The organism is Telluria sp. RB2R28 (assembly GCF_059685835.1).
This window is the reverse complement of sequence record NZ_JCASIK010000002.1, coordinates 861,588-919,258: the sequence shown is the minus strand read 5'-3', so window position 1 is coordinate 919,258 and position 57,671 is coordinate 861,588. Positions and strand designations below refer to the sequence as shown.

The window sequence follows — 57,671 nt, the reverse complement described above, 5'->3', positions numbered from 1 at the left end:
GGCCGGGAAGGCGCTTGCCACCGGGGCAGCAGGGCGCTCATAGTCCGGCGCCAGCGACATGCAGCCGGCGAGTGCCATCGACAGCGCCAGTGGCGTGACGATCAGTTTGATGTGTTTGATCATACTTGTTTCCCTTCTTCTGCTGCCTGGCGTTCCTGTTTTTCCAGGGCATGCTGTTTTTCCTGCGCGTGGGCGTACATCTTGTTCTGGCGCTCGCTGCCCTTGAAGAGCGTACGGATCACGACGAAGAACACTGGCACGAAGATCACGCCGAGCACGGTCGCCGTAATCATACCGCCCATCACGCCGGTACCGATGGCGCGCTGCGATGCCGAACCGGCGCCGCCTGCGAGTACCAGTGGCAGCACGCCCAGGATGAAGGCGAGCGACGTCATGATGATCGGGCGGAAGCGCAGGTGGGCCGCTTCGAGCGCCGCGTCGAACGGCGACTTGCCTTCGGCTTGCAGGTCCTTGGCGAATTCGACGATCAGAATCGCGTTCTTCGCCGCCAGGCCAATGATGGTGATCAGGCCGACCTTGAAGTAGACGTCGTTCGACAAGCCCCGCATATTGGCCGCCAGCAGCGAACCAAGAATACCCAGCGGTACCACCAGCAGCACGGCCACCGGGATGGTCCAGCTTTCGTACAGCGCGGCCAGGGCCAGGAACACGGCCAGCAGCGCGAAGCCGATCAGGATGAACACGGTCGAACCGGACAGCAGTTCCTCGCGCGACTGGCCGGTCCACTCGTAAGCGAAACCAGGCGGCAGGCGCTCGGCCAGACGCTGCATTTCGTCCAGCGCTTCGCCGCTCGAGTAACCCGGCGCTGCTTCACCCGTCAGCTTCATTGCCGGATAGCCGTTGTAGCGGTTGGTCTGCATCGGGCCGGTGGTCCATTCGGTCGTCGCGAACGACGACAGTGGTACTGGCTGACCCTGGGTATTCATCGCGTTGATGCGCAGCAAATCGTCCGGCTGCATGCGCTGTGGCGCATCGGCCTGCACGATCACGCGCTGCAGGCGGCCGGCGTTCGGGAAGTCGTTCACGTACGACGAACCCATCGACGTCGACAGCGCCGTATTGATCGCGGCGAAGGTCACGCCCAGGGCTTGCGCCTTGTCGCGGTTGATGTTCAGCTTGAGCTGCGGTGCATCTTCCAGGCCTTCCGGACGCATGCCCGTCAGGATCTTGCTTTGCGACGCCATACCCAGCATCTGGTTACGCGCAGCCAGCAGGGCAGCGTGGCCGTTGCCGGCACGATCCTGCAGGCGGAACGAGAAGCCGGTACCGGTACCCAGTTCGGGGATCGGCGGCGGGCTCACCACGAAAATGAACGAGTCGCGCAGCGCGCCCATGTGACCGGTGATGCGGCCCGCGAACGATTGCGCGTCCTGGCCGTCACCCTTGCGCTCGTCCCATGCCTTCATCGGGATGAACGCCAGGCCCATGTTCTGACCCTGGCCCGAGAACGAGAAGCCGGTAATGGCCACGATGTTGGCCGTTTCCGGCTGCTTCATCACGAACTCTTCCATTGCACGCATCACGGTGCCGGTACGTTCGGCAGTCGCGCCTGGCGGCAGCTGGACGTTGGCGATCACATAGCCCTGGTCTTCGTTCGGCAGGAACGAATTCGGCAGACGCGTGAACATCACACCGACCACGACGACCAGCACGGCAAACACGACCATCCAGCGGCCGGCACGCTTCATCAGGGCGCCGACAAAGCCTTCATATTTCTTGGCGCCGGTGGTGAACTTGCGGTTGAACCAGCCAAAGAAGCCCTTCTTGGTGTGATTGTGGCCCGCTTCGATAGGTTTGAGCAGGTGTGCGCACAGCGCCGGGGTCAGCGACAGTGCCAGGAACGCCGAGAAGGCGATCGAGGTGACCATGACGACCGAGAACTGGCGGTAGATGTTACCAACCGCACCAGCGAAGAATGCCAGCGGCACGAACACGGCGATCAGGACGACGGTCACGCCAATGATGGCGCCCGAGATCTGGCCCATGGCCTTGCGCGTCGCTTCCAGCGGCGGCAAGCCTTCTTCGCTCATGATGCGCTCGACGTTCTCGACCACCACGATCGCATCATCGACGACGATACCAATCACCAGCACCATGCCGAACATGGTCAGCACGTTGATCGAGAAGCCCATCGCCAGCAGGCAGGCGAACGAGCCCAGCAGTGCGATTGGCACCACGATGGTCGGGATCAGCGTATAGCGGAAGTTCTGCAGGAACAGATACATCACCAGGAACACCAGCACGATCGCTTCGATCAGCGTGTGCACCACTTGCTCGATCGAAATCGAAATGAAGGTGGTGGAGTCATAAGGGATCGAGTACTTGATGCCATTCGGGAAGAGCTTCTGCAGCTCGGCCATGCGGGCCTTGATCAGATCCGCGGTTTCAAGGGCGTTGCCGGATGGCGCCAGCTGCACGCCGATACCTGCCGATGGCTTGCCGTTCAAGCGCGCCGTGGTGCTGTACGACTGACCGCCGACTTCGATGCGGGCGACGTCCTTCAGGCGCACGGTCGAGCCGTCCTGGTTGGCGCGCAGCACGATGTTGCCAAACTGCTCGACGTTCGACAGCTGGCCCGTCACGATGACGGTGGCGCTGATCTGCTGGCCTTGCGCGATCGGCAAGTCGCCGATCGTACCCGATGCGACTTGGGCATTCTGCTGCGAGATCGCGCTCGTGACATCGGCGGGCGACAGGTTGTAGCCGACCAGCTTGGTCGGATCGATCCAGATCCGCATGGCCTTCTCGGTACCAAACAGCTGGGCCTGGCCAACGCCGGTAATGCGCTGGATTTCAGGCAGCACATTGCGCGAGGCGTAATCGCCCAGCGCAATATTGTCCATCTTCGGGTCATCCGACGACAGGATTGTAAACAGCAGGAAGTTCGAGCGCGACTTGTCGACGCGCACACCTTGCTGCGTCACCGCCGGCGGCAGACGCGGGGTCGCGCGCGACAGGCGGTTCTGAACGTCAACCTGGGCCAGTTCCGGATCAGTGCCGGTCTCGAAAGAAATGGTAATCGAGCCAGTGCCGTTGGCCTGGCTGGTCGATTCCATATAGATCATGCCCTGGGCACCGTTCATCTCGCGTTCGATAATCGAGATGACGGAATCCTCCAGAGTCTGCGCCGACGCACCCGGGTAGGTGACGTTGACGACGATCGCGGGTGGCGCCACGGATGGGTATTGGGCGATCGGCAACTGCTTGATCGCAACAGTACCCAGCACCATGATGAACAGCGCGATCACCCATGCAAAAATTGGGCGGTCAATAAAAAAACGTGCCATTGAAAAGTCCTGTTCGTTTTATTCTTAGCGGCTGCTGTTGGCTGGGGTCGTTGCACCCGCTGCCGGCGAACCGGAATTCGGGGTGCGTGCACCGGAAGCATTCGCACCAGCGGCGGCTTGAGCACCTGCAGCGTTCGGCTGGGCAGCCGGGGCGCCTGCCTGCGCCGGAGCCTGGGCGGCGACCGGGGTCCATGGCACCGGCTTGACCGGGGTACCTGGCGGCAGCATCTGCAGCTTCTGGAAGCCGTCGACCATGACGTTTTCGCCTTCTTTCAGGCCGTCGGTGACGATCCAGCTCTCGCCTTGCTGCGACGCGATCTTGACCGTGCGAGGCACCGGCTTGTTGTCGGCGCCGATGACCATCACGGTATCGCCGTTCTGGCCGCCACGGGTGACCGCTTGCTGCGGCACCAGGATGCCGCGCGTTTCCGACTGCGACAGGCGCACGCGTGCGTACTGGCCTGGCAGCAGGGCGTTGTCCGGATTGTCGATGGCAGCGCGCAGCGTGACCTGGCCGCTCGTTTCATCGACAGTCACGTCCGAGAACAGCAGCTTGCCTTTGCGTGGCAGCACGGTACCGTCGTCGAGCACGACCGTGACCGGCAGCTCGGCATCGATCCTGCCGCCAGCCTGCTTGCGCAGGCGCTGCAGGTCGTTCGCCGACTGGGTGATGTTCAGGTACATGCGGTCGGTCTGCTGGATCAGGGCCAGCTCGGTCGACTGGGTTGCCGAGACCAGCGCACCTTCGGTGACCAGCGAACGGCCGATGCGGCCGGAAATCGGTGCGTTGACGTTGGTGTAGCCGAGATTGATCTGTGCCACGCGGACCTGCGCACGGGCGGCGGCCACTTCGGCCTCACCCTGGCGTTGCGCCGCAACGGCGTTGTCGAATTCCTGCTTGCTGACAGCAGCGGCTTCGACCAGCGGCTTGTAGCGATCGGCAATCGACTTGGCTGCGACCAGGTTGGCCTGGGCGCGTGCCAGGTCAGCCTGGGCGGAAGCGACCTGGGCCTGGTACGGCGCAGCGTCGATCTGATACAGCGCCTGGCCCTGCTTGACCATGCTGCCCTCGGTGAACAGGCGTTTCTGGACATTGCCATCGACGCGGGCACGAACCTGGGCGGTGCGGATTGCCTCGACGCGGGCTGGCAGCTCGGTCTGCAATGCGACGGTTTCGATCTTGGTGGTGATGACACCGGCCTGGACGGCTGGAGCTTGCTGGCCGCCAGGGGCGGCGCCAGCTGGGGCTGCATCTTTCTTGCCGCAGGCGGACAACAGAACCAGGGCTGCCAGAGTGGCGGCAGCGACCCGGGTCAGGGACGGGGACGAGGATTGGGCAGGGCGCATTACGTGTGCTTCCTTCTAGTTAGTAACGCGTCGATGTCACGCGCCCGTCATGCAAAGATGGCGGAGGGTGATATCAACACTGGCTTTTGCAAATAGTTTTATATACTATCACGACTGTATGTAAAATGTTTTGCCCCCTTGGAATTTTGGAGTATCCCCCGAATATGGTCCGCAGGACGAAAGAAGAAGCCGCCGCAACACGCGACAGCATCCTTGACGCAGCAGAAATTTTGTTCGCAAAACATGGCGTTTCAAGAACGACTTTACAGCATATCGCTACCGCGGCGGGCGTGACGCGCGGTGCGATTTATTGGCATTTTGTCGACAAGGGCGCCGTGTTCAGCGCCATGATGCAACGCGCCACGATGCCGATGGATGCCGCCGTGAAGCTGGCAGGCGAACGCGCGGACACCGATCCGCTGCAAAGCCTGCGCAACGAAATGCTGGCCGTGCTGCAGATCGTGGAAGGCGACGAAAAGGCACGCCGCGTGTTCGAGATCGCCACGCTCAAGACCGAATTTACCGACGAGGTCGATTCGGCGCGCGCGCACAAGCGCGAATCGGTGGCGCGCTGGCGCGGCCGGCTGCAGGAGCAGTTCACGCAGGCCATGGCCGACGGCACATTGCCGGCCACAGTCGATCCGCGCAAGGCATCAATGTCGGTCTGGGTGATGCTCGACGGCCTGATCCGTAACTGGATTTTCGAGCCGGGCGCATTCGAGCTGGTCGACCTGGGCGCCGATCTGATCGATACGTACATGGCAGGCTTGCGCGCACGCTGAACCCCGGCTTTAAACATGTAAAGCCGAGAAAAAGCCGGGGTCAGGTCTGACATTCGGACACGATCTCGACAGTCGATCAAAAAAAGAGGGGGTCAGGTCTGACATTTGGACACGATCTCGACAGTCGGGGAGCCGGGATTAGCTAACACCGAGACATGTTAGTACTGGGCACGACACCGTTAATAGTAGCCAAGGCTGAGGTCGTGTCCGAATGTCAGACCTGACCCCGGCTGTGTGCTCCTGGCTGTGAGACGTTTGTTTGTACAGATGTAAAACAACAAAAAACCCGGCCGCAGCCGGGTTTGTGGTTTGCGCAACGGGTGTGCTTAACGCATGCCTTCGATCATCACCTTCAGCTTGATCGAATCGGCCACGAACGAGCGGATGCCTTCGGCCAGCTTTTCGGTCGCCATGGCATCTTCATTGAGCATGAAGCGGAACGTCTTTTCGTCGATCGCGATCTTCTCGATATCGGCGCTGTCGTCCTTGACCAGCTTGCGCTCGAACGGCGCGTCGCTGTCTGCCAGCTTTTGCAGCAGGTCCGGCGAGATCGTGAGCAGGTCGCAACCGGCCAGCTCCAGGATCTGCGACGTGTTGCGGAAGCTCGCGCCCATCACTTCGGTGGCGTAGCCGAATTTGCGGTAGTACTGGTAGATGCCCTTGACCGACTGCACGCCCGGATCGTCGGCGCCCTGGTAATCGGTGCCGGTCGACTTCTTGTACCAGTCGTAGATGCGGCCGACGAATGGCGAAATCAGCTTGACGCCCGCTTCGGCGCAGGCCACCGCCTGGCACAACGAGAACAGCAGCGTCAGGTTGCAGTGGATGCCGTCTTTTTCCAGGATCTCGGCGGCGCGGATGCCTTCCCAGGTCGAGGCGATCTTGATCAGCACGCGCTCGCGCGACACGCCGGCCGCTTCGTACAGGGCGATCAGTTCGCGGCCCTTGGCGACCGTGGCCTCGGTGTCGAACGACAGCGCAGCATCGATTTCGGTCGACACGCGGCCCGGCACGAACTTGAGGATTTCCACGCCGAAGGCGATCAACAGGCTGTCGATGATGCCGTCGATCGACGCGTCGGGCGCGTTGGCGATGGCTTTTTCGAGCAGCGGACGGTATTCCGGCTTTTGCACGGCCTTCAGGATCAGCGACGGGTTGGTGGTCGCGTCCTGCGGCGTGTACGCCTTGATCGACTGGAAGTCGCCAGTATCGGCAACGACGGTGGTGAATTGCTTGAGCTGTTCGAGTTGGTTCATGGTGGTCTCTTGAATGTTCTTAGAAATCGGTACCGGCGACAAACGCGGCCAGCATGGCTTCCAGGCCGGCGCGGTCTTCGTCGCTGAAGCGCTCGAGCTTCGGGCTGTCGATATCGAACACGCCGATCAGCCGGTCGTCCTTGAGCACCGGGATCACGATCTCGGAGGCCGACGCCGAATCGCAGGCGATATGGCCCGGGAACGCATGCACGTCGGCGACCACGATGGTTTCGCGTTTGACGGCTGTGGCGCCGCACACACCGCGCCCGAACGGGATGCGCGCACAGGCGGGCTTGCCCTGGAACGGGCCGACCAGCAGATCGTTACCTTCGCCTTTTTTGGACGGCACGGTGAAGTAGAAGCCAGCCCAGTTCAGGTCGGCGATGGTGTCGTAGACGAGGGCCGAGAACTGCGACGCATTGGCCGTCAGGTCGCGTTCACCTTCGAGGATGCTTGTGACCTGGCGTACCAGCAGGTCGTAATCGGGGCGGTCGCTGCGTTCTGGATTGATGTGCATGGCGTTGCCATTTGGCGGTCAATAAAAAAACTATTTTAGCCGATGAACGAATCGAACTGCATGTCGAACTCCTGCAGCGCCTTCTGGGCGTTCTGCATTTTCTTGCGAAACTCCGGCCCGCGCCGCAGCGCCAGGCCCACCGCCAGCACGTCGATCACGACCAGATAGGCCAGGCGCGCCGAGATCGGCGTGTACGGGTCGGTCGCAAACACCAGGTCGATCGGGATCAGGAGCGTGGCCATCTCGGCCAGCGGCGTGCCCGATGGCGCCAGCACGATGACCTGCGCGCCGCCCGCCTTGGCCAGTTTGGCCGAACGGGTCAGCGCAGGGTTGTTGCCGCGTTGCGAAATGGCGACCACCGCATCGCCTTCGCGCAGCAGGGCCGCGGCGATCGAGTGGATCGCCGGGTCGGTGTAGGCCACCGTCGGCACGCCCGAGCGGAAGAACTTGTGCTGCGCGTCGGCCGCCACGAAGCCGGACGTGCCCTGGCCGTAGAACTCGATCTTGTTGGCGCGCGCGAGGATCTCAAGGGCCTGCTGGACCAGCTCCGGCTTGAGATTGTTGCGCAGGTCGAGCAGCGTGTTGATCGAGCGGCTGCAGATCTTGTTGATCAGGTCCGACGCCAGATCGTCCTGGTGCGGCGCCTCGTTGGCGCCGGGCAGGGCCAGCGCCAGACCTTGCGCCAGTTTCAGCTTGAACTCGTGCCAGCCGTCGTAGCCCAGCGTGCGGCAAAAGCGCACGACGGTCGGTTCCGACACGCCCGCGTTGCGCGCCAGCGCCGTGATGTTCTGGCTCACGGTGCCCGATGGCGCCGCCAGCACCGCGAGCGCCACCTTGCGCTCCGATTTGGAGAGCGTGTCGAGCTGGGTGCGGATCGAGTCGAGCAGCATTGGTCAGCCTCAGTCTTCGGGCAGCGATTCTTCGCGCCACTGCAAGCCGTCGCGCCCGATCAGGGCACTGGCCGCAGCCGGCCCCCAGGTGCCGGACGTGTACGGGGCGGGCGAGCTGTCGTCCTGTTCCCAGTGTTCCAGGATCGGCTCGACCCATTCCCACGCCGCTTCCAGCTCGTCGCCGCGCATGAACAGTGTCAGCTGGCCGCGCAGCACGTCGAGCAGCAGACGCTCGTACGCTTCCATGCGCGGCGACGTGAACTGCTCGCGGAAATCGAGTTCGAGTTCGGCCTGTTTCAGGCGCATCGAATCGCCCGGCGTCTTGGCCATCAGGTTCATCGACAGCCCTTCGTCGGGCTGCAGGCGGATCACCAGGCTGTTGGGCTGGAAGCTCGATGTCGGCTGGTTGAAGATCGAATGCGGGATCGGCTTGAAGCGCACAACGATTTCGGCCAGGCGGTCGGACATGCGCTTGCCGGTGCGCAGATAGAACGGCACGCCGGCCCAGCGCCAGGTGTCGATTTCGGCCTTCATCGCCACGAAGGTCTCGGTGCGCGAACTCTTCGGCGCATCCGGTTCGTCGCGGTAGCCGGGCACCGGTTGGCCATCGATATAGCCCGAGCGGTACTGGCCGCGCACGATATTGTGCGTCAGCGTCGTCGGCGTGAAACGCTTCAATGAGCGCAGCACCTGCAGCTTGGCGTCGCGCACGGCGTCCGGCGCGATCGATGCCGGCGGCTCCATCGCCACGATGCACAGCAGTTGCAGCAAGTGGTTCTGCAGCATGTCGCGCAGCGCGCCCGAGTTGTCGTAGTAGCCCATGCGGTTGCCCACGCCGATCTTCTCGGCGATGGTGATCTGCACGTCCGAAATCCATTCGCGGCGCCACAGCGGCTCGAACAGGATGTTCCCAAAGCGCAGGGCCAGCAGGTTCTGCACGGTCTCCTTGCCCAGGTAGTGGTCGATGCGGTAGATCTGCGACTCGGCGAAGACCTTGCCCACGTCCAGATTGATCTGCTTGGCCGAGGCCAGGTCGCGGCCCAGCGGTTTTTCGAGCACCACGCGCGAATTGGGCGTGGCCAGGCCCGTGGCGGCCAGGTTGTCGCAGATCTTGGCGAAGATCTGTGGCGGCGTAGCGAGGTAGTACACGCGTGTGAGCGATTCATCGGCGCGCAGGGCGGCGACCAGGTCGCCGTAGGTACTGGCATCGGTGGCGTTCAGGGCGACATAGGTAATGCGGCCGATGAACTTGTCCCAATTGGCGCCCGACGGCGCTTCCTTGATGTGCGGCTTCGAGTTGGTCTCGACCATGTGCAGGAATTCTTCCTGCGTGGCGTCGTCGCGCCCGACGCAGATGATGCGGGCGCTGGCCGGCAGGTCGCCGGCCACATCGCGCGCGAACATGGCAGGCAACAGCTTGCGCATCGCAAGGTCGCCACTGCCGCCAAAGAATACGAGGTCGAAATCGGGAATCGCCATGATGAGCTGGGTACGTGAAGAGAATGAAAACAGGAAGGGACTGCATGTAAATTTACTACATAAACTAGCACCTTACAAGAAAATCTACTACGAAAGGCAAGCGCAACAGTTTATGTTGACATAGTTGGGGACGCACCGGCGCGCCCCAAGTGGTGGGAATGCGACGACCAGACATTGGAACATGACAGGGCAGTGGATCAGGACTATAGTTTCCACACGTAAATATCGCAGCCATGCGAGCTGCGAAGACGAGGGAGACATGATGGGCTGGATGCAACATCTGGGACGGGCACTGTGGCCGTTCGGTGATCGGGCCGTGGGTGGCAGCATGCGCGCGCTGGTGGTCAAGGCGCGCGATGGCAGCATCCGCACGGCGATCAACGCTGCGCGCCTGCGCAAGGAAGTCGACCAGGCCCAGGCCCAGGCCGCGCGCCAGCACCAGGCGGCCGGCGCGCTGGCCGTCGCGGCGCGCGAAGTCACCGACCTGTCGGCCGATGTCAACGCCGGTACGCTGCGCATCGCCGACACCGCCGCGCGCAACCTGCACACGGCGCGCGAGTCGATGGATGAACTGACGCGCCTCGAAGCGCGCATGCGCACCATCGAGGCGCAGGTGCACGGTTTTTCGGACACCGTCTCGCAACTGGTGGGACACCTGCACGAGATCGGTGAATTCGGCACCGTCATCGAAAACGTCGCCAACCAGACCAATCTGCTGGCAATCAATGCCGCGATCGAAGCGGCGCGCGCCGGCCCGGCCGGGCGCGGGTTTGCCGTGGTGGCATCCGAAGTGCGGCGCCTGTCGCAGGTGGTCAACGCCGAAGCGGTGAAGATCGCGACCGCCAGCAGTGCAATGCGCGGGCTGGTGGCATCGACCTCCAGCGCGACGGCCAATATTCTCGATGGCGTGAACGTCTCGGCGCGCGAGGCCGGCAGCGCGGCGAGCCACCTGACGACATTTGTGGCGGATTTTGAGCGCATGACCGCGACCGTGGACCAGATGGCGCTGGCGATGCAGTCGCTCGACGGCGTCAACCAGCAGATCGGGGCGCGCGTCGGCGAAGTGGCGAGCAATGCGTCCGGTGCGGCGGCGACGATGCAGGATGCGTCGCGCCGGGTCGACGAGGTGCGGCTGGCAACCGAGGAGCTGCAGGGCGTGCTGGCGGGTTTCCGCACCGGCGGCACGCCGTTCGACGCGCTGGTCGATGCCACCACCGTGCTGCGCGACGAGGTACTGGCGTGCCTGAAGCGCCACGCCGAGGCCGGCGCCAACGTGTTCGACCAGCATTACCAGCCGATTGCGCAGTCCGATCCGCCGCGCTTTACTACGTCGTACGACCGCATCGTCGAGCGCGACCTGCAAATCCTGTTCGACCGCGTGCTGACCGATTTGCCGGGCGCCGCCTATGCGCTGGCCGTGGACAACCGCGGCTTTGCGCCGACCCACAACACCAAGTTTTCGCGCCCGCCCAACGGGCAGCGAGAGCACGACCTGGTGTATTGCCGCAACAAGCGGATCTTCGACGATCCGGTGGGCATCCGGCTGGCGAAGAACCGCGAGCCGTTCCTGCTGCAGACCTATCTGCGCGATACGGGCGAGGTGATCAACGATCTGTCGATGCCCATCGTACTCGACGGGAAGCACTGGGGCGCGGTGCGGATCGGCTACGATTCGGCCCGGATGATGGGCTGATCGGGACGCCTGCTGCTATCTGCCGGTTCCCGATATAAGCATAGGCAAAATCGATATTGGCAACGCAATTGGAGGCCTGTTAAGCTTCGCGTCCCTTCGGCGGTCGAGGTACCGCCGTCACCGACCAGAAGAAGAGAAGCCCCCATGAGCTGCAAGCACCATCACGCCAACCCGCATCGCGCGGTCCTGATCCTGAGCCTGATCGCGACCCTGGCCCCGACCGCCGCGCTGGCCCAGGATACGCCGCCACCGGCGCCGGCCGCCCAGGACGTGCAGACGATCGTCGTCACCGGCACCCGTTCACTGAACCGCCGCACGCTCGACTCGGAGTCGCCCGTCGACGTCATCGGCAACAAGGAACTGCTCAGCACCGGCTCGGGCGAGCTGGCCACCGTGCTTTCGCGCCTGCTGCCATCGATGAATTTCCCCCGTCCGAGCGGCGCTGACGCCAGCGACGCGGTGCGTCCGGCGCAACTGCGCGGCCTGTCGCCGGACCAGACGCTGGTGCTGGTCAACGGCAAGCGCCGCCACACGTCGGCCGTCGTCAACGTCAACGGCACGCTGGGTCGCGGCTCGGCCCCGGTCGACCTGAATGCGATTCCGCTGGCGGCGATCGAGCGCATCGAAGTGCTGCGCGACGGCGCCGCAGCCCAATACGGCTCGGACGCCATCGCCGGTGTGGTCAACATCATCTTGAAGCGCGGCGCCAAGGGCGGCGAAGCGGAAGTGGTGTATGGCCAGTATGACGCCGGCGACGGCGAGCAGGGCACCGTGCGCGGCTCGGCGGGCTTCAACCTGGGCCAGGATGGCTGGGTGCGCATCGCCGTCGAAGCGGCCGAGCGCAACGCCACCAATCGCTCGTTTGCCGACCCGCGCCCGTCCGCCGGCCCACGCCAGGGCCTGATCACCCAGCGCTACGGCGACCCTGACAGCCGTCCGCGCACGCTGTTCGTCAACAGCGAAGTGCGCATCAACGACGACGTCGACTGGTACGCCTTTGCGAGCTACGGCGAGCGCGACACCTCGTCGGCGGCGACCTTCCGCACCGCGTTCACCGACAACAACCGCACCACGCTGCGCTCGCCGCTGTATCCGGAAGGCTTCCAGCCGCTGCTGGGCAGCACCTCGGTCGACGCCTCGATCGTGACGGGCCTGCGCGGCGTGGCCGCCGGCTGGCGCTGGGATGCGAGCCTGAACCATGGCCGCAACCGCTTCACGCTCGACGTCAACGACACGGTCAACTACAGCCTGGGCGCGGCCAGCCCGACCAGCTTCTATGCGGGCGAACTGACCTCGAAGCAGAGCCTGGCCAACCTGGACGTGGCGCGCGAGATTCCCGTGTCGTTCATGAGCGGTCCGCTGACGGTGGCGCTGGGCCTGGAAGCGCGCCATGAATCCTACGAAATCGGCGCAGGCGAAGCCGGTTCGTACTTCGGTTCCGGCGCGCAGGGCTATTCGGGCTTCCGCCCCGAGAATGCAGGCGAAAACAGCCGCAACAACAAGTCGGTATATCTGAACCTGGAAGGCGACATCACGAGCGCACTGTCGGGCGCCCTGGCGCTGCGCCATGAACGCTACAGCGATTTCGGCAGCACGAACTCGGCCAAGGCATCGGCGCGCTATGCGTTCACGCCGACCTTCGCGCTTCGCGGTACGGCCTCGAACGGTTTCCGCGCGCCGTCGCTGGCCCAGTCGTTCTACACGATCACCACCACCAACACGCTGCTCGTGAACGGCGCCAGCGCGCTGGTGGAGACGGGCACGTTCCCGGTCGGCAGCGCCGCCGCCCGTGCACTGGGCGCGCAGCCGCTCAAGGCCGAGAAGGCGCGCAACCTGAGCATCGGTGCGCAGTGGCAGCCAACGCGCAACTGGACCACGACGGTCGATTTGTACCGCATCGATATCGACGACCGCATCGTGTTCTCGTCGAACCTGCAACTGGCCAATGCGCCGGCGCTGTCACGCGCGCTCGCGGCCCAGGGTGTGTTCGTCGGCGCGGCGCGCTACTTCACCAACGCGGTCGACACGCGCACCAAGGGCGTCGACGTGGTCAGCACGTACCGCCTGAATTTCGCCCAAGGCGCACGCGCCGACCTGACGCTGGCCTACAACCATAACGACAACGAGGTGCAGGGTGTGGCGGCGTCGCCAGCGGTGCTGTCGGGGCAGGGACTGTCGCTGGTGGACCGCCAGAGCATCAACCGCCTGACCGTCGGCTCGCCGAAGGACAAGCTTGGCCTGACGGGTGACTTTACCCAGGGTGCGTGGAATGGCCGCGCCGTGGTGACGCGTTACGGCGAATTCACGGTGCCGCAGAACGATCCGGCGCTGGACCAGAACTACGACCCGCAGTGGGTACTCGATCTGGCAGCGAGCGTGCGCCTGAACCAGTGGCGCCTGACGGCCGGCATCGACAACGTGACCAACCGCTATCCAGCGCAGGTCACGTCGCGGGCCAACCTGAACGTGAACGGCACCCAGCCGTACAGCGTGTGGGCGCCGAACGGCTTCAATGGCCGCTACTTCTATGTGAAGGCCGGCTACACCTGGTAAGCAGGTGCGGGCCCGGGTTCAGCGCGACCCGGGCTTCAGATCGCGCTCCGGGTTCAGATCGCGTACTCGGGCTCTTCGCGGCCCGCGACATCGAGCCGCACCGACAGCACCTTGCCGGTGTGCGGATACTGCGCGATCTCTTCGCTGGACCGACCCTGGCTGGCGCTGGTGATGTACAGCGTGCGCAGGTCGGGCCCGCCGAAGCAGACCGACGTCGGGCAGCGCACCGGCAGCTTAATCTCGCGCAGGATCTCGCCGTTTGGCGAAATGCGCAGCACACGCCCGCCTTCGAACATCGCGACCCAGTACATGCCTTCAGAGTCGATCGTCGCGCCATCGGGCCGGCCGCCGTAGTCCGGCGCCGTTTTATCGGTCGGGAAGGTGAGGATCGTGCGGCGGTTGCTGTGCTCACCGGTGGCCACATCGAAGTCGTAGCAGTCGATGCGGTGCGTGGTGGTATCGGCATGGAACATCGTGCGGCCATCCAGGCTCCAGGCCAGGCCGTTCGAATTGGTCATGCCGCCGCGCCAGGCGCAGCGCAGGTTGTCGCGCGCGAGCACGTACATCTCGGCGGCCGGCTGGTCGCGCGGCTCGTACATGGTGCCGATCCAGAAGCGGCCCGCCGGGTCGACGCGGCCGTCGTTGAAGCGCACCTTCGACGTATCGTAGGGCGCATCGGCGATCGGGGTTTCCGCACCGTCGGTCGTGTTCAGGCGCAGCAGGCGCTCGCGCGTGGCCACGACCAGAAAATTGTTGTCGTCGATGGCCAGCGCGGACGGGTTCGACCCCATCTTCCATGAGCTGAATTTGCCGCTGGCCGCATGCAGGCGGTTGACGGTCAGGCCTTCGATGTCGACCCAGTACAGGGCCGACTCGACTTCGTGCCAGATCGCCGATTCGCCCACCAGCATCGGCGCATCGTGTACCACTTCAAATTTTTCGGTTGCCATAGTCTTGGCCTCAAAAGTTCGGGATCAGGCGTAGGGTGGACGGCTATGCCGTCCACGCGTTCAAATGAATCCGATTTTGTGGCGTGCCAAAGATCGTTGAACGCGTGGACGGGGAACCCGTCCACCCTACCAGGAGTACGATCAGACGGCGGCTTTCGCGCGCGCGATCAGGCCGTTGGTGGAACTGTCGTGCAGGCCCGGCGCCGGCTCACCCGCCAGCTCGGCCTCGATCTTCTTGGCCAATACCTTGCCCAGCTCGACGCCCCACTGATCAAAACTGTTCACGTCCCACAGCACGCCCTGGACGAACGTCTTGTGCTCGTACAGCGCGATCAGGGCGCCCAGCGTGGTGGGCGTCAGGCGCTCCATCAGGATCGTGTTGCTCGGGCGGTTGCCGGGGAAGGTCTTGTGCGGCGTGAGGCGCTCGACTTCGTCCGCCGGCAAGCCTTGCGCCGTCAGGTCGGCGCGCACTTCGTCGGCGGTCTTGCCCTTCATGAAGGCTTCCGACTGCGCGAAGCAGTTCGCCAGCAGGGCAGTGTGGTGGTGGTCCATCTCGTGCGCCGGGCGCAGGGCAGCGATGAAATCCATCGGTGTCACGTCGGTGCCCTGGTGTAGCAGCTGGAAGTAGGCGTGCTGGCCGTTGGTGCCGCACTCGCCCCAGATTGCCGGGCAGGTTGGCGTGTCGACTGGCTGGCCGTCGCGCGTGACGCGCTTGCCGTTGCTTTCCATGTCGAGCTGCTGCAGATAGGCCGGGAAGCGGTTCAGGTCCTGGTGGTACGGCGCGATCGAGACCGAGCTGCACTCGAGGAACTGGCGGTTCCAGAAGCCGATCAGGCCCAGCAGCGCCGGCAGGTTCTGCTCGAGCGGCGCGCTGCGGAAGTGTTCATCCATGTCGTGGGCGCCGGCCAGGAAGTCCTTGAAGTAGCCGAAGCCCACGGCCAGCGCGACCGGCAGGCCGATCGCCGACCACACTGAATAACGCCCGCCAACCCAGTCCCAGAACGGGAACATATTGGCCGGGTCGATGCCGAAGGCCTTGATTGCTTCCGTATTGGTCGATGCGGCGACGAAGTGCTTCGCCAACGCCTCTTCAGAAGCGTGCGCCAGGAACCAGCGGCGCGCGGTCTGCGCGTTCATCATCGTCTCGGTGGTGGTGAAGGTCTTGGAGGCGACGATGAAGAGCGTCGTTTCGGGATCGACCTGGCCCAGGGCGGCGTCCATGTCGTGGCCGTCGACGTTCGAGACGAAATGCATGCGCAGGCGCGGATGCGCATAGTGGCGCAGGGCCAGCACGACCATCTTCGGGCCAAGATCCGAGCCGCCGATGCCGATGTTGACGATGTCCGTGATCGGCTTGCCGGTGTGACCCAGCCATTCGCCGCTGCGCACCGCATCGGTGAAGGTCTTGATGCGATCGAGCACGGCGTGGATGTCGGCGTTGATGTCCACGCCGTCGACGACATGCGACGCACCGCGCGGGGCGCGCAGGGCGGTGTGCAGCACGGCGCGGCCTTCGGTGTTGTTGATGCGCGCGCCCAGGAACATCGCATCGCGCCGCGCCTCGACGCCGCGCTCGCGCGCCAGCTGCATCAGCAGTTCAAGCGTGCGCCCGTCGAGGCGATTTTTTGAATAGTCTAGGAACAGGCCTGCAGCCTCGTCACTGAATCGCTCGAAGCGCTGCGGGTCGGCGGCAAACAGATCGCGCATCTGCCACGTGGTGGCGATGTCGGCGTGCTGGGCGAGGGCCTGGAAGCTGGCGGTACTGGTCAAGGATGGCTGGCGCATGGGGTCCGGGGTGCGTGGCACAATGTTGTCGTTAACAGATTATCGAATAATACAATTATCTGCGCGTAAATTCACTACATAAAAGCGCGTGTGCGCCGCTAAGACACCAACTACCGGCGCTTTTCGGAACGCGCCTTCACGCTCAGCCATACAGCATCGGGAGTCGCTGAAGAGCGCAGTGGTCCGATTTGTAGTAAAATTTCAGATACTAAATTCAGGAAGGAACGAACATGGCGCTCCACCCCGTAGTCGAACAGGTTACCAATCGCATCATCAAGCGCAGCGGCCCGTCGCGCGCTGCCTATCTGGCGCACCTCGAGGCCGCCCGCATCCAGGGCGTGCAGCGCGGCGCGCTGTCGTGCACGAACCTCGCCCACGGGTTCGCCGCGTTCCCGGCCAACGACAAACTGAAGCTGCGTGAAGTCAAGCAGCCGTCGGTGGCCATCGTTTCTTCCTACAACGACATGCTGTCGGCGCACCAGCCGTTCGAGGGCTATCCGAAGATCATCAAGGACGCCGTGCGCGAAATCGGCGCCGTGGCCCAGTTTGCCGGCGGCGTGCCCGCCATGTGCGATGGCGTCACGCAGGGCCAGCCGGGCATGGAACTGTCGCTGTTCTCGCGCGACACCATCGCCATGGCCACCGCCGTCGGCCTGTCGCACAATATGTTTGACGCCAGCCTGTACCTGGGCATCTGCGACAAGATCGTGCCGGGCCTCCTGATCGGCGCGCTGCACTTCGGCCACATCCCGGGCATCTTCGTGCCGGGCGGCCCGATGACGTCGGGCCTGTCGAACAAAGAGAAGGCGCGTGTGCGCCAGCTCTACGCGCAGGGCAAGGCCACGCGCGAAGAACTGATGGAATGCGAAGCCGCGTCGTACCACGACGCCGGCACCTGTACCTTCTACGGCACCGCCAACAGCAACCAGATGCTGATGGAAGTCATGGGCCTGCACTTGCCGGGCGCCGCGTTCATCACGCCGTGCACCGAACTGCGCGATGCGCTGACCAAAAGCGCAGCGCGCCAGGCAGTGGCGATTTCGCAGCAGGGTGGCACCTATATGCCGATCGGTCGCATCGTCGACGAGAAATGCATCGTCAACGCCATCGCCGCGCTGCATGCCACGGGTGGCTCGACCAACCACACGCTGCACCTGGTGGCAATCGCGCGCGCGGCCGGCATCGTGATCGACTGGGACGACTTCGACCAGCTGTCGAAGGTCGTGCCGCTGCTCACGCGCATCTACCCGAACGGCGAAGCGGACGTGAACCACTTCCAGGCCGCCGGCGGCCCGGGCTTCATCATCCGCGAACTGCTGGATGCTGGCCTGGCGCACGAAGACGTCAATACGGTGCTGGGCCATGGCCTGCGCGCCCACTGCAAGGAGCCGTTCCTGGGCGAAGATGGCAAGACCATCTGGCGCGACACGCCGGCCCAGAGCGGCGACGAAACCGTGCTGCGCCCGGCATCGAACCCGTTCAGCCCCAACGGCGGCATGGTGCTGGTGCAGGGTAACCTGGGCCGCGCCGTGATGAAGATCTCGGCCGTCAAGCACGACTACCACGTGATCGAAGCGCCAGCAATCACGTTCGATTCGCAGGAAGATTTCATGGGCGCCTACAAGGCCGGCCAGCTCAATCGCGATTTCGTGGCGGTGGTGCGCTTCCAGGGCCCGCGCGCCAACGGCATGCCGGAACTGCACGCGCTGACGCCAGCGCTGTCGAACCTGCAGGATGCCGGCTTCAAGGTGGCGATGGTCACCGACGGCCGCATGTCGGGCGCGTCGGGCAAGGTCCCTGCGGCGATCCACGTGTCGCCTGAAATCCTGGCCGGCGGCCCGCTGGGCCTCGTGCGCGACGGCGACATCATCCGCGTCGACGCCACCACCGGCACGCTGCAGGCGCTGGTGCCGGCCGACGAATGGGCTGCGCGCAAGCAGGCCACGACCGACCTGAGCAAGAGCCACATCGGCATGGGCCGCGAACTGTTTACGATGTTCCGCGCCTCGATCAGCGCCGCGGAGCAGGGCGCGGCGACGTTCCCGCTGCCGTCGCCGATCCCCACCATCGTGCCGCTGCACGAAGGCCTGGACGCCAATGAGGTCGTGCCGGGTTCAGACGAAGACTTTCTCTTTAGGACGCAGAAATGACCTTACTTGAAATTATGCGCTCGGCGAGCGTGATCCCTGTCATCGCCATCGACGATCCGGCCCACGCCGTGCCATTGGCGAAGGCGCTCGTCGCCGGCGGCATCCGCGTGCTCGAAGTCACGCTGCGCACGGAACACGGCCTGGGCGCGATCCGCGCCATGAGCGAAGTTGAAGGCGCCATCGTCGGCGTCGGCACCCTGACGTCGCCCGAAGAATTCGTCGCCTCGCGCGACGCCGGCGCCGTGTTCGGCGTATCGCCAGGCCTGACGCCAGCGCTGATCGCCGCTGCCAAGTCGAGTGGCCTGCCGCTGCTGCCAGGCGTGATGACCCCATCCGAAGTGATGGCCGCGCGCGAAGCGGGCTTCCGCCAGGTCAAGCTGTTCCCGGCCATGCAGGCAGGCGGCGTGGGCATGCTCAATGCGATCCGCGGCCCGCTGTCGGACATGACGTTCTGCCCGACCGGCGGCATCACGATCGAGACCGCACCGGCCTTCCTGGCCTGCAAGAACGTCGCCTGCGTCGGCGGTTCGTGGCTCACGCCGAAGGACGCGATCGAGGCCGGCGACTGGGCCCACATCACCGCGCTGGCCAAAGCCGCCGCGGCGCTGCGCGCCAGCTGACTGGCGGCGGGCGACACATCGTGCGCTCGTACTTTCGCCCCCTGAGCGAAGGTGAAATCAGGTTGGCGTCGCTGCTGTTCGGCGACGCCATCGATGTCACCCGCGTGCGGATCCACAACCGCCGCTACATGCCGTTCCAGCCACGGAACTGCTGCATGACGCCCAACGGCAGCATGTATTTTCACCACTCCTGTTTTCTCCCCGACTATGCACGCGGCGATCCGCCCGCAATCCACTGGTTCATGCACGAGATGGTGCACGTCTGGCAGCATCAGCTCGGGTATCCGGTGCGTTTGCGCGGCGCGTTCCGGATCGGGCTATCCTATGGCTACACGCTGACCGAAGATTCGACGCTGGAGGACTTCAATATGGAAGCGCAGGGCGATTTGCTGGCGGATTACTTCGTGCTCAAACACTTGCGCCGGCCCGAGGCGATGCGCCAGCAGCGCTACCGCGACAGCCTGGCGTTGTACGAGAAGGTGCTGGCGCTGTTTCTGGCCGACCCTGCCAGCCGCGCCAGTTTGCCGCGTGGGCCGGCGCGCTGGCTGGCGGCATGATGCGCCCGTTTTCCGTGGGCGCAATGCTGGCCGTCACGGTCCTGTGTGCGCCCGCGCTGGCCAGCACCTGTTTTGGCAGCAGTGGAAGCGGGCGCATCGAAGGCGCAGTCGCCCTGCCGCTTGCGGGCGTCAACTTCGCGGCCTATTCGGAACTCGGTCTCAAGCTTGGCCGCACCTGGGTTCATGCGCAGGTACGCGACGTCGTGCTGGGCGCATATTCCACGCTGTCTCGCAGCATGCCGGACGTGCAGTACGTCTATGGCGAGACGGGCCTGCGCACTGGCGGGCCGATGCCGCCCCATCGCACACATGAGAACGGGACATCGGTGGACTTCATGGTGCCAGTGCGCGGCCGCAATGGCCTGCCGGCGCAGTTGCCGCGCACCGCGCATAACCACTATGGGTACGATCTGGAATTCGACGATGCAGGCAAGCTTGCGGACTTGCGCATCGACTTTGCCGCCATCGCCGCGCACCTGGCGCAGCTGGACCTGGAAGCACGGCGCCATGGGTTTGGTATTGCGCGCGTTATTCTGGAGCCGGCCTACATCCCGCGTGTACTTGCCACACCGGCAGGCCAGCGTATCAAGTCGCTGCCTTTCATGAAGACCAGGCCCTGGGTTCGGCACGACGAGCATTATCACGTCGATTTTTCGGTCAAGTGCGCCCCAGCGGCGATTCACGTCTCACCCTAGACTTTTAGCCCTCAGCGTTCAGGGCCTTGTGCGTGACGGCGGCATTGGCCGCCGTTGATCTAAGGTGACATCGATTATTGCTAATCAGAAAGTTACAATTGGTTAGCATTTATCATTTTTGGTTAGATATAATCTGCGCAACACATCTTTCCATTGTGTAATCGGTGAGTAGCGGCCAGTCGCGCGCACCATTTGCGGCGGGTCCTCCTTGATTCAGCGTTGCTTCGACCGGGGCGCCGTTAGCGTGGGCCACCAACGTGTTTCGCTCGCTGACAGAATCATGCGCATCTTCGTCCCGTTGCCCCGGTTTGTTTTTTTCCTGACGCTATCCGTGGCCTCCACCGCGCAGGCGTTCGATGCTGGAGTTCCCTGTCGAATCGTGAACCGAGCGCAGGCGGCATACGGGGCGCCTGGATTCACGTGGCGCGTCGGCCCCTCTTCGGACCCGGTGTCGGCGACGTCGCCGTCGCCGTCGCCGTCGCCGTCGCCGTTCAGCATGGCGGTATGGGGCGACAGCCTGACTTCGGCCGTCCATTTTCTTGACGGGGTACTGCAAGGCTACGGTATCGAACGAAAAGACGTGCTGCCGGCTTTCATTCAGGCTGGCCTTCAGGTGCGTGGTCTGGCGTTACCACTCAAGGACTATTGCGCCAGCACTGGTTGGACGACCCGCTACGCCTACAAGGAAAAGCCGGGCACGCGGGCGTTTTCCAAGGGGCTGCTGAGTATGCATTCGGCTACCCCCGGTGCCACGGTGTTCCTCGATTTTCGCGCGCCCCGGCCAGGCCACCGCCTCAATCAGCTCACCATCCTGTACGAGAAACGCGAGCCCGATGCATCGCTGCTTCTCGCGGTGTCGATCGATGGCGCACCAGAACAGATGATTTCGCTGAGTCGGACAGACGCGAAGGCGCTGCATCTGACGCCCGACGGGCCGATGTCAACGCTGCGGATACGGCTGGTCTCGGGCGCGGTCACCTTGCATGGTTTCGAGCCAGGCCACCAAGGCATGCCGGCCGCCGTCGTTGATGGTTTGAGCATCCCCGGAGCGACCCTGCGCGGTTGGTCGAACACTGACGACAGGCTGATCAACGCTGGTGAGCGTCGCGGCATGCCAGCACGCGCGCCGGATTACGATCTCATCCTGATTCAGTCAGGCACCAACGAAGGCGCGGGTCGCTTCGATCGCACTGCCTATCTCGCCGATGTGCGCGCCAGCCTGACCAGAATCCGTACCTTTTATCCACGCTCGCGCTGTGTCCTGATCGGTCCGCCTGATCGCGGCGTGGTGGGGGCGACGGGCCCACCCGCATCGCTCAGGTATGCCGCCATTCACCGCGAGATCGCGTTGGCGCAGCGCCAGGTGGCAAGCGAACACGACTGCGGCTTTTGGGACTGGCAAGCGGCCATGGGCGGGCCGGGAGCCGCCAAACGCTGGGCCGGCATGAACCCGCCACAGATGCAGAGCGACCTGACGCACCTGACTGCCAAAGGCTACGTCGCGAGCGGACGTATGTTCGCTGAAGAGTTTCCACTTAAAAATAAAAAATGACAACGAATAATCCAGTTCTTATTTCTGCAATCACCAAGCAATCCGACCGCTTTTTAGAACTCGATGGACTGCGTGCCTTGGCGGTCTTGTCGGTCATCTTGTTCCATTGCGAGATCACCGGACTGGCCAATGCAGGCTTTTTCGGTGTCGATATCTTCTTCACGATCTCCGGCTTCATCATTACCGCTATCCTGCTGAAGGAATACCGCAAAGACGGCAAGCTCGATTTCCTGAGCTTTTATTTCCGCCGCCTGAAACGCTTAATGCCGCCAGTGTTCGTATTGATTGGCGTGGCATATCTGGCGACAGATAAAATTTCCCAGGAAGCGTCGGCGGTCATGCTGAAGGATTTGCCATCTGCGCTGTTCTTTGGGGCGAACTGGTGGCAGATTCTCGACGGCCAGGATTACTTCGACAGCACGCCGCATGTGCTTAGGCACCTGTGGTCGCTGGCAGTCGAGGAACAGTTTTATTTCGTGTGGCCGCCAATCGCCTACATTCTGCTGCGCCACTTCAGCGCCCGGGCCGTCGGAAATGCCGCGCTGTCGCTGGCCTTGCTCAGTACGGCGTGGATGGCCTATCTGTATGTCACCGGTGCCGATGCGAGCGGCCACAATCGGCTCTATCTTGGCACAGACACGCACGCAATGGGTTTGCTGATCGGGGCAGCGCTCGGCGGTTTCTGGAATCCGTGGGCAGCCCCTGCCAAGGCGCGACCGCGCTTCGGACTGCGAGCACTGGCCGTCACAGCACTGGCGGGCTTGTTGTATCTGATGCAGACGAGTAACACATCAGATCCAGCCCTGTTTCAGGGACTGTTTCTGCTGGTACCCGTGCTTACGTGCGTGGTGATGTATGCCACCATGAGCCAGCCTACATTTCTTCTCTCGAAAATATTGCGTGATCCGTTCAGCCAATGGATGGGTTCGCGCTCGTATTCCCTTTACCTGGTGCACTGGCCTGTATTTGTCTGGATGCGGTTGCACGACCATGGCGACTTCTCGGATTGGGTGGTGTTGATGGCCGCCCTTGGCATCGTGGCGGCAATGGCCGAATTGCTGTATCGCGCTGTCGAAGCAAATGCGCAAGCGTTCGACCTCAAGAATCCCGGCGCGATGCCCAAAGCGCTCGCCATTTTGGCGTACGCCATCATCGCCGGACTGATGTGGGCAACAGCGGTGCACGAGAGAGATCAACGCGCTGCAGCGCTTGCCGAGAGCAAGGCCAAGACCACCGCGCCATCCATCGCCCCTGCGCCCGTCACGCCACCTCCGCCAACCGGGTCAGTCGATACGGCCGAGGCTGGCATGGACGCCAGCGCGCCGGTCTCCGGCGGCGACGAGATGTATGCCATTGGCGACTCTGTGCTGCTTGGTGCGAGCCACTATTTGTCGAAGGCGATTCCCGGCATTGCCATCGACGCGAAGGTAGGGCGGCAGGCCAGCGAGGGCTCGCTCGCCATCAAGACGTGGCGCAGCCATGGCGCCAGGGCGTCTACCGTGGTGGTGCATCTGGGTACGAATGGCTACATCAATGAATCTCAGTATCGCAAATTGCTCGAAGAATTAGCCGATCGCAAGTCCGTTATCCTGATCAATCTGAGGGCAAAGCGTCGGTGGACTGCACCAAACAACGAGATTATCGGACGCCTGGCTGGTGAGTTTTCGAACGTGCGCGTGGTCGACTGGCATGCGCTGTCCGACAACCATCCTGAATTCTTCGTCAAGGACGGGATTCATCTGACGCCGAAAGGCATTGTTGCGCTCACTGGTCGCATCAAACTGGTCGCCGGTGGTCAGCCGCTCTCGCCCGACGCTGCCCGGGAACGTATCCTGGCAGCGGCAGTGTCTGCCAAACTTGCCAATGCACCGCGACTGGCCAGCAGGTTGGGAGCGTCGCCCGCGAAGCCCGAAGCAATTCCCGTGACTGCCAGTCCCGCAGCGACGCCCACTGCGGCACCGAAGCAAACACCCGACGCGCCTGATGTCCAGCACGAGCGCGGGCAGGCTGCTTCGGCGCCAATGGATACGCAGCAGATTGACTAGCGGGAGCCGTATGCGTGCGTTCCCCGAACGAGAAAATACGTTTGCCAGTAACGCCGACCGTTCCGGGCGGCGCATTAAAGGAGTTGAATGTTTGCTGTAAAAAATTTGATACTGCTAATACGGGCACTCGGCCTGCTGGCATTGGCGCTCGTGCTGTATTGGCTCGTCTATCCATCCAGTGTCGCTGACATGCTGCAGCGGGTAACACCGCGCGCTGAACCTGCACGTACCGAAGCACCGATAGACAGCCCCAGGATAGCACCCGCTGCGGCAGCGGCGCCGGCCTCTGTACCTGCATCGGGAACGGGGGCCGCGCCGTTTCCTGCCCCGTCAGCACGCGTCGACCCACAGATGCGTGTCTACCGACCGGCATCACGATCGCAGGCCGCTGTCGCCAAGTGGCTTGGCGCCAAATACAGAGTGTCCGCCAGCGTGATTGAAATCCTCGTCGTCGAAGCAGACCTGCTTGCCAAAAAATACGGCTTCTCGCCAAATTTGCTCATCGCCGTCATGGCCATCGAATCCAATTTCCATCCATATATCCAAAGCGAAGCTGGCGCACAGGGCATGATGCAGGTCATGCCCAGGATTCATGCCAAACGCTATGAGAAATTTGGCGGAAAGACGGCCTTTCTCGACCCCGTCGTCAGCCTGAAGGTGGGCGCCGAGATCCTGCGGGATTTCCGCAAGCTCAAGGGCGGCTCAGAAACCGAAGCATTGCGTTTCTATTTTGGCGGCGGCGCAACCAGCGACGCCTACATCGACAGGGTCAGGGCCGAGCAGCGCCTGCTCAACCAGGTGTCATCGGGTTCTTTTGTACCGGTCAACTAAGTCGCTGCCTGCTGGCAGTGCACGGAGAAGTTTATGCGAAACGTAATGTGGTTGGTCCTGGCCATGGCTGGTGTACACAGTGCAGCAGCCCAGCAGATAACGGCGGCGCCGGCGCTCATCCAGCTTCAAGTGCAGGCCCAGGCGGGCTTCAAGGATCTGGTATGCGAACCAAGGGCGCCGTCGAAGCGGCCCGCCGCCGCGCAGAATCCGGATCCCATGGAAATACCGGATCCCGACATGCTTCCCGTGCCGGTGAAACGCCCGACACAGACGGATACGACTGACGGTCCCTCGGTGCGGCGAGGCACGCTACCGCCGTCGTTCAGGCCGAATTTTCCCGGACAACCGTACCGCATGGCGATCTGGGGCGACAGCCATCTGGCTGCCGGGTTCTTCAGCGAAGAGCTGGTCAAACAGCTGAACGTACCAGGCGATGCGGTGTCGAACGTATTGTTGCCGGCCAATATGGGCCGCGCCGGCATACGCCTTCCAATCCGTCGTTCTTGCGTGTCTCCGCAATGGAAATACGAACCTGGCTATCTCGGGCGCGGCAATACAACCGCTCCGGGTCCTGGCCTGATGAATATGTTCAGCGATCAGCCAGATTCCACATTGGCGTGGGACGTCCGGAAGGATGCGAAGGCGCCGGGGTATGAACGCGTGCGGATTCTGTACCAGCAAACGGGTGCGCCGGTTCATCTGGCGATCAGCGTCGATGGCGGGTCCGAACAGCCCGTGATCCTTGATGGACAAGAAGGGCCGGCAGTGCTGGAATTATTGGCCGGGCAGCCCATCTCCCAAGTCAGGTTGCGCCTGGTGTCAGGCGCCCTGCGTTTCCAGGGCCTTGAACTGTCTTCGCCCCAAGCCCATCCATTCGAGATTGATGTGTTCGGCTATCCGGGCGCGACGGTTGCCGGCTGGAAGTCCGCCGATATCGATTATCTGCGTCGCTGGTTCGTGCAGCGGCCCTATCAGCTGGTGATGCTCGAATTCGGGACTAACGAAGGCAACGCTGCGCCGTTCAACCTTGCAGCCTACCGCAACACCCTGACCGAATCTGTCCGCAATATGCGGGCCGTATTCCCGGCCGCGACATGCATCCTGATTGCGCCAGGTGACCGCGGCGTGTTGGTGCCGCGCTCCGTCAACACCCGTCGGCGCAAGGCAGGCCGCGTCCCCGACATCGATCTGATGCGCTTTGCCACCATCCATGCCGAGATAGGCCGGACGCAGCGGGAAGTAGCGGAAGAGGCCGGCTGTATCGCCTGGAGCATGCAGGATGCGATGGGCGGACGCGGGCAGTCCTATTATTGGGCGCAACAAACACCAGCCTGGATGGCGAAGGACCTGATTCACTTTACACCAGCCGGCTACCGCCAGCTGGCGCGTGAATTCGTCATGGACATGGGCTGGGTGCCCTTGCCAACGCCGACTGCGCGAGAGACGCTGCTGCGTGTGGATGCGCCGATTCTATGATGTCACCGCCACCGTCACGTTCAGAACGTATGACGCAATCCGATATTGAAAGCCCGGTCACCTGAGCCGGTCTCGGCATTGTTACCCACCGTATAGCCAGCGCCATTCCGGTTGTCGATCATGCCGTACGACGTGTACGCACTGGTCCGCTTGGACAGCGCATGCACGTAGCCCACCGCATACTGGGCGGCGTCCTGGTTCGGCGCGGTCTTGTCATTCTTGCGGATGTACGACGTCATGATGGTGCCCGCCGGGCCGACCGGGATGGTGACGCCGACCAGCGTGTCGTCGCCGCGCAGGCTCGGTCGGAACACCTTGCCGTACGGTAGTGGCGTCGCATTGTTCAGTGGCGCGCTGTTGAGCCCTTTATCGTTGCTATAGGCGAAGAAGACCTTGACCACCTTGAAGTCGACATTCGCCACGAACAGCGTGTTGCGACCGCTGTCGGTGCCGGTGAGGGTGGCGCTGTCGTTGTTGCGATGGTTGTGCGCCAGCCGGGCGTTGACCGGTCCCTTGGCGTAGTTGATGCTGACGTTGTACTGGCTGCCGGCTTCGCTGTCGCCGGCGGTCTCGCCCAGTGAATACAGCAGCCCTGCGCTGAAGCCATTCTTCACGGGCGTCGTGTAGATGATCGAATTGTTCGCGCGCAGATTGGCGCCCGCGACCGGGAACAGGTTCTTGGCGCTTCCCGACAGGCCGCTGCCGAATGGATCGCCGACCTGACCGAGGGCGTTGTAGGTCAGGGTGTACTGGCGCCCGACCGTCAGACTGCCGGCGTCCTTGCTGGCCAGCCCCACGAAGGACTGGCGGTTGAAGGCCTGGCCGGACGAGGCCAGCGCACCGGTGTCGATCGAGATCCCGGCCTCGAGCACGAACAGCGCCGAGACGCCCGCGCCCAGTTCTTCCGATCCCTTGAATCCCAGGCGCGAGGCAGACGCGACGCCGCTACTGACTTTGGTGACGTTGCCGGCTGCGCCGCCGCGTTCGGACACGATACCTGCGTCGGCGATGCCATAGATCGTGATATTGGATTGGGCCGTGGCTGCGCCGCTGGCAGCAAGAAGCATGACGATCGGAATCGCCGGTGATAATTTCATGGTTGTCTCCGTGTGTTTTTATGGGTTACAGCGTGGTGGCATGGCGATTCAGTCGAGTTCCATGTCGAGCAGCATCGAGCTGAGCGATTTGCCATGCGCGTCCAGGGCCAGTGAGCGCGTCACGCCGCCGCCAAGCGCCTGGTGCATGACGAAGTTCATGGCGCCCAGTTGCGGCAGCAGATAGCGGGTCACCTCGCCGTGCACGATGCCGGCGAAATGCCGGCGTACCCGTTCGGCGGTGACCTGTTGTTCCAGCAGTGCGTAATCGGCCGCGTGAAACGCGATTAACGACAGGTTGGAAATGTCGCCCTTGTCGCCGGCGCGCGAATGCGCGATGTCGCGAAGTTTCATGTCAGGTTTCCTCGAAATGGATCACTGGGCTGACCTGCGCGGCAGGCAGCAGGGTGGAGCGGATCGCGATCACTTCGCGCGCCGATCGGGTGGCGCCGCCGCCGCCCGCCGGCCCGCAGGTGTACAGAGTTTCGACTTCGTTGCCGATGCGCATCGCTTGCTGCAGGCTGGTGGTGCGGCCGATGACGCGCAGCCGCACCTCGCGCGGTTCGGCGGCGTCCGGCCCGTCACGGTCGCCATGCAGCGCATTCACGCCGATCAGGTCGTAGCGCACCTCGGTCAGCGCGACGCCCGTCAGTGCGAACCGTTCGGCGACGATCGCCTGCGCCAGGCGCGCGCGCGCCAGTGCGCCTGGCCCCGCGTACGAGATCTGGCCTTCGCCGATGTAGCTGTCGATGTAGCCGATCGATACTTTCAGCATGCCGCTGCGCGGATGGCCGCTGGCACCCTGCAGCGTGACGCGGTCCGGTGCGCACTCGGTCATCGTCACCGCCGAAAAATCGGCCACGACGTCCGGCGTCTGGTACGCGGCCGGATCGTGGATTTCGTACAGCAGCTGCTCGGTGCAGGTGGCGCGGGTCACGTAGCCGCCCGAACCGGCCACCTTGGTGATCTCGACGCTGCCGTCCTCGCCGATCACGGCGAGCGGGAAACCCAGCCGCGCCAGGCTTGGTACGTCCTTGACGCCGGGGTCGGCAAAGTAGCCGCCGCACACCTGGCCGGCGCATTCGAGCAGGTGCCCGGCCAGCGTGCCCTGGCCCAGCCGCTGCCAGTCGTCCATCGCCCAGCCAAAGGCGTGGATGGCCGGTGCGAGCACCAGCGCCGGGTCGGCGATACGGCCGGTGATGACGATGTCGGCGCCTTGCGCCAGCGCGTCGACCAGCGGCTGCGCGCCCAGATACGCGTTGGCCGACAGCAGGCGGCTGCCCAGTGCCGCTACCGGTTCGCCCGTGTCGTCGAGGTAGTCGCCCTGGCGCAGCTGCTCAAGGACGTCGTCGCCCGTGATGGCGGCGATCTTCAGGTGGCCAAGGCCGAGCGAGACGGCGATCTGTCTGGTTTTGGCAGCAGCCGCGAGGGGGTTTGCCGCGCCCATGTTCGTGATGATCCTGATGCCCCTGTCGGCGCAGGGCTTCAGCACTGCCAGCATGCGCGCTTCGAGCAGCGGGTCGTAACCGAGCGCAGGATCCTTCATCCGGGCTTGCTGGGCGAGGGCGATGGTGCGCTCGGCCAGGCATTCGAACACGAGGTAATTGAGGTCGCCATGCTCGGCCAGTTCAAGCGCCGGTTCGATGCGGTCGCCCGAATAGCCGGCGCCGCAGCCGATGCGTAGGGTTTTCATGGTGCAGTCTTTCGAAAGGGTCAATGGGTGCGTCAGAACGGGAACAGACCGATCAGCGCGGCGACGCAGGTCATGAATACCGCAGTGGCAAGCAGATATGGAATCGTGAAGCGCTGGTGTTCACCCAGGTCGATGCCCACCAGTCCGACCAGCAGGAAGGTTGCCGGTGTCAGCGGGCTGACGGCAAAGCCGGTCGTCATCTGGCCGAGCAGCGCGGCCTGGGCCAGCTGCACCTGCGGCACGCCGAGGGTATTGCCAGCCTCGGCCAGCACCGGCAGCACGCCGAAATAGAACGAATCCGGATCGAACACCAAACTGAGCGGCATGGACACCAGGCCGGTGACGAACGGCAGGTGGCTCGCCAGGCTGACCGGGATACTGGCCGCGAGCACCTGGGCCATGGCGGTGAGCATGCCGCTGCCTTTCATGATGCCGGTGAAGACGCCGGCGGCAAACAGGATGCTCGCCATCATCAGGGCGGCCTTGGCATGCGCATCGACGCGGGCGCGCTGTTCGGCGACATCCGGGTAGTTCATCATCAGGGCCAGCACGGTGCCGAACATGAAGCAGGCGACCGGATTGAGCACATTGCTGATCATCGTTGCCAGCACGATCACCACCAGCAGCAGGTTGGGAATGAAGCGCCCGGGCCGGCGCAGCTTTTGTTGTGCCTCGTCGATCTCGGGCACGTGATGGCTTCCCATCCCACCACCGGCGCCGGCAGGCGTGGCCCCGGTGAGCCCCAGACGACGCTGCTCCCGCACGCCCATCATCCAGGCACAGGCAAACACGAACAGCATGCCGGCGATCTGCACCGGCACCATCGGCAGATACAGCTCGGCCATCGGGATATGCAGCGCGGCCGACGCGCGCAGCGTCGGGCCGCCCCATGGCAGGGCATTGGCCACACCGGCCGACATGGCGACGATGCAGGCCAGGATGCGCTTGTCCATCTTCAGCTTGATATAGAGCGGCAGCATCGCCGGCACGGTGACGAGAAAGGTGACCGCGCCGGAACCGTCGAGGTGAACGATTGCCGCCAGCACCGCAGTGCCAAGCGTGATGCGGGCCGGGTGGGTGCCAACGATCTTCAGGATGCGGTTGACGATCGGGTCGAGCATGCCGGCATCGGTCAGGATCCCGAAGAACAGAATCGCAAACAGCAGCATGCCGGCCACCGGTGCGATCGCCTTGATGCCGTCGGTGATGAAGGTGCCGATCTCGGCGCCGAAGCCGCCAATCAGTGCAGTCAGTGCAGGGATCGCAATCAGCGCGACAAGCGCAGACATCTTCCTGCCAAGGATGACGAACAGCAGGGCGAAAATAGTCAGAAAGCCGAGGAAGGCCAGCATGGAAGTCTCCAGTTTATTGTATGTGCTGATCGATGCAGCACTTGAGGCCATTCTGGGGGGGCTTGGTTTTTGTTGTAAAATGGATTTTTCCGATTGATTGTGCGGCTTTTTCGATAAGTGGCAGGCGCGATGCTTCCGAATATCTCCACCAAGCAGTTGCAGGCGTTCCTGGCGCTGGAGCAGCACCGGCATTTCACCCAGGCGGCCGAGCGTTGCCACCTGTCGCAATCGGCGTTCAGCGCCGTGATCCAGAAGCTCGAGGCGACTGTCGGCGCCAAGCTGGTCCAGCGCGACACGCGCAACGTCACCCTGACCACCGAAGGCGAACTGTTCGTGGAAGTGGCGCGCACCCTGCTGGCCGACCTCGACGCGGCCTTCACCGACATGGGCGACTTCATCGCGCGGCGCAAGGGCAGGGTGGCGCTGGCCGTGTTGCCGTCGCTGGCGGCCAACGGCATACCCGAGGTCATCGCGCACTACAAGGCCACCTATCCCGGCATCACGGTGCAGCTGTTCGATGCGTTGTCGGACCAGTGCCTGCATCTGCTGCGCCAGGGCAGGGTCGATCTGGCGCTGACGGCGCCCGGGGCGAACCTGGCTGAATTTTCAACCCGCACCCTGTGCAGCGATCCGTTTTTCTTTGTCTGCCGGCGCGACCACCCGCTGGCGCGCAAGCGCAAGATCCGGATGCCGGATCTGGTGGGCTGCGAACTGATTCACCTTGCGCCATCGACCAGCGTGCGCCAGCACGTCGACCAACTGACGCGGGGGCTCGACGTGCGCCATTCCGGGCTTGAGGTCGAGCACCTGGCCACGGTGGCGGGCCTGATCGGGCAGGGACTCGGGGTGAGTCTGGTGCCGGAGCTGACGCTGTTCCAGTTCCGCAGTCTGGACCTGATTGCCATTCCGCTCGATGCAGAGGCCGTGGTGCGCCCGATCCTGATCGTCCAGCGCAAGGACCGGGCGTTATCGCATGCCGCGCAGGGCATGCTCGAATTGATCGAGGCGCGGCTGTCGGCCAATGGCAGGCAGCGCGGCGCGAAGCCGGTCGATGCGGGGTTGCGCATCTAGCCAACGCGCTGCGGCAAGCCAGGGCGGCTTGCCGCGGCAGACACCATCAGGCGATGGCGCCTTCGTGTTCCTTGATCATGCTGGCACCGGCACGTGCCGGGGCTGGCGCGTGCAGCGCCAGCGAGCGGCTGGCGCCAGCGCGGGGCGCGTCGCCGTGCCCCAGATTGAACACGCTGACCAGCTGCGCCAGCGATGTCGCCTGCTCCTGCAGCGCCGCCGCCGCAGCCGCCGCTTCCTCGACCAGCCCCGCATTCTGCTGCGTCACGCCATCCATCTGCGTGATGGCTTCGTTGACCTGCTCGATGCCGGTCGTTTGCTCGGCGCTGGCCGACGCGATCTCGGCCATGATGTCGGTCACGCGCCCGATGCCCTGCACGATTTCCTGCATCGTCGTGCCTGCCTCACCGACCAGGCGGCCACCGGCATCGACCTTCGCAACCGAGTCGCTGATCAGGCCCCGGATTTCCTTCGCCGCAGCGGCCGAGCGCTGCGCAAGGTTGCGCACTTCGCTGGCCACCACGGCAAAGCCGCGACCCTGTTCACCGGCGCGCGCCGCTTCCACGGCGGCATTCAGGGCCAGGATATTGGTCTGGAATGCAATGCCGTCGATGACGGCAATGATGTCGCCGATCTTCTTCGACGAGGCGTTGATCGACGCCATCGTGGACACCACCTGCGACACCACGTCGCCGCCATGCAGCGCGATCTGCGATGCGTTCTTGGCCAGCACATTGGCCTGACGCGCATTGTCGGCATTCTGGCGCACGGTGCTGGTGATTTCTTCCATCGACGACGCTGTTTCTTCCAGCGAGCTGGCCTGCTGCTCGGTGCGCGACGACAGGTCCATATTGCCCGACGCGATCTGGCGCGATGCGGTGACGATGGTTTCCGTACCAGCGCGCACTTCGCTCACGGTCTTGTGCAGGCTCGTGCTCATCGTCTTGAGGGCGTCCAGCAGGTCGCCAACCTCATCGCGGGTCTCGGTGCGGATTTCGGTGGTCAGGTCGCCGGAAGCAACCTGGCGCGCCAGGTTCACGGCGCGTTTGAGTGGGGTGGTGATGCTGCGCGCAAGCAGTATCCCGAGCACGATACTGACGACCAGCGCGATCAGGCTCAGTACGATCAGCGAGCGCCGTGCAGACTGGTCGAGAACCTCGATGTGATCATTGGCAGCCGTAAACAGCATCTGCTGGAAGGCCGCGACTTGATTGACGCTTTCGGTGTAGGCGAGCATTGCCGGCATCACTTTTTGTTCAAAGTGTGACTGGACCTGCGGATTGTCCAGGCCCAGTTCCCGCTTGAGCTTGTAAGCCGTGTTGCGCGCGTCAATGTAGGTCGTGCGGCGCGTCGCCACGGTGGCGATCAATGCCTTGCCTTCGTCACTTTCTATCAGCGATTCCAGCTCGTCCTGTACCTTGCTCACGTTGGCGCTGATCGCCTTCATTTCCTGCTCGTGGTAGGTCTCGTCTTCGGGGGAGGTGCTCTTGAAGCGGGCGATGGTGCTGACCCGGTTGACCGCCACACCCTGGCGCCATTGTGTGGCCAGCATGAATTTTTCAGAGGCCTCGGACATCTCTGTCTTCGCATTTGAAATCTGGAAGAGTTGCCATAGTGCGTTGCCTGCCATGAGGGCCATGAGGGCCACGATAATGGCGAGCGTCGCACCCAGGCGGGTGCCAATTTTGAGGTCCTTGATGTTCATTTCTATTCCATTCCTGACAATAGGGGAGACGATCGTGGGGCCTTCAAGTAATCGTACTTACAGGCAACCCTTGTTGCAGAATAATCTCGGATTGAGGAGAATTGTCAGCAGAAATGAAAAATTCACTGAATGTGTTGCTGAGGGTAAACGAAATAATATGTGAACATTACCTTGGGCAGGTAACGCGCATAATAACGGTGTAAAGATGATTATTTCATGCGCCACAACGGGCCAGGGCGGCCCGTTGCGGCAGACAGCATCAGGCGATGGCGTCTTCGTCGTCCTCGACCCGCTCGACATTGATGCGCGATGGTGTTGCGCTGCGCACGGCCAGTGAACGCCCGGCCACGCTTGGCTGCGCAGCCTGGCGTGCGGCACCCGGCCTGCCATTGCCGACATTGAACACGCTGACCAGCTGCGCCAGCGTCGTGGCCTGCTCCTGCAGCGATGCCGCCGCCGCCGCGGCTTCTTCCACCAGCGCCGCATTCTGCTGCGTCACGCCATCCATCTGCGTGATCGCTTCGTTGACCTGCTCGATGCCCGTCGACTGTTCGGCGCTGGCCAGCGTGATGTCCGCCATGATGTCGGTGACGCGCCCGATGCCCTGCACGATTTCCTGCATCGTCACGCCGGCTTCGTCGACCAGACGACCACCGGCCTCGACCTTCGTGACGGAGTCGCTGATCAGGCCGCGGATCTCCTTGGCCGCCGCGGCGGAGCGCTGCGCGAGGTTGCGCACTTCGCTGGCCACCACCGCAAAGCCGCGCCCCTGTTCACCGGCGCGCGCCGCTTCGACCGCTGCATTCAGGGCCAGGATATTGGTCTGGAACGCGATGCCGTCGATCACGGCAATGATGTCGCCGATCTTCTTCGACGACGCGTTGATCGACGCCATCGTGGTCACCACCTGCGACACCACTTCACCGCCATGCGCCGCGATCTGCGAGGCATTCTTGGCCAGCACATTGGCCTGACGCGCATTGTCGGCGTTCTGGCGCACGGTGCTGGTCAGTTCTTCCATCGACGACGCCGTCTCTTCAAGCGAGCTGGCTTGCTGCTCGGTGCGCGACGACAGGTCGAGATTGCCCGAGGCGATCTGCTGCGATGCGGTGACGATGGTCTCGGTGCCGGCCCGCACTTCAGTCACGGTCTTGAGCAGGTTGTCGTTCATGGTCTTGAGCGCCAGCACCAGGTCGCCCACTTCGTCGCGCGATTCGGCGCGGATATCCGCCGTCAGGTCGCCCGAGGCCACCTGGCGCGCCAGGCCCACTGCATGCGCCAGCGGACGCGTGATGCTGCGCGTGAGCAGCCAGCCGCAGGCCGCGCCGATGGCCAGCGCCGCGATGCCCAGGCCGATCAGGATCCGCGTTGCCGACACGACGATGGCGTCGATGCTGGTGTCCGCATCAGTGAACAATTGCTCCTGGTAGGTCGCGAGATTCTCGATGGTGGCAACGTAGAGGCGCATTTCGGGAATGACCTTGGTCTCGAAGAACGCCTTGACCTCGGCGTTGTCGGCGCCAAGCGCGCTCTTCATCTTGAAGCCCTCGTTGCGCATCACCGAATACTTGGCGCGCTCAGTGGCGATTTCTGCCAGCAGCGCCTTGCCCTGTTCGCTCTGGACCAGGGATTCGAGTTCTTTCTGCAGCTTGCCGGCCCTGTCGCTGATGACTTTCATCTGCGCGTCATGGTACTTCTCGTCAGCCGGATCGATGCTCTTGTACTTGGCAACGGTGCTGACGCTGTTGGTGACGGTGCCCTGGCTCCACTCCTTGGCCAGCTTGGCGCGGTAGGACGTTTGCGCCATGGTCTGCTTGGCGTCGGCGATCCGGTCGAGCTGCGAGAAGGCGACGCCCAGCATCAGGACCATCAGGGCGAGCACGGCGGCAAAAGCGCCGCCGAGGCGGACGCCTATTTTGAGATCGTTGATTTTCATAATATCCGTTGAGGTAGCAAGTGATGCCCCGGCAACCTGGTGAAGCCGGGGCGTGCACCGTGCCGGGAACGCATGTGCACAGCGGCAAGCGTAAACGCAGACAAGCTGGTTGGATATCAAAAAATCCGGCAATATCGATAATTGTTGCTTGCGCGAAACAATATGATACTTGGTTGCTATGATCCGATAACGATTGCATATCGGAGTTGTCGACGAACCAATGCACGAGACGTGACCGGCCATAACACGGGGCTATGGCAGGTTGACCTGCTCACTGCGCCGCCTTGGCCGCTGCATCCAGTACACGCAGCAGGTTGCCGCTCCACAGCTTGCCCAGATCGGTGTCCGACATCCCACCAGCTTTCAGCCGCGCCGTGATGCGCGGTAGTAGCGACACATCGGCCAATCCGGGAAACCCGCCGCCGCCATCGAAGTCCGCGCCCATGCACACGTGATCGATGCCGGCGACGTCGATCAGGTGCTGCAGCGAGGCCATGTATTGGTCGAAGCTCGTGCTCCACATCGGCGTGGCAGCTTCGAGCGCGAGCCACTCCTTGCCCAGCGCCGTCTGCTGCGCCGGGGTCATGCCGCCGATATGGTCGATCTGGTCGAACAATTCGCCCCGTCTTGGACTCATGCGCATCGTGCCCAGGTAAATGGTCGATGCGCATACCGCGCCGCCGGCCGCAGCGATGCGGCGGATGCGCGCATCGTCCAGGTTGCGCGGATGGTCGAAGCTCGTGCGCGAACTGGTGTGCGACAGCAGCAGCGGGGCGCGCGACAGGTCCAGCAACTGATCGACGACAGCGTCGGACGCGTGGCTCGCGTCGATCACCATCCCGAGCCGGTTCATTTCAGCCACCCAGTCGCGCCCCAGCGGGCTCAGACCATTCCAGCGCGGCTTGTCGGTCGACGAGTCGGCAAACTGGTTGTTCAAACTATGGACGACGCCCACCAGGCGCACGCCCTGGCGCTGGAATTGCGCCAGCGCAGTCACGCTCTCACCGAGAGGATAGCTGTTCTCGATGCTCTTGAATGCCACCAGCTTGCCGGCCGCGTCGAGGCGGCGCGCGTCGTGCGCGCTCGTGGCCACGCCGATGCGGTCCGCATGGCGCGCGAGCGTGGTGTCGATCAGCGCCGAGCGTGCCAGCGCGTGGCGGCGCGCTGCGGCAAAGCCGTCCGCCGTCAGCGGCCCCTGCTCGGTATAGATCACGAAGAAACCGCCATCCAGGCTGCCGTCGGCCATGCGGGGCAGGTCGAGTTGCGCGATCTCGGTGGCCGGATCGTGACGGGCGCCAAAATCCCAGCCGGCGCGGCCAAAATGCACGGGCGTGTCGAGGTGTGCGTCGAGTGTCAGTAGTTTGCGGTGCGTCGGATCGACTGGATTCGCTGCCGGCGTGGCGCAGCCGGCCAGCAGTGCGCAGGCCAGTGCCATGGTGGACGTCATGTTGCGGTTCATTCGGGCGCCTTGATCGGGGTGAAATTCAGGTCCGCGTAATCCCAGCTGAAATCGGCGATGGGCGAGACCGGCTTGAGGGTGATGCGTTCGACCTTGCCGTCCTGGTCGAATGCAAAGCTCAGGTACGCAGGCTCGATGGTCTCGTCGTCGAAGCGCGCGATCCAGGTATCGTATTGCCAGTGTACGAGCGGGCCCGCCATGCGCGGCGTCGAGCCGAAGTCGACCCGCAAACCATTCTTCGCCGCCGCGATGGTGATCTTGCCATACCACGGGTCGGCATACGTCCCGGCCAGCGCCGCCGGCGCCACCAGTGGCGTTGAACGCACCGGTTTGGCGGCGCTGCTCTTCTGCAGCGCGAGGCCCTGTGCGATCTTCTTCGCCTTGTAGGTTTCGAACGTGGCCGGCCAGTCGGCCTTCGGCTTGGCCAGGTAGTGGTCGGCCAGTTCGTACATCAGGCCCCGTACCAGCTCACCGTCCTCGCTGTTGATCGCAATCGCAAAGCCCACCTTCTGCTCGGGCAGCATCACGACAGCCGTGCCAAAGCCCAGCACCGCGCCGCCATGCCAGACCATGCGCGCGCCGCGGTAGTCCACCAGGTCCCAGCCCAGGCCATAGTTGGCGAAGGTCGATTCAATCAGTTTCAGTTCCGGCGGCATCTCGTCGAGCGGCACGGTCATCGATGGCGCCCACATCTGCGCATGCGTGGCCTTGCTGAAGACACGCTTGCCATCCGGCGCGACGCCGCCGGCCAGCTGCGTGTGCAGCCACGCCGCCAGGTCGTTGGCGTTGCTGGCCACGCCGCCGGCGGGCGCCGCGTTGCGGCCCAGGTCATCGCGTTCGTCCAGGCGCACCTGGGTGCCGGCGCCACGCAGCCCGCCGTCCATGCGCGCGTGCGGAAAGGCGCGGTTGGCGGTGGCGAAGTTGTCGACGTTGTCGGTGGTGGACAGCCGCATGCCGCTCGGGCGCAGCACGTGCTCGCGCGCGTAAGCCTCCCACGGCTGGCCGCTTACTTGCTCGATCAGCTGGCCCGCCACGACATACATCAGGTTCGAATATGCATAGGTGCTGCGAAAGCTGGTGGCTGGCTTCAGGTAGCGTACGCGGCGCACGGTCTCGGCGCGCGACAGGTTCGTGCGCGGCACGAACAGCAGGTCGCCCGCGCCGTAGCCCAGGCCGGCGCGGTGTGTCAGCAGGTCGCGGATCGTGAGTTCGCGCGTGACCCACGGGTCGTACATCTGGAACGCGGGCAGGTGGTCGGTGACCTTGTCATCCCACGTGAGCTTGCCGGCATCGACCAGCGTGGCCAGTGCGGCGGCCGTCATCGCCTTGGTGGTCGAGCCGATCGGGAACAGCGTGTCGCCGTCAACGGGCGCCGGCGCACCGAGCTGGCGCACGCCGAAGCCGCGCGCCAGCGTCGTCTTGCCGTCTTCGACGATGGCAATGGCCAGGCCTGGCGTGCCCACGCGCTGGCGCAGCGTCTCGACGCGGGCTTCGAAGCCGGCCGGCGGCGCGGCCAGCGCAGGGGCGCAGGCAAGCGCCAGCAGGATGGAAGGAACAAGACGAGGGCAGTTCATGGCATCTCCAGGCAGGCGTCGAGCAGGCGCTCGAAATCGGCGCCGCCGCGCATCGGGTCGGCAACAGGGTACGGCAAACGGCGGGCATGTGCCTCAATGGCGGCCTGCGCAGCCAACGCATCCATGCCCCCGGTATTGAGCGCGATGCCGATGCAGCGGATGGCTGGATTGGTCACGCGTCCGAGCACGATCGTCTGTTCGATCACGGTCTCGATCGACGGCAATGGCGAACCCGGATACCCGAGCTGGTGGCGGCGCGCCGGGTCGTGGCAGACCACGAACATGTCGGGCTGGCTGCCATGCAGCAGGCCGAGCGAGACACCGGCAAATGCGGGATGAAACAGCGAGCCCTGGCCCTCGATCACGTCGATGTGTCCGGGCGCCGCCGCTGGACTGAGCATCTCCGCCGCGCCGGCCACGAAGTCCGACACCACGGCATCGATCGGCATGCCGCTGCCTGCGATCATGATGCCGGTCTGGCCGGTGGCGCGAAAGGTCACGTCCAGGCCGCGCGTGGCGAGGCCACGACCCAGTGCGAGCGCGGTGTACTTCTTGCCAAGTGCGCAGTCGGTGCCGACCGTGAGGATGCGCCGGCCCGGGCGGGGCTGGCCGCTGGCGATGGGGATGTCGGCGGGCGGCGTGCGCACGTCGATCAGGCGCCGGCCGTGGCGCGCCGCAGCGTCTTTCAGCACGGCGAACTGGTCGAGGCGCACGTGCATGCCCGAGACGATGTCCAGGCCCGCCGCGAGCGCCTCGGCCAGCGCCGGCACCCAGCTCGCGGGGATGGTGCCGCCTGGCGCGGCCACGCCGATGACGATGGCGGTTGCTCCTTTCGCCGCGGCCTGTCTGGCGGTCAGCGCGGGCAGGCCGGTGGTCACCGTGGCACCTGGCAGGCGCAGCTCGCCCACGCAGCGCTCGCCGGCCCAGTCGCGCAGGCCAAAGGCGGTCTTGGCGAAACCGGATTCGGTCACGTCGCCGAGAAACAGCAGGCAGCGGCCCACAGCGCGTGTGTCGTTCGGTGCGGGCGCCATTAATACTCCTTCGTCAGCGTGAAGCCGAGCGTGCGCGGCGCGATCACGCCGGTACCGAGCGCGCCATTCGGATGGACGAAGCCGCCGTTGGCCAGCAACGATGCGGTGGACGTCCTGCCGTCGCTGTTGCCCAGGTTCTTGCCGTACAGTTCAACCGTCCAGGTGCCCAGTTCGACGCCGGCATGGGCGTCGAACACGTTATACGACGGGATCTCGCGCTGGCGGCCATTGGCCGTGCGGTAGTCGAAGTCGAACGATGCGAATTGCCCCGAGATGCGGCGCACCGAGACGCCGGCGTAGGCGGGCGTGGTGTCGCGGATCGTCCAGCGATAGTCGGCCAGCAGCGCGGCCGTGTACTTCGGCGAGAAGGGCAGGCGGTCGCCCTTGAAGCCGCCCACCAGCGGATCGGTCGCGCCATCGAGGCGCGCCTTGTTCCAGGCGCCGTTGGCCGACAGGCGCAGGCCGCGTATCGGACGGAAGCCCGCGCTGATCTCGACGCCGTCGGCGGTGGCGCCGGCCCCGTTGGTGTTCACGCCAAACCCGTTGACCACCGCCAGCAGCTGGATGTCCTTCCATTTGATGTGAAAGGCCGACAGGTCCAGGGACCACATGCCGTCGACCGTCTGGGTCTTGATGCCGGCCTCGTAGCTCATCACGCTGTCCGAATCATAGGTGGCAGGCGTGCCCGGGCCGGCATTGGGCGGCAGCACGTTTGGCCCGCCGGGCCGGAAACCCTTGGCCGCGCGCGCATACACGGCGCTGCGTTCGCTGAACTTGCGCTTGAGCGCCACGGCATAGGTAAATACGCCTTCGGACGAATCGGCGCTGTCGTCGCCAGGGCCGCCGGCCAGGGCGCCATCGCCGGTCTGGCGGGCGTCCTGCTTGTTGTGGCTATAGCGTCCGCCGACATCGAGGTCGTACACCGGCGTGAGGTGAATGGTCGTGTTGGCAAACGCCGCCACCTCGCGGTAGTTCGAGCGCAGGCGGATGTCGGCCAGCAGCGGCAGGCCGCTGGCTGGCGTCATCGAGCCTGGCACGACGGCGTGGTAGCGCTGCGCGATCGCGCCTTGTTCATCGGTGTAGTACAAGCCGGCCAGCCAGTCGAACCGCTTGCCGGCGTTGGAACTCAGGCGCAGCTCCTGCGTGAATTTTTTCAGTTCGGTTTCCTGGCCCAGATAGAGCTCATTGGGCACGCCGAACACACCTTCGACCAGCTCGCTCAGGTTGAAGCTGACGTCTTCGCGCGCGAACTGCTTTTGCGTGCTGTAGCTGGTCGACGAGGTCAGGCTGGCTGCGCCCAGGTTCCAGTTGGCGGTGCCATTGAAGACCCGGTAGTGGATGTCGCGCATGTGCGGGACGAACTGCGACTGCGTCGGACGGCCATACAGCGTCTCGAGGGTGTCCGGATCGCTCTCCACGGTGCCGGGCGCATCGGTGGCGATGTTCTGCGCCACGGCGCTCAGGCGCAGGTCGAATGCCGTGCTGGGCTTGTACAGGAGCGAGGCGCGCCCGCCGTAGTTGCGGGCGCCGTTGATGTTGCGTTCGATGTCCGAGCCGGCGGTGCCGATCGAATCGATGAAGCCCGGCTCCTTCTGGTACGAGCCGGACATGCGCAGCGCCACCGTGTCGCTGAGTGGCGTGTTGACCACCAGGTTCGAGCGGTACGCCACCTTGCCGCCGTCGACCGTTGCCGCGCCCAGCCGCGCGCGCAGTGCGAAGCGATCGAGCTCCGGCGCATTGGTCACGAACTTGACCAGGCCACCGAGCGAGCTGGCGCCGTACAGCGCGCCCTGCGGCCCGCGCAAGACCTCGATGCGGGCCAGGTCGAAGGTGTCGAAGTCGCCCGCCAGGATCGCGCCATTGGCCAGGCCGCTGCTTGAACCGAACGGTGTTTCGTCGAGATAGACCGCCACGGTGGACGCTACGCCGCCCGTGTCCAGCCCGCGCAGCACCAGCCGGCCTTCGCCCGGTGTGCTTTGCACCAGCTGCAGGCTGGGCACGAGTTTCAGGTAATCGGCAAAGCCGGTGGCCTGGTGCTTGTCGAGCGTGTCGCCGCCCACCACCGACATCGACTGCGGCACGTCGACCATCGTCTGCGCGCGTTTTTGCGCGGTCACGACGACTTGCTGGACGTCGTCCTGCGGCGCGGCCTGGTCTGCTGCGAAGGCACTCGATATGGCCAGCGCCATGGAAGTCACTGCGATGCGGCCTGCTACTGTTGCCATGAATTTCTCCCGGTAGTCGTTGTGATTAGGGTGCGGATGGTGCGGGCGTCATCGCGTGCAGCCGGTCTGCTGCCTGCATCGGCTGGTGCAGACGCCACAGCAGGCCGGCGGCGATCGCCGACAGCAGTGCGAGCAGGGCGAAGAACGCGCCCGGGGCAAAGCGGCTCCACAGGCTGCCCACCAGGCCCGCCGCCAGGCTGCCGGAGAAGGTGACGAGGAACCACGCCGCCACCGTCGTGCTGCCCAGATGGCGCGGCGCCAGGCGGGCAAACAGGCCCAGGCCGGTCGGCAGGATGAACAGCTCGCCGATCGTCAGCACCAGAAAGAACAGCACGAGCCAGATCCAGCCCGTGACCTGGCCATTGGCGGTCCAGCCGACTGCCGCCAGCAACAGATAGGCCAGCGCCACGATCAGCGCGCCGACCGCCATGCGCCGCAGCGGCGCCTGGTCGGTGCCGGCCGCCGCCCGGCGGTGCCAGTAGGCCAGCAGCGGTGGCGTAAGCAGCATCACGAACAGCGGATTGAGCGACTGGAACCACGTCATCGGAATGAGAAAGCCTCCGGCCGCACGATCGACGCCGCTGTCGGCCCACAGCGCGACCGTGTTGCCGACCTGCTCGTAGGCGGCGCGAAACACCGTGACGGCCAGGCCGATCCCGATCAGCACCAGGATCGTTTCGCGGCCCAAGCCGCGCGGTGCGTCGGTCGTCACGGTGGACCTGGCCGGCAGGGTCTCGGGCGGCAGGTAGCGCGCCCCGCCGACGTAGATGGCAAGGCCGAGCAGCATGCCGATGCCGGCCAGGCCGAAGCCGTAATGCCAGCCATACAGCTCGCCCACCGTGCCGCAGATCAGCGGCGCGAGGAAGCCGCCGATATTGATCCCGACGTAATACACGTTGAAGGCCCAGCCACGGCGCGCGTCGCCGCGCGCATACAGGTCGCCGACCTGGCTTGGCAGCGTGGGCAAGAACAGGCCGTTGCCGAGCGCGATGGTCGCCAGCGCCAGGTAGAACAACGCGTCGAAGGTCATCATGAAGTGGCCCGCCGCCATGACCGAGGCGCCGATGATGATGGCGCGCCGCTTGCCAAGAACACGGTCGGCCAGCATGCCGCCGAGGATCGGCGTGAAATAGGCGGCGGCCGTGTAGGCGCCGTAGATGAACGAGGCGTGGGCCTGGCCGAACAGCAGTTCCTTGGTCATGAAGTAGACCAGCAGCGCGCGCATGCCGTAGTACGAGAACTGTTCCCACATATTCGTCAGGAACAGCACCGTCAGGCCGCGCGGATGGCCGAACCACGTGGGTTGGATCTGCGTGCCGGTCATGCCGTGGCCTTCGCTGCGCCGCCCCAGACGGCGGGCCCCGACCAGACATTGCCGGCGAAGTACTCGACGCCCGGACGGCGATCGGCGGCCAGGAAGATCGGGCCATCCAGGTCGACGATGTCGCATTCCTGGCCCAGCACGAAGCTCGGGGCCATCGCCAGGCTCGAGCCGCCCATATTGCCGACCATGACCTGCAGGCCCAGGCGCCGCGCTTCCTGCGCCATCAGCAGGCCCTCGGTCAGGCCGCCGCATTTGTCGAGTTTGATGTTGACGATGTCGTAGCGCCCGACGCTGGCGGCGATATCGTCCAGCGACTGGATACTCTCATCACCCGCGAGCGGAATCGGCGAGCGCAGGCCTTCCAGGCTGGCTTCGTCGCCGCGCGCCAGCGGTTGTTCGAGCAGGGCCACGTCCTGTTCCACGAGGCCGGCGATCAGCGCATCGAGCTGGCCGGCCGTGAATCCCTGGTTGCCGTCGACGCCCAGCCAGACCTCGGGCCGCGCGGCGCGGATCGCCGCCACGCGCGCCAGGTCGAGTGCCAGATCGCCCGTCAGCTTGATCTTGATCGAGCGCGCCTGCGCATGGCGCTGCGCGGTGGCGGCCATCGCCGATGGCGTGTCGGCGCCCAGCGTGAAGGTCGTGCGCAGCGGCCGTGGTGCGCTCTTGCCAGCCAGCTGCCAGACCGGCACGCCGGCGCGCGCTGCTTCGAGCTCCCACAACGCGCAGTCGACGGCATTGCGCGCGCCGCCGGGCGGCAGGATCGCGCGCAGTTCATCCCGCGTCGGGCCGGCGGCGATCGCGGCGCTGGCGCCGTCGAGCTGCGCCAGCATGTGCGGCACATCGTCGCCCAGGTAGTACACGCCGCCGCCTTCGCCGCGCCCGCTGTGGCGGCCATCACCGAGCGTCACGACGACGACGTTGAACGCGTCGAACAGGTAGCCCGAGATGCGAAATGGCGTGGTCAAACGCAGCTTCTCGACGGCGACCGTCATGGTGACGCGGGCCATCAGTAAGCCACCGTCATGGACAACAGGCCGAAGCGCAGGCAGACATAAGCGATCAGCAGCGCCGAGGCCAGGAACAGCACGCTCCATACGCGGCGCAGGCGACCCTGGCCGGGCGCAAACGCCAGTTGCAGATTGCGCGCGCCTGCCAGCAGCGCCGCCACGAAGGCCAGCAAGCCGCCGATCTGCAGGAGCCACAGCCACGGGTCGAGCGAGGCGGTAGCGTATTTGAGGCTGATATCGAATACCGACACGATGCCCACCCAGCCCGCCAGCACCGCCAGGCAGGCCGCAGCTGAGATGCGCGTGGCCAGCGCCGCCTTGCGCGCCGGGCCGGTCAACACATGCTGCAGCTTGAAGCGGCGGCGCACGATCCAGCCGGCCGGCATGGCCAGCACCGCGAACACGAACACGGCCAGCGCCGCGCCAACGGCCGGCAGCAGCCAGGCGCTGTTCTTCCCGGCCGGGACGGGTTCCATGACCATGAACGGCGACATGAAGTCCATGCTCCAGCGGACCACGCGATCGTTGACAACCTGCGCCGCGAGGCGGTCTTCGCCATTGCGGTCGCGCCAGACAAACGGCGCGATCTCGACCCATTCGCGGGGCCGGCCGTTGGTTCCCACCATGGCCGGAATGACGAGCGCGCCCTTGTCGTCAACGGCCACCTTGACCTGGCCAAGCAGGTCGAAGATGGCGAAGAAGTTGGTCTCGGCGCGGCGGCTGCTTTCCCACGAGCCGGTCATCATCTGCGCGTGCTGCGCAGCGAGTTTCGCGTCGACGCGGCCATCGGGCGGCAGCGTGGAGGGGAGGTAGCGGTCCGAGAAGTCCTGGAACAGGGCGCTGCGCAGCGGGTTGGAGGCGCCTTCGCGCCCGCTGCTGTTGACCGACAGGTACAGGCCGACGCCATCGTCCATGTACAGGTGCAGCGACGTGTGGAACGCTTCGGTGTCGCCCAGGTGGGCGATCACGCTGCGGCCATTGACGTTGGTTTCAAAAAAGCCCAGTTCCATGCGGTTGAGTGGTGGCAGCAGCGACGCGGGGTTGACCTTGTCCAGCGAACTGCTGTGCATCGCGTTGGCGGTGGCCTCGGACAGGATGCGCGCGCCGTTGAACTGGCCTTTCTGCAGGTGCGCGATCATGAAGTTGGCCATGTCGGTGCCGCTGGCCGACAGGCCGCCGGCTGGCGCCGAGTTGACGACTTCGAAGCCCAGCGATGGCTGGCCCGGCTTGCTGTAGCCGGTAGCCGCCAGCGGCGCCAGTGCAGGCGGCAGTGGCTGGCGGAAGCTCGCGGTGCGCATGTTCAGCGGTGCGAAGATGCGCTGCTCCACATAATCGTCGAACGACATGCCGGCGATGCGCCCGACGATGTAGCCGGCCAGCGAGGTGGCGTAGTTGGAGTAGGCGGGCGTGGTGCCGGCGTCAAAGATGCGCGCCGGGACGCGTTCCTTGAGCAGTTCGCAGAGCGGGCGGATATCCGCCTTGTCGTAGACGATCAGGTACTTCACCGACTCTTCGAAGCCGGCGGTGTGGGTCATGATCTGGCGCATCGTGACGGGCTTGCCGGCGCGCGGGGCGATCTTGAAATCGAGGTACCCGTTGATGTCGGCATCCAGATCGAGCTTGCCCTGTTCGACCAGTTGCATGACGGCGGTCCAGGTCACGAGCTTGGAGACCGAGCCGGGCCGGAACAGCGTGCGCTCCGGGTCGACCGGCGTGCGCTTGTCGACGTCGGCATAACCGAAGCCGCGCGCGGTGAGGATCTGGCCGTCCTTGACCACGACGACCACTGCGCCGGGGATGTCGCTCTTGTTCAACGCGAATGGCATGTAGCCGTCGAGCCAGGTGTCGACGTCCGTCTTGTCGAGCGTTTTGCCATTGCCGGCGCGGGGCGCCGCAACCAGCGTTGGCGGCGGCCCGGATGGCGGCGTCGCCGCCGGCTTCGCGCCAGCAGGCGAGGGCGGCACGGCCGGGGCCTGGGGCGCCTGCTGCGCGGCGGCGCCGGCGCTCCAGCAGACAACGCTCATCAAGACCATCTTCAGAAATCTCATCAAGGCTCCCTATCCATACGGTTGATTGCGGTCGATCGGGCCAGCCTATAAAATAAAGCTTGATCCGAGTATTTTTCTCTGATTAGAGAAATATCTACCCAATCGGAAACCATGTCAACATTTTATGAATGCCGTCCATGACCTCTGAATCCCCGACCCTTGGCGCGTTGATCCGCGGCCTGCGCAGCCGCAAGGGGTGGACGCTGAAAGAAATGAGCGCAAACAGCGGCATCCCGGTCTCCACGCTGTCGAAGGTGGAGCACGGCCAGCTGACGCTCAGCTACGACAAGCTGTACCAGCTGAGCCAAAAGCTCGGGATGCGTATGTCCGAGTTGTTTGCCGAAGAAGACAAGGGCGCAGACACGCCGGTGACGGCGCGGCGCAGCATCGGCGATCTGGCCAGTGCGGTGCGCGTGGAGACGCCCAACTACGACTACCACTACCTGTGCGCAGAGCTGCGCCGCAAGCGGATGATTCCCGTGATCGCGCGCATCCGCGCCAAGTCGGTCAAGCAGTTCGGGCAGCTGGTGCATCACTCGGGCGAAGAATTCACGTACGTGCTCAAGGGCGCGGTCGTGCTGCACAGCGAGTTCTACGATCCGGTGGTGCTCAGGGAAGGGCAGTCAATCTACTTCGATTCGAGCATGGGGCACGCGTACCTGGCGCCGGAAGGCTGCGACGAGGCCGAGGTGCTGACCGTGATGTCGAGTGAGGATGAGGAGCAGATGCAGGCGATCATGTCGTCGCACACGCATGAGAATACGCACACGCCCGCGCACGCGACGGCCGACGGCGAGCCTCCGGTAGAGCCAAAGCCGGTCAAGCCCCGCAAGCGCAGCAGGCAGGATGGGTAGCCTGCTGCGCTGCGCTCATTCGTAGCGCAGGCAATCCACCGGCAGCAGGCGCGAGGCGCGCCGGGCCGGATAAAAGCCGAAGAACACGCCCACCGCCGTGGCAAACCCGCACGCCACCATGACCGCGCTGATGGTGAGATAGACCTCAAAGTCCGCAAACTTCGTGATCAAGACCGCGCCGCCGGCCGCAATGGCAATGCCGACCAGGCCACCGGCCAGGCAGATCACCACCGCCTCGGCCAGAAACTGCATCAGCACGTCGTTGGGCCGCGCGCCGATCGCCATGCGGATGCCGATTTCGCGCGTGCGCTCGGTCACCGACACCAGCATGATGTTCATGATGCCGATGCCCCCGACCAGCAGCGAGATCGCGCCGATCAGGCCAAGCAGCAGCGCGACGCCGGCCGTGATCTTGTTGGCCGTTTCGGCGATCGTGTTCAGGTTCTGCACCCGGAAGTCGTCGGGATCGTCGACGCGAATCCGGTGCCGGCTGCGGATGACTTCCTTGATGTCCTCGATCGCATCCGTCATCGCCACGCCGGGCCGGCCCTGTGCATTGATGTAATGGACGTTCTGCGGAAACGGCGACTTGACCAGGTTGGCGCTCGCCGCCGTGATTGGCACGAGGATCTGTTCGGCCAGGTCGGTGCCGTCGGTCTGGCGGCCTTCGCCGGCCAGCACGCCCACCACCTGGAACGCGACGTTCTCGATGCGCAGGAACTGGCCGAGCGGATCGGCGCGGTAAAAGAACTGGTCCGCCACCTTCTGGCCGATCACCACCAGGCGCGCGCTGGCGCGCACGTCGCTTTCGCTGAACAGCGTGCCCTGGTCGACCTTCCAGTTACGGATCGTGAACATCGCCGGCGTCACGCCCATGACCATGCTGCTGGCGTTCTCGTTGCCGGCGGTGACCTTGAAGCTGCCCTGCAGCGCCGGCGCGGCGCCGGTCAGGCTGGGTAGCGCGTTGAGTGCTTCGGCATCGTCCAGCGTCAGCACCGCCACCTTGCCTTCGCGGGCGCGCTGGGCGGCGGTGCGGTCGCCCCCCGGCATCACGTAGACCATGTTCGTGCCCAGCATCTGCAACTGCTTGCCGATGAAGCGCTGCATGCTGTCGCCCAGTGCCAGCAGCAGCACGACCGACGCGATGCCAATCACGATACCCAGCATCGTCAGGGCAGTGCGCAGCCGGTTGGCCGCCATCGAACGGAACGACTCGATCAGGACCTGGACCAGGTTCATCGCGCGGCTCCCGCCTGGCTGCCTGCCAGTTGCAGGCCTTCGGCCGCCGGGCCGTCGTACAGCACGCGGCCATCCTTCAGGCGCACCAGGCGCCGGCTGTAGGCGGCGACATCGGGTTCGTGCGTCACCAGCACGATCGTGATGCCTCGCTCGCGGTTCAGGGTGCCGAAGCTGGTCATGATGTCGTCGCTCGTGTGGGTGTCGAGGTTGCCGGTCGGTTCATCGGCCAGCAGCAGCGGCGGATCGGTCACGAGGGCGCGTGCGATGGCCACGCGCTGCTGCTGGCCGCCCGACAGCTGGCTCGGGGTGCGCCTGGCAAACTCGCCCAGGCCCACGCGCTCGAGCTCCTGCACCGCGCGCGCCTGCGCCTTGGCGCGGCCCATGCCGCCATAGATCAGGGGCAGGGCGACGTTCTCGGCCACGCTCATGCGCTTGATGAGGTTGAAGCTCTGGAACACGAAGCCGATCGTGCGGTTGCGGATGTCGGCCAGTTCGGCGCGCCCGAGCGTGCGCGTGTCGACGCCGTTCAGCAGATAGGTGCCGCCGGTCGCCTGGTCCAGGCATCCGAGGATATTCATCAGCGTCGACTTGCCGGAGCCAGACTGGCCCATGACCGAGACGAAGTCGCCGTGCTCCACGCACAGGTCGACGCCGTGCAGCACCGGGGTTTCGACAGCGCCGCTCAGGTAGGTCTTGACCACGCCGCGGATGTCGATCAGCGGCCCGGTCATGGATTTTCCGGCGTGGCCAGCGAGCGGGTGACGACGCGGTCGCCCGGCTTCAGGTCGCCCGAGACGACTTCGGTATAGCGGAAGTTCGACAGACCGGCGCGGATGTCGACCGGTTGCGGCCGGTTCATCGCATCGAGCTTGTAAATCTTGAACATGCGCGTGGTGTCGCTCGCGCTGCGGAATGCGACGTCGTCGTCCTTGACGGGGGCAGGCGTAGCCGCAACGGCGCCTGGTTTGGCGTCCTTGTTGCGCTTGCGTTCGGCTTCCTGTTCTTCTTCCGACAGCCGGAAGCGCAGCGCGGTGGTCGGGATACGCAGCACGTCCGGGCGATTCGCCACCACCAGCCGCACCTGCGCCGTCATGCCGGGCTTGAGCAGTTCGTCGACGTTGTCGACGTCGAGCACCACGTTGTAGGTCACGACGTTCTGTACCACGTTCGGCGCGAGGCGGAACTGGCGCATGGTGGCGGCAAATTCGCGGTCGGGATAGGCATCGACGACGAAGCGGGCCGGCAGGCCATCCTTGAGCTGGCCGACGTCGGCTTCGGACACGCTGGTATCGATCTGCATCTTGGTCAGGTCTTGCGCGATCTGGAACAGGTTCGGCGTGTTGAACGAGGCTGCCACGGTCTGGCCCAGGTCGATCGTGCGCTTGATGACGACGCCGTCGATCGGCGAGCGGATCACGCTGTTGTTCAGGTCCGCCCTGGCGCGGTCGTGCTGCGCCTGCGCCAGCGTCAGGTTGGCCTGCGCGACCTGCATCTCGCGCTTGGACTGGTCGAGCGCGAGGCCGGACAGGAAGTTCTGCGCCACCAGCTGCTCGTTGCGCTCGAACGTGGCCTGGGCCAGGCGCAGACTGGCGCGCGCCGATGCGATGTTGGCTTCAGCCTGGCGCACCTGGGCATTGAAGATGGTCGGCTCGAGCTTGAGCAGCACCTGGCCTTTTTTCACGCGGTCGTTGAAGTCGGCATTCAGTTCGGCCACGGTGCCCGATACCTGCGAGCCGACGTTGATCAGCGCGACCGGATTGATGGTGCCGGTGGCGGTGACGGTCTGGTTGATGGCGCCGCGGTCCACGACGGTGCTGCGGTATTGGGATGGTGGTACGGCGTCGTCCTTGCGCTTGACGACGGCAACGGCGACGGCGATGGCAGCGAGGACGGCAACGGCGATGACAACGCGCTTCCTGGTGAAGATGTTCATTGTATGTATGCCAGATAAATACCAAGTAAAGGCCGAGTTTGATGCACCGGTGCGCGAATGGCAATGCATGGCGCATTGAGAGGCCTGAATTTGGCGGCGAAGGCCCGCCAATTTTGGAAAAAGGGCGGCGCCGATCCGCTAGAATGGCGTATTCCTTTTTTACCGAAGCATCATGACTCAAGACGAACTGAAACAAGCCGTAGCACGCGCCGCCATCGATTACGTGGTCGAGGGTGAAATCATCGGCGTGGGCACCGGCTCGACCGCCAACTTCTTCATCGACGAACTGGCGAAGATCAAGGACCGCATCAAGGGCACCGTCGCGTCGTCCGAAGCCACGGCAAGCCGCCTGCGCGGCCACGGCATCCCCGTGTTCGACCTGAACGATGTCGAGTCGATGGCGGTCTACATCGATGGCGCCGACGAAATCAACGCGCAGGGCGCGATGATCAAGGGTGGCGGCGCAGCGCTCACGCGCGAGAAAATCGTCGCGTCGGTGGCAAAGAAATTCGTCTGCATCGCCGACGGCTCCAAGCTGGTTGAGACGCTGGGCGCATTCGCGTTGCCGGTCGAAGTGATCCCGATGGCGCGTGCCTCGGTGATGCGCCAGCTGGCGGCGCTGGGCGGCCAGCCAAAGCTGCGCCTCAAGGCTGGTACCGATCAGGCCTTCATCACCGACAACGGCGGTGAGCTGATCGACGTGGCGGGCTTGAGCATCACCGATCCGGTGGCGCTCGAAGAGAACATCAACCAGATCGTCGGCGTGATCGCCGTTGGCCTGTTCGCCAAAGCCGGCGCCGATGTCTGCCTGCTTGGCACGGCGGACGGCGTCAAGACCCTGTCGCTGTAACCGGAAACCCGACCATGAATCGTGCGCTGCTGCTGTCTGCTCCTTCGCTCGCTGCCTTGCTGGCAGGTTGCTCTGTCTTTGGCAGTTCGATTGACCTGTCCGAGCCTGCCGTTGTGGCGCCGGCGGCATCGACCGACGTGACAGCGATCCAGCGCACGCCGTTCAAGGTCGGTGAATCGTCGCACACGGTCGAGAAGCTGGCCAAGGCGCAGGCCTGCACCAGCACGCAGGGCGCGGGGCTGGTAACCGAGCCGGGGCCGATCGAGGTCTACCGGATGCAGTGCCAGAATGGCCAGGTGTTCATGGCGCGCTGCGAGCTGCGCCAGTGCAAAAAAATGTAAGAGACCAGGCGTAAAAAATCCCGCTCGCGGCCAGTGCCCCGAGCGGGATTTTTTTGTGCGCCCAGCGTATGAAGCGCGGCGTGCTTACACCGGTGGCGGCACGTAGCCCATTGCCTGGTCGGCGCCTTCGCCGAAGAAGTGCTTCTCCAGCTGCGTCGCCAGGTATTTGCGCGCGCGGTCGTCGGCCAGGTTCAGGCGGTTTTCGTTGATCAGCATGGTCTGGTGCTTGAGCCATGCCTGCCAGGCTTCTTTCGACACCTGCAGGTACAGCTTCTTGCCCATTTCGCCAGGGACCGGTGGGTAATCCAGGCCTTCGGCTTCCTTGTTCAGTTTGATGCAGTGGACGGTGCGGGCCATCGAGTACTCCTGTTATTCGTTCGGTGATTCGGTCATGTAAGACGCGTATTATAAAGTCTTGATCAAGACCTGTGAGCGGCGCTGCCAGTTGTACATGTGCTGCCGGTCTTTCGGCAGGTCGTCCACGGTGGCCGGCACGAAGCCGCGCTTCTTGAACCAGTGCGACGTGCGGGTGGTCAGCACGAACAGCTTGGTCAGGCCGGCCGCGCGGGCGCGGTTTTCCATGTGCTTGAGGATGCGTTCACCGTCACCCTGCGTCTGCGCGTCCTGGCTCACGGTCAGGCAGGCCATCTCGCCCATCTTCGATCCGGGGAACGGATACAGCGCGGCGCAGCCGAAGATCACGCCATCGTGGTCGATCACCGAGAACTGGTCGATCTCGCGCTCGATCAGCTCGCGGCCGCGATAGACCAGCGTACCGTCGGCTTCAAGTGGCTCGATGAGCTTGATAATTCCGCCAACGTCCTCAATTGTGGCCTGACGCAGGCTTTCGAGGTTCTCGTGGCTGATCATGGTGCCCACGCCATCGTGCGTAAATACCTCGAGCAGCGCCGAGCCGTCCATCTCGAACGGAATGATGTGGGCGCGATCGACGCCGGCGTTGCAGGCCTTGATCGCATGCTCCATGTAGAACGCGGCCGAGTCGGACAGGAAGCCCGCCTGCAGCACGGCTTCGGCCATGTGCGACGACAGCTCGCGGATCTCGGTGCCGGCAGCGTCGACGATCATCGGCGTTTCGGTAATGAAGATCAGCTTGTCGGCGTGCAGCGCGATGGCGGCGGATGCGGCGACGTCTTCCAGCGTCAGGTTGAAGATTTCGCCGGTGGGCGAGAAACCCAGCGGCGAGAGCAGCACCAGGTTGTCTTCGGTCTGCAGGATCGGGTGGATTTTTTCGGCGGCGATCTTGCGCGTGACGCCCGTGAGTTCGAAGTCGACGCCGTCGATCACGCCAAGCGGGCGGGCGACGACGAAGTTGCCCGAGACGATGCTGATCTGGGCATTGGACATCGGCGTGTTGGGCAGGCCCTGGCTGAAGGCGGCTTCGATATCGAGGCGCAGTTCGCCGGCGGCTTCTTTCGCGCATTCGAGGGCGGCGGTGTCGGTGACGCGCACGCCGTTGTGAAAGCGCCCCTCGACGTTACGCAGTTCGAGCTGTTCGGCCACCTGTGGACGCGAGCCGTGCACCAGCACGATCCGGATGCCCAGGCCAACCAGTAGTGACAAGTCCTGCGCCAGTACCGGTAGCGCGCCGGCGGCAACGAGCTCGCCGGGGAAGGCGACCACGAAGGTCTTGCCGCCGAATGCGTGAATGTACGGCGCGACCGAGCGCAGCCACTGGACGAATTGGGTAGGAGTTTCCATTTGCCGCATTATAATTCGCTGCGCGATGTGCGCACCAAAACCTTGTAAAAATCAATGTCTGAACAGAGTAACAAGCCTTCGCAACGACCGGCGCGCGCCGTAGACGCCACCTCCAATGCCAGTGCGGCCCCTGCACCTGCCCAGCCACGTCCACGCCGCGCGCGTGGCGAGGGGCAGCCACGCCAGGAGCGCCCGCCCCGCGAGGATGTTCCCCGCGAGCGCAATCCGCTGCCGCCCATTACCTTCCCCGAAGACTTGCCGGTCTCGGGCCGGCGCGCCGAAATCGCCAAGGCGATCCAGGAGAACCAGGTCGTCATCGTCTCGGGCGAAACCGGTTCGGGCAAGACGACCCAGCTGCCGAAGATCTGTCTGGAGCTGGGCCGCGGCAGTAAGGGCCTGATCGGCCACACGCAGCCGCGCCGGATCGCCGCGTCGTCCACCGCCAAGCGCATCGCGCAGGAACTGGGCACGCCGCTGGGCGAGCACGTGGGCTTCAAGGTGCGCTTCAACGACACGTTGCAAAAGGGCGCGTCGGTCAAGCTGATGACCGACGGTATCCTCCTGGCTGAAACGCAGACCGATCCGCTGCTGCGCAACTACGACACGATCATCATCGACGAGGCGCACGAACGCAGCCTGAACATCGACTTCTTGCTCGGCTACCTGAAGCAGCTGATGCCGCGCCGGCCCGACCTGAAGATCATCATCACGTCGGCGACGATCGACGCCGAGCGCTTCGCGCGCCACTTCGGCAAGGGCGATGGGGCCGATCTGAAACCGGCGCCGGTGATCGAGGTGTCGGGCCGTCTGTACGCGGTCGAAGTGCGCTATCGCGCGGTCGATCGTGACCCGGTCGCGGGCGTCAATACGCCCAAGCCTGCGCAGGCCTCAGATGCTGCACCGAACCTCGCGCCGAGAGCGCAAGCGGCGCGCGACAAGCGCGACCTGATGGACGCCGTGGTCGATGCCGTCGATGAAGTGTGCCGCCTGGGGCAGGGTGATGTGCTCGTGTTCCTGCCGGGCGAGCGCGAGATCCGCGATTGCGCCGAGGCGCTGCGCAAGCACCATCCGCCGCATGTCGAGATCCTGCCGCTGTTTGCGCGCCTGTCGGTCGAAGAACAGGATCGCGTGTTCCGCACGACCAACGCGCGCCGCATCGTGTTGTCGACCAACGTGGCCGAAACCTCGCTGACCGTGCCGGGCATCCGCTACGTGGTCGACACGGGCCTGGCGCGCGTGAAGCGCTACAGCTTCAGGAACAAGGTCGAGCAGTTGCAGGTCGAGCCGATCGCGCAGTCGGCCGCCAACCAGCGCGCGGGCCGTTGCGGCCGCGTGGCCGATGGCGTCTGCATCCGCCTGTTCGAAGAAGACGATTTCCTCAAGCGTCCCAAATTTACCGAACCCGAAATCCTGCGCTCGTCGCTGGCCGCCGTCATCCTGCGCATGAAGGCGCTGCGCCTGACGGACGTGGAGACGTTCCCGTTCATCGAGGCGCCGCAAGGCCGCGCGATCGCCGACGGCTACCAGCTGCTGCAAGAGGTTGGCGCGGTCGACGACACCAATGAATTGACGCCGCTGGGCCGCAAGCTGGCCAAGCTGCCGCTCGACCCGCGCGTGGGCCGCATGATTCTCGCAGCGCTCGACAACGGCTGCCTGACCGAGATGCTGATCGTGGCCTCGGCCCTGTCGACGCAGGACCCGCGCGACCGCCCCATCGAATACCAGCAGCAGGCGGACGAGAAGCACAAGAAGTTCGCCGACGAGCGCTCGGAATTCCTCAGCTACCTGAAGATCTGGGCCTGGTTCGAAGACGCGATCGAGCACAAGAAAACCAATCGCCAGTTGCAGGAAAACTGCCGCGCCAACTTCCTGTCGCAGGTGCGCTTGCGCGAGTGGCGCGATGTGCACTCGCAGTTGCTCACCATCGTGCGCGAGCAGGGCTGGCGCCTGAACGAGTCGCCGGCAACGTACGAGCAGCTGCATATCTCGCTGCTCACGGGCCTGCTGGGCAATATCGGCTTCAAGGCCGAGGACGAGCAGGCCGGTATCTACCTGGGCGCACGCGGCATCAAGTTCCACATCTGGCCCGGCTCGACGCTGGGCAAGAAGGCAGGGCGCTGGATCATGGCGGCCGAACTGGTCGAGACCACGCGCCTGTATGCGCGCACGATCGCGCAGATCCAGCCGGAGTGGGTCGAGAAGGTCGGCGCGCACATGCTGAAGAAATCCTGGGGCGAGCCGCGCTGGGAGAAAAAGCAGGCGCAGGTCACGGCGCTCGAACGCGCGACGCTGCACGGCATCGTCATCTACGGCGCGCGCCGCATCAACTACGGCCAGCGCAATCCAACCGAAGCGCGCGAGATCTTCATTCGCGACGCGCTGGTCGCCGGGGACTACGAAACGCGCCTGCCGTTCTATATCCACAACCACAAGCTGGTGAAGGACATCGAGAACCTCGAGCACAAGTCGCGCCGCCAGGACGTTCTGGTGGACGACCAGCTGATCGCGGCCTTCTACGACAGCGAGATCCCGCGCGACATCGTCAATGGCGCCGGCTTCGAGAAGTGGTACAAGGACGTCGCGCGCGAGAACCCGAAGCTGCTGTACCTGAACCGCGAAGAACTGATGCGGCACGAAGCGGCCGGCATCACCACCGAGTTGTTCCCGAAGACGATGACCGTCACCGGCATCGAGATGGGGCTGTCGTACCACTTCGAGCCGGGCAGCGTGCGCGATGGCGTGACGCTGGCCGTGCCGCTGTTCGCGCTGAACCAGATTCCGCAGGAGCGCGCGGCGTGGCTGGTGCCGGGCATGATCAAGGAAAAGGTGCACCTGCTGCTCAAGTCCCTGCCGCAAAAGCTGCGCCGTCACTGCGTGCCGCTGCCGGACTATGCGGCGAAGTTCGTCGAGCGCATCCACACGGCCGGCACGTTTGGGCGCGGGGACCTGATCGACGTGCTGATCGCCGACGTGCGCGCGCAGACCGGCACGCTGGTGCTGACGGCCGACTTCAAGATCGAGACGCTGCCGGCGCACATGTTCATGAACTTCAAGGTGATCGACGAGCACAGTCGCCAGCTGGACATGGGCCGTAACCTGGCCACGCTGCAGGCCGAACTGGGCGGGCAGGCGCGCGAGAGTTTCCAGAAGATGGCCGAGTCGGCGCCGGCATCGAGCAGTTCGCTCGCGCGGCTGGCGCGGCCTGGCGCAGTTGGTTCGGGCGCAGCGGCTTCCACTGCTGCTGCACCCGCCGTGGCGCCGGCGGCCAAGGGCAAGGGTCCCCAGCCGGCCGCGCCGGCGGTGGCCTCGGCCAAGGGTGCGTCGACCAGCAGCCAGCACACGAAGCTGACTGCCTGGACCTTTGGCGACTTGCCGGAGCTCCTGGAGATCAACCAGGGCAAGCTGACGCTGATCGGCTTCCCGGCGCTGGTCGACAAGATCACGCACTGCGATCTGGAAGTGTTCGACGACCCGAACGTGGCGGCGCGCACGCACCGTGTGGGCCTGCGCCGCCTGTTTGCGCTGCAGTTCAAGGAGCAGCTCAAGTTCGCCGAGAAGAACATCCCGGGCCTGCAGGGCATGGGCATGCAGTTCATGAGCCTGGGTTCGCAGGAAGACTTGCGCGACCAGATCGTGGCCAAGGCGATCGACATCGCCTGCCTGCAGGATCCGCTGCCACTCAATGCAGCGCAGTTCAATGCGCGCCGCGACCAGGGCAAGGGCCGCATTGGCCTCTTGATCAACGAGGTGGCGCGCCTTGCGGGCCAGGTGCTGGCCGAATTCCACGGCATGCCCAAGCGCGTGCAAACGCTGCCGCAGGCAGTGTCTGCCGACATCATGGGGCAGTTGCAGGCGCTCGTGCACAAGCGCTTCATCGCGGACAACGAGTACAGCCAGCTGGCGCACTTCCCGCGCTACCTGAAGGGGATCAACGTGCGGCTGGAGAAGCTGCGCGGCAATCCGACGCGCGATGCTCAGCTGATGGCGGAGTGGCAGTCGGCAGCGGCGCAGTTCCAGCGCACGCTCAAGAACATGGGGTCGAAGAACAACGATCCGCGCATGATCGAGTTCCGCTGGATGCTCGAAGAATTGCGGGTGTCGCTGTTCGCGCAGGAGTTGAGGACGCCGATGCCGGTGTCGGCCAAGCGTTTGCAGAAGGTGTGGGAGTCGATGCAGCGGTAATGACGGTGCATGGTTGACGGCTTGGTTGTCAGCCTGGCGCCAGCCATGCAGCGTCGCCGTTCAGTTACCCGATATTGCTGCCCCGGATCCGGCTCAGATCATCGTCGTCGCCCAGGTTGCCTGCGCGTGGATCGAGACTCGCGCCCGAGCCCTGATTGAGCGACGAGTCGCTCATGCTGCTGCCTGATCCGGCAACGCTGGCAGAACCGGCCGAGCCTGCGCCCATGCTCGAACCCATTGCGCCGCCAGCGTAGGTCCTGCTGCCGGTGGCCGCACCGCCCATGCCGGTTGTCGGGACGCCCGGCCCCATGGTCGGCGCGCCCGAACGCTGCGGGTCGGTGCCATAGAAATCGTGGACGTCGCCGGCCCAGGTGGTGTCGGCCATATCGGGCCACGCGTCCTTGTCGAAACCGGGCGCGGATTTGAGGCGGTCTTTTTCGACGCCCAGCACGAAACGCTTGTTGACCGTGTCGAGGTGCAGCGCCTGCCATGGCACGGCGAACAGTTTTTCGCCCATACCCAAAAAGCCGCCGAAGGCCAGCACGGCGTAA

44 protein-coding genes (2 of these 44 cut by a window edge) are annotated in these 57,671 nt (G+C 64.5%); 16 read left to right on the top strand and 28 right to left on the bottom strand.

Going from position 1 to position 57,671, the window contains the following annotated elements; genetic code table 11:
* The 3 genes in view from AC56LV_RS11640 to AC56LV_RS11630 are tightly spaced (at most 24 nt apart) and all read right to left on the bottom strand, a layout consistent with a single transcriptional unit that may run on beyond the window.
* On the bottom strand, positions 1-123 hold the 5' portion of the coding sequence (locus AC56LV_RS11640) for an efflux transporter outer membrane subunit (RefSeq protein WP_499557775.1). It extends 1,326 nt beyond the left edge of the window; 123 of the gene's 1,449 nt are visible here — the first part of the coding sequence; the start codon lies at positions 121-123; the stop codon falls past the left edge of the window.
* The gene (locus AC56LV_RS11635; protein ID WP_499503385.1) at positions 120-3,308 is read right to left on the bottom strand and encodes an efflux RND transporter permease subunit; all 3,189 of its coding nucleotides are present in this window, start codon (positions 3,306-3,308) and stop codon (positions 120-122) included. The genes AC56LV_RS11640 and AC56LV_RS11635 overlap by 4 nt, the downstream gene beginning before the upstream one ends.
* Before the next feature lie 24 nt (positions 3,309-3,332).
* Positions 3,333-4,655, bottom strand: coding sequence for an efflux RND transporter periplasmic adaptor subunit (locus AC56LV_RS11630; protein WP_499557773.1), 1,323 nt, complete (start codon positions 4,653-4,655; stop codon positions 3,333-3,335).
* A gap of 125 nt (positions 4,656-4,780) precedes the next feature.
* Here AC56LV_RS11630 and AC56LV_RS11625 point away from each other — a divergent pair, with 125 nt between their 5' ends.
* Positions 4,781-5,437: a TetR family transcriptional regulator gene (locus AC56LV_RS11625; RefSeq protein WP_499557771.1), complete on the top strand. Its 657-nt coding sequence runs from the start codon at positions 4,781-4,783 to the stop codon at positions 5,435-5,437.
* Between the two features lie 326 nt (positions 5,438-5,763).
* On the opposite strand, the gene tal is transcribed toward AC56LV_RS11625, so the two are convergent.
* The 4 genes from tal to zwf are packed head-to-tail and all read right to left on the bottom strand — an operon-like array spanning position 5,764 to position 9,579.
* The gene (tal, locus tag AC56LV_RS11620; RefSeq protein ID WP_499557769.1) at positions 5,764-6,693 is read right to left on the bottom strand and encodes a transaldolase; all 930 of its coding nucleotides are present in this window, start codon (positions 6,691-6,693) and stop codon (positions 5,764-5,766) included.
* Between the two features lie 19 nt (positions 6,694-6,712).
* Complete coding sequence (locus tag AC56LV_RS11615) at positions 6,713-7,210, bottom strand: free L-methionine (R)-S-oxide reductase MsrC (RefSeq protein ID WP_332531379.1); 498 nt, start codon at positions 7,208-7,210, stop codon at positions 6,713-6,715.
* 35 nt (positions 7,211-7,245) lie between these two features.
* Positions 7,246-8,100 carry an SIS domain-containing protein gene (locus AC56LV_RS11610; protein ID WP_183555662.1) on the bottom strand — a complete coding sequence of 285 codons (855 nt, stop codon included), beginning with the start codon at positions 8,098-8,100 and terminating at the stop codon, positions 7,246-7,248.
* A gap of 9 nt (positions 8,101-8,109) precedes the next feature.
* Positions 8,110-9,579 (bottom strand): glucose-6-phosphate dehydrogenase, encoded by a 1,470-nt coding sequence (gene zwf / locus AC56LV_RS11605; RefSeq protein ID WP_499557767.1) that lies wholly within the window; start codon positions 9,577-9,579, stop codon positions 8,110-8,112.
* A gap of 259 nt (positions 9,580-9,838) precedes the next feature.
* Between zwf and AC56LV_RS11600 the strand changes: the two genes are divergently transcribed.
* Together AC56LV_RS11600 and AC56LV_RS11595 are read left to right on the top strand one after the other, a co-directional pair.
* Positions 9,839-11,272 carry a methyl-accepting chemotaxis protein gene (locus tag AC56LV_RS11600; protein WP_499557765.1) on the top strand — a complete coding sequence of 478 codons (1,434 nt, stop codon included), beginning with the start codon at positions 9,839-9,841 and terminating at the stop codon, positions 11,270-11,272.
* 144 nt (positions 11,273-11,416) lie between these two features.
* Complete coding sequence (locus AC56LV_RS11595; RefSeq protein ID WP_499557763.1) at positions 11,417-13,825, top strand: TonB-dependent receptor plug domain-containing protein; 2,409 nt, start codon at positions 11,417-11,419, stop codon at positions 13,823-13,825.
* A 53-nt stretch (positions 13,826-13,878) separates the two neighbouring features.
* On the opposite strand, the gene AC56LV_RS11590 is transcribed toward AC56LV_RS11595, so the two are convergent.
* Together AC56LV_RS11590 and pgi are read right to left on the bottom strand one after the other, a co-directional pair.
* Complete coding sequence (locus AC56LV_RS11590; RefSeq protein ID WP_499557762.1) at positions 13,879-14,775, bottom strand: SMP-30/gluconolactonase/LRE family protein; 897 nt, start codon at positions 14,773-14,775, stop codon at positions 13,879-13,881.
* A gap of 141 nt (positions 14,776-14,916) precedes the next feature.
* Positions 14,917-16,560 (bottom strand): glucose-6-phosphate isomerase, encoded by a 1,644-nt coding sequence (gene pgi, locus AC56LV_RS11585; protein WP_499557760.1) that lies wholly within the window; start codon positions 16,558-16,560, stop codon positions 14,917-14,919.
* Positions 16,561-16,790: 230 nt separating this feature from the next.
* On the opposite strand from pgi, the gene edd reads away from it, so the two are divergent.
* The 8 genes from edd (at position 16,791) to AC56LV_RS11545 (ending at position 26,486) form a co-directional block, all read left to right on the top strand.
* Positions 16,791-18,710, top strand: a complete 1,920-nt coding sequence (gene edd / locus AC56LV_RS11580; RefSeq protein ID WP_499557758.1) for a phosphogluconate dehydratase — start codon at positions 16,791-16,793, stop codon at positions 18,708-18,710.
* Entirely contained in the window at positions 18,707-19,330 is a 624-nt protein-coding gene (gene eda / locus AC56LV_RS11575) for a bifunctional 4-hydroxy-2-oxoglutarate aldolase/2-dehydro-3-deoxy-phosphogluconate aldolase (protein ID WP_183555656.1), read from the top strand. Before edd ends, eda begins: the two co-directional genes overlap by 4 nt.
* Positions 19,331-19,350: 20 nt before the next feature.
* Positions 19,351-19,887, top strand: coding sequence for a Rhs element Vgr protein (locus AC56LV_RS11570; protein ID WP_499557756.1), 537 nt, complete (start codon positions 19,351-19,353; stop codon positions 19,885-19,887).
* The gene (locus AC56LV_RS11565) at positions 19,884-20,582 is read left to right on the top strand and encodes a penicillin-insensitive murein endopeptidase (RefSeq protein WP_499557754.1); all 699 of its coding nucleotides are present in this window, start codon (positions 19,884-19,886) and stop codon (positions 20,580-20,582) included. The genes AC56LV_RS11570 and AC56LV_RS11565 overlap by 4 nt, the downstream gene beginning before the upstream one ends.
* 280 nt (positions 20,583-20,862) lie before the next feature.
* Entirely contained in the window at positions 20,863-22,134 is a 1,272-nt protein-coding gene (locus tag AC56LV_RS11560; protein ID WP_499557752.1) for a GDSL-type esterase/lipase family protein, read from the top strand.
* Positions 22,131-24,179, top strand: a complete 2,049-nt coding sequence (locus AC56LV_RS11555) for an acyltransferase family protein (RefSeq protein ID WP_499557750.1) — start codon at positions 22,131-22,133, stop codon at positions 24,177-24,179. Before AC56LV_RS11560 ends, AC56LV_RS11555 begins: the two co-directional genes overlap by 4 nt.
* A gap of 87 nt (positions 24,180-24,266) precedes the next feature.
* Positions 24,267-25,010, top strand: coding sequence for a transglycosylase SLT domain-containing protein (locus AC56LV_RS11550; protein ID WP_499557748.1), 744 nt, complete (start codon positions 24,267-24,269; stop codon positions 25,008-25,010).
* Positions 25,011-25,043: 33 nt separating this feature from the next.
* Positions 25,044-26,486, top strand: coding sequence for a GDSL-type esterase/lipase family protein (locus AC56LV_RS11545; RefSeq protein ID WP_499557746.1), 1,443 nt, complete (start codon positions 25,044-25,046; stop codon positions 26,484-26,486).
* Between the two features lie 20 nt (positions 26,487-26,506).
* Here the strand turns inward: AC56LV_RS11545 and AC56LV_RS11540 are convergent, their stop codons facing one another.
* The 4 genes from AC56LV_RS11540 to AC56LV_RS11525 are packed head-to-tail and all read right to left on the bottom strand — an operon-like array spanning position 26,507 to position 30,625.
* Positions 26,507-27,583 carry a porin gene (locus tag AC56LV_RS11540; RefSeq protein ID WP_499557744.1) on the bottom strand — a complete coding sequence of 359 codons (1,077 nt, stop codon included), beginning with the start codon at positions 27,581-27,583 and terminating at the stop codon, positions 26,507-26,509.
* Positions 27,584-27,631: 48 nt separating this feature from the next.
* Complete coding sequence (locus AC56LV_RS11535) at positions 27,632-27,934, bottom strand: AtuA-related protein (RefSeq protein WP_499557742.1); 303 nt, start codon at positions 27,932-27,934, stop codon at positions 27,632-27,634.
* Between the two features lies 1 nt (position 27,935).
* Positions 27,936-29,273 carry an acyclic terpene utilization AtuA family protein gene (locus tag AC56LV_RS11530; protein WP_499557740.1) on the bottom strand — a complete coding sequence of 446 codons (1,338 nt, stop codon included), beginning with the start codon at positions 29,271-29,273 and terminating at the stop codon, positions 27,936-27,938.
* 32 nt (positions 29,274-29,305) lie between these two features.
* On the bottom strand, positions 29,306-30,625 hold the full coding sequence (locus AC56LV_RS11525; RefSeq protein ID WP_499557738.1) for a CitMHS family transporter: 1,320 nt from the start codon (positions 30,623-30,625) through the stop codon (positions 29,306-29,308).
* Positions 30,626-30,754: 129 nt separating this feature from the next.
* Here AC56LV_RS11525 and AC56LV_RS11520 point away from each other — a divergent pair, with 129 nt between their 5' ends.
* The gene (locus AC56LV_RS11520) at positions 30,755-31,696 is read left to right on the top strand and encodes a LysR family transcriptional regulator (protein WP_499557736.1); all 942 of its coding nucleotides are present in this window, start codon (positions 30,755-30,757) and stop codon (positions 31,694-31,696) included.
* 46 nt (positions 31,697-31,742) lie between these two features.
* Here AC56LV_RS11520 and AC56LV_RS11515 read toward each other — a convergent pair whose 3' ends face one another.
* The 9 genes from AC56LV_RS11515 to AC56LV_RS11475 all read right to left on the bottom strand — a co-directional run bounded on the left by AC56LV_RS11515 (position 31,743) and on the right by AC56LV_RS11475 (position 46,002).
* Positions 31,743-33,398 (bottom strand): methyl-accepting chemotaxis protein, encoded by a 1,656-nt coding sequence (locus tag AC56LV_RS11515; protein ID WP_499557734.1) that lies wholly within the window; start codon positions 33,396-33,398, stop codon positions 31,743-31,745.
* A gap of 259 nt (positions 33,399-33,657) precedes the next feature.
* Positions 33,658-35,334, bottom strand: coding sequence for a methyl-accepting chemotaxis protein (locus tag AC56LV_RS11510; protein ID WP_499557732.1), 1,677 nt, complete (start codon positions 35,332-35,334; stop codon positions 33,658-33,660).
* A 271-nt stretch (positions 35,335-35,605) separates the two neighbouring features.
* A complete protein-coding gene (locus tag AC56LV_RS11505; RefSeq protein WP_499557730.1) occupies positions 35,606-36,781 on the bottom strand; it encodes a dipeptidase in 1,176 nt (391 codons plus the stop codon).
* 8 nt (positions 36,782-36,789) lie between these two features.
* The gene (locus tag AC56LV_RS11500; protein ID WP_499557728.1) at positions 36,790-38,367 is read right to left on the bottom strand and encodes a serine hydrolase; all 1,578 of its coding nucleotides are present in this window, start codon (positions 38,365-38,367) and stop codon (positions 36,790-36,792) included.
* The gene (locus AC56LV_RS11495; protein ID WP_499557726.1) at positions 38,364-39,398 is read right to left on the bottom strand and encodes an N-acetyltransferase DgcN family protein; all 1,035 of its coding nucleotides are present in this window, start codon (positions 39,396-39,398) and stop codon (positions 38,364-38,366) included. The genes AC56LV_RS11500 and AC56LV_RS11495 overlap by 4 nt, the downstream gene beginning before the upstream one ends.
* On the bottom strand, positions 39,398-41,623 hold the full coding sequence (locus AC56LV_RS11490) for a TonB-dependent receptor (protein WP_499557724.1): 2,226 nt from the start codon (positions 41,621-41,623) through the stop codon (positions 39,398-39,400). Before AC56LV_RS11490 ends, AC56LV_RS11495 begins: the two co-directional genes overlap by 1 nt.
* 25 nt (positions 41,624-41,648) lie before the next feature.
* The gene (locus AC56LV_RS11485; protein WP_499557722.1) at positions 41,649-42,947 is read right to left on the bottom strand and encodes a peptide MFS transporter; all 1,299 of its coding nucleotides are present in this window, start codon (positions 42,945-42,947) and stop codon (positions 41,649-41,651) included.
* On the bottom strand, positions 42,944-43,954 hold the full coding sequence (locus AC56LV_RS11480; RefSeq protein WP_499557720.1) for a dipeptide epimerase: 1,011 nt from the start codon (positions 43,952-43,954) through the stop codon (positions 42,944-42,946). Before AC56LV_RS11480 ends, AC56LV_RS11485 begins: the two co-directional genes overlap by 4 nt.
* Positions 43,954-46,002: a serine hydrolase domain-containing protein gene (locus AC56LV_RS11475; RefSeq protein ID WP_499557718.1), complete on the bottom strand. Its 2,049-nt coding sequence runs from the start codon at positions 46,000-46,002 to the stop codon at positions 43,954-43,956. Before AC56LV_RS11475 ends, AC56LV_RS11480 begins: the two co-directional genes overlap by 1 nt.
* A gap of 137 nt (positions 46,003-46,139) precedes the next feature.
* On the opposite strand from AC56LV_RS11475, the gene AC56LV_RS11470 reads away from it, so the two are divergent.
* Complete coding sequence (locus tag AC56LV_RS11470; protein WP_499455162.1) at positions 46,140-46,856, top strand: helix-turn-helix domain-containing protein; 717 nt, start codon at positions 46,140-46,142, stop codon at positions 46,854-46,856.
* Positions 46,857-46,871: 15 nt separating this feature from the next.
* Here the strand turns inward: AC56LV_RS11470 and AC56LV_RS11465 are convergent, their stop codons facing one another.
* From AC56LV_RS11465 to AC56LV_RS11455, 3 genes are read right to left on the bottom strand one after another with little or no spacing between them, the layout of a single operon-like run.
* Complete coding sequence (locus tag AC56LV_RS11465; RefSeq protein WP_499557716.1) at positions 46,872-48,095, bottom strand: ABC transporter permease; 1,224 nt, start codon at positions 48,093-48,095, stop codon at positions 46,872-46,874.
* Positions 48,092-48,826 carry an ABC transporter ATP-binding protein gene (locus AC56LV_RS11460; protein ID WP_499557714.1) on the bottom strand — a complete coding sequence of 245 codons (735 nt, stop codon included), beginning with the start codon at positions 48,824-48,826 and terminating at the stop codon, positions 48,092-48,094. The genes AC56LV_RS11465 and AC56LV_RS11460 overlap by 4 nt, the downstream gene beginning before the upstream one ends.
* Positions 48,823-50,028, bottom strand: coding sequence for an efflux RND transporter periplasmic adaptor subunit (locus tag AC56LV_RS11455; protein WP_499557712.1), 1,206 nt, complete (start codon positions 50,026-50,028; stop codon positions 48,823-48,825). Before AC56LV_RS11455 ends, AC56LV_RS11460 begins: the two co-directional genes overlap by 4 nt.
* A gap of 172 nt (positions 50,029-50,200) precedes the next feature.
* On the opposite strand from AC56LV_RS11455, the gene rpiA reads away from it, so the two are divergent.
* Positions 50,201-50,878 carry a ribose-5-phosphate isomerase RpiA gene (rpiA, locus tag AC56LV_RS11450; protein WP_499557710.1) on the top strand — a complete coding sequence of 226 codons (678 nt, stop codon included), beginning with the start codon at positions 50,201-50,203 and terminating at the stop codon, positions 50,876-50,878.
* A gap of 14 nt (positions 50,879-50,892) precedes the next feature.
* A complete protein-coding gene (locus AC56LV_RS11445; protein WP_499455158.1) occupies positions 50,893-51,219 on the top strand; it encodes a hypothetical protein in 327 nt (108 codons plus the stop codon).
* A gap of 84 nt (positions 51,220-51,303) precedes the next feature.
* Here AC56LV_RS11445 and AC56LV_RS11440 read toward each other — a convergent pair whose 3' ends face one another.
* Together AC56LV_RS11440 and argA are read right to left on the bottom strand one after the other, a co-directional pair.
* Positions 51,304-51,576, bottom strand: a complete 273-nt coding sequence (locus AC56LV_RS11440; protein ID WP_183555634.1) for an oxidative damage protection protein — start codon at positions 51,574-51,576, stop codon at positions 51,304-51,306.
* 48 nt (positions 51,577-51,624) lie between these two features.
* Complete coding sequence (argA, locus tag AC56LV_RS11435; RefSeq protein WP_499557708.1) at positions 51,625-52,938, bottom strand: amino-acid N-acetyltransferase; 1,314 nt, start codon at positions 52,936-52,938, stop codon at positions 51,625-51,627.
* Between the two features lie 54 nt (positions 52,939-52,992).
* Between argA and hrpA the strand changes: the two genes are divergently transcribed.
* Positions 52,993-57,120, top strand: coding sequence for an ATP-dependent RNA helicase HrpA (gene hrpA, locus AC56LV_RS11430; RefSeq protein ID WP_499557706.1), 4,128 nt, complete (start codon positions 52,993-52,995; stop codon positions 57,118-57,120).
* Between the two features lie 64 nt (positions 57,121-57,184).
* Here hrpA and AC56LV_RS11425 read toward each other — a convergent pair whose 3' ends face one another.
* On the bottom strand, positions 57,185-57,671 hold the 3' portion of the coding sequence (locus tag AC56LV_RS11425; protein ID WP_499557704.1) for a PRC-barrel domain-containing protein. Its footprint extends 176 nt past the window's final position; 487 of the gene's 663 nt are visible here — the last part of the coding sequence; its start codon lies off the right edge, out of view; the stop codon is at positions 57,185-57,187.

Coding starts and splice junctions, on each gene's coding strand:
- AC56LV_RS11445 (WP_499455158.1), top strand. CDS start 50,893: ATGAATCGTGCGCTGCTGCTGTCTGCTCCTTCGCTCGCTGCCTTGCTG.
- edd (WP_499557758.1), top strand. CDS start 16,791: ATGGCGCTCCACCCCGTAGTCGAACAGGTTACCAATCGCATCATCAAG.
- AC56LV_RS11490 (WP_499557724.1), bottom strand. CDS start 41,623: ATGGCAACAGTAGCAGGCCGCATCGCAGTGACTTCCATGGCGCTGGCC.
- eda (WP_183555656.1), top strand. CDS start 18,707: ATGACCTTACTTGAAATTATGCGCTCGGCGAGCGTGATCCCTGTCATC.
- AC56LV_RS11455 (WP_499557712.1), bottom strand. CDS start 50,028: ATGAACATCTTCACCAGGAAGCGCGTTGTCATCGCCGTTGCCGTCCTC.
- AC56LV_RS11485 (WP_499557722.1), bottom strand. CDS start 42,947: ATGACCGGCACGCAGATCCAACCCACGTGGTTCGGCCATCCGCGCGGC.
- AC56LV_RS11525 (WP_499557738.1), bottom strand. CDS start 30,625: ATGCTGGCCTTCCTCGGCTTTCTGACTATTTTCGCCCTGCTGTTCGTC.
- AC56LV_RS11510 (WP_499557732.1), bottom strand. CDS start 35,334: ATGAAAATCAACGATCTCAAAATAGGCGTCCGCCTCGGCGGCGCTTTT.
- AC56LV_RS11475 (WP_499557718.1), bottom strand. CDS start 46,002: ATGAGATTTCTGAAGATGGTCTTGATGAGCGTTGTCTGCTGGAGCGCC.
- AC56LV_RS11630 (WP_499557773.1), bottom strand. CDS start 4,655: ATGCGCCCTGCCCAATCCTCGTCCCCGTCCCTGACCCGGGTCGCTGCC.
- AC56LV_RS11555 (WP_499557750.1), top strand. CDS start 22,131: ATGACAACGAATAATCCAGTTCTTATTTCTGCAATCACCAAGCAATCC.
- AC56LV_RS11550 (WP_499557748.1), top strand. CDS start 24,267: ATGTTTGCTGTAAAAAATTTGATACTGCTAATACGGGCACTCGGCCTG.
- argA (WP_499557708.1), bottom strand. CDS start 52,938: ATGGAAACTCCTACCCAATTCGTCCAGTGGCTGCGCTCGGTCGCGCCG.
- AC56LV_RS11520 (WP_499557736.1), top strand. CDS start 30,755: ATGCTTCCGAATATCTCCACCAAGCAGTTGCAGGCGTTCCTGGCGCTG.
- AC56LV_RS11540 (WP_499557744.1), bottom strand. CDS start 27,583: ATGAAATTATCACCGGCGATTCCGATCGTCATGCTTCTTGCTGCCAGC.
- AC56LV_RS11610 (WP_183555662.1), bottom strand. CDS start 8,100: ATGCTGCTCGACTCGATCCGCACCCAGCTCGACACGCTCTCCAAATCG.
- AC56LV_RS11465 (WP_499557716.1), bottom strand. CDS start 48,095: ATGAACCTGGTCCAGGTCCTGATCGAGTCGTTCCGTTCGATGGCGGCC.
- AC56LV_RS11505 (WP_499557730.1), bottom strand. CDS start 36,781: ATGACGTCCACCATGGCACTGGCCTGCGCACTGCTGGCCGGCTGCGCC.
- AC56LV_RS11565 (WP_499557754.1), top strand. CDS start 19,884: ATGATGCGCCCGTTTTCCGTGGGCGCAATGCTGGCCGTCACGGTCCTG.
- AC56LV_RS11500 (WP_499557728.1), bottom strand. CDS start 38,367: ATGAACTGCCCTCGTCTTGTTCCTTCCATCCTGCTGGCGCTTGCCTGC.
- AC56LV_RS11515 (WP_499557734.1), bottom strand. CDS start 33,398: ATGAACATCAAGGACCTCAAAATTGGCACCCGCCTGGGTGCGACGCTC.
- rpiA (WP_499557710.1), top strand. CDS start 50,201: ATGACTCAAGACGAACTGAAACAAGCCGTAGCACGCGCCGCCATCGAT.
- AC56LV_RS11560 (WP_499557752.1), top strand. CDS start 20,863: ATGCGCATCTTCGTCCCGTTGCCCCGGTTTGTTTTTTTCCTGACGCTA.
- hrpA (WP_499557706.1), top strand. CDS start 52,993: ATGTCTGAACAGAGTAACAAGCCTTCGCAACGACCGGCGCGCGCCGTA.
- zwf (WP_499557767.1), bottom strand. CDS start 9,579: ATGGCGATTCCCGATTTCGACCTCGTATTCTTTGGCGGCAGTGGCGAC.
- AC56LV_RS11590 (WP_499557762.1), bottom strand. CDS start 14,775: ATGGCAACCGAAAAATTTGAAGTGGTACACGATGCGCCGATGCTGGTG.
- AC56LV_RS11535 (WP_499557742.1), bottom strand. CDS start 27,934: ATGAAACTTCGCGACATCGCGCATTCGCGCGCCGGCGACAAGGGCGAC.
- AC56LV_RS11460 (WP_499557714.1), bottom strand. CDS start 48,826: ATGACCGGGCCGCTGATCGACATCCGCGGCGTGGTCAAGACCTACCTG.
- tal (WP_499557769.1), bottom strand. CDS start 6,693: ATGAACCAACTCGAACAGCTCAAGCAATTCACCACCGTCGTTGCCGAT.
- AC56LV_RS11595 (WP_499557763.1), top strand. CDS start 11,417: ATGAGCTGCAAGCACCATCACGCCAACCCGCATCGCGCGGTCCTGATC.
- AC56LV_RS11600 (WP_499557765.1), top strand. CDS start 9,839: ATGATGGGCTGGATGCAACATCTGGGACGGGCACTGTGGCCGTTCGGT.
- AC56LV_RS11480 (WP_499557720.1), bottom strand. CDS start 43,954: ATGGCCCGCGTCACCATGACGGTCGCCGTCGAGAAGCTGCGTTTGACC.
- AC56LV_RS11530 (WP_499557740.1), bottom strand. CDS start 29,273: ATGAAAACCCTACGCATCGGCTGCGGCGCCGGCTATTCGGGCGACCGC.
- AC56LV_RS11545 (WP_499557746.1), top strand. CDS start 25,044: ATGCGAAACGTAATGTGGTTGGTCCTGGCCATGGCTGGTGTACACAGT.
- AC56LV_RS11440 (WP_183555634.1), bottom strand. CDS start 51,576: ATGGCCCGCACCGTCCACTGCATCAAACTGAACAAGGAAGCCGAAGGC.
- AC56LV_RS11470 (WP_499455162.1), top strand. CDS start 46,140: ATGACCTCTGAATCCCCGACCCTTGGCGCGTTGATCCGCGGCCTGCGC.
- AC56LV_RS11635 (WP_499503385.1), bottom strand. CDS start 3,308: ATGGCACGTTTTTTTATTGACCGCCCAATTTTTGCATGGGTGATCGCG.
- AC56LV_RS11495 (WP_499557726.1), bottom strand. CDS start 39,398: ATGGCGCCCGCACCGAACGACACACGCGCTGTGGGCCGCTGCCTGCTG.
- pgi (WP_499557760.1), bottom strand. CDS start 16,560: ATGCGCCAGCCATCCTTGACCAGTACCGCCAGCTTCCAGGCCCTCGCC.
- AC56LV_RS11615 (WP_332531379.1), bottom strand. CDS start 7,210: ATGCACATCAATCCAGAACGCAGCGACCGCCCCGATTACGACCTGCTG.
- AC56LV_RS11625 (WP_499557771.1), top strand. CDS start 4,781: ATGTTTTGCCCCCTTGGAATTTTGGAGTATCCCCCGAATATGGTCCGC.